Raw genomic sequence first — 57,671 nt, 5'->3', positions numbered from 1 at the left:
AATAGGAAGTTCATAAAAAGAAAGGGAGTTGAATCTATGAAAGTAAGACAAGATGCTTGGACAGATGAGGATGATTTATTACTGGCTGAAACGGTACTTCGTCATGTTAGAGAAGGAAGTACACAATTAAATGCATTTGAGGAAGTAGGGGATCAGTTAAATCGTACATCTGCTGCTTGTGGTTTCCGCTGGAATGCTGTCGTTCGCTATAGCTATGAACAAGCTCTTCAACTAGCAAAAAAACATCGTAAAGATAAAATGCGTGCTGCAAGCGGTGAACAAGCGAAAAAACGTTTACTTTATACACCACCAGTTTCAGATTCGATAACTAATTATGAAGAGTTAGTACAAGAAGATTCAATCGTACAATATAAAGAAGCTATTCCATATCAAGAATCTACTGCTGCAAGAAGCTCTATGACAATGCAAGATGTTATTTATTTTTTACAAACAGTCGGATCTTCAAATATAAAAGTGACAGCTCTTGAAAACGAGAATACGAGATTGAAACAAGAAATTAAAGCACAAATTCTTAGGAATGAGGAACTAGAAAAGAAACTAGAAAAATTAGAAAAGCAATCTCATACTGTACAAGAAGATTACGAAACACTTATGAACATTATGAACCGAGCTCGTAAATTGGCAGTCATGGATGATGAAGAACGTTCTCAAACATCTTTCCGAATGGACCGAAACGGTAATTTAGAAAAAATTGCAGAATAAAAAGGATGCATGTAATGCATCCTTTTTATTATTTCACCTCTAAGCTCCCCTTTATATGTGAGAAAACTCCATTCTTCATTTTTTGCTATAATAGAGATTGTCATTTTAAAGATAAGGGGTTAGTTATATGAGCAATTCCCGTTCCATTTTATCTCAGCCAGAGTGGCGCATTGTAGATCAATCTAGTTTGGGACCAACATTCCATGCACTTCAGTCATTCGCAATGGATGACACATTATGCACAAGCATTGGAAATGGCAAGTCAGCCGCAACAATGCGTTCTTGGGTTCATCACAATACAATTGTCCTTGGTATTCAAGATTCACGCCTTCCGCATTTAGAAGAAGGTATTTCTTTTTTAAAACAAAACAACTTCAATGTTATTGTTCGTAATTCTGGCGGGCTTGCAGTCGTGCTTGATGAAGGTGTTTTAAACGTATCACTTTTATTCCAAGAAACAGAAAAAGGTATCGATATTGATCTTGGATACGATACGATGTGGCATTTGATTAAGGAGATGTTAAAGGATTACGACGTTACTATCGAAGCAAAAGAAATTGTCGGCTCTTACTGTCCTGGTAGTTATGATTTAAGTATTCGCGATCAAAAATTCGCTGGTATTTCACAACGTCGTATTCGCGGCGGTGTCGCTGTCCAAATTTATCTTTGTGCTACAGGAAGTGGCTCTGAGCGTGCCGCACTCGTTCGTGATTTCTACAACCTAGCAATTCAAGGGGAAGAAACACGCTTTACGTACCCTGAAATTGTACCAAGTACGATGGCCTCACTCTCAGAATTACTTGACGAAACCATTACAGTACAAGATTTAATGATGCGTCTTTTAAAAACATTGCAGCAATTCGCTCCAAAGTTAACTCCATCTCAATTAACAATAGATGAGATTCCTTTATATGAGACGAATTTACAACGTATTATTGATCGTAATAATAAAGCACTTGGCTTAGAAAAATAAAGACCGTCGCTATAATAGCGACGGTCTTTATTTCAATTCATTATAGAATTAAAGTGCTTGAGCTGCTGTAATTAAAGCTAACTTGTACACTTCTTCTTCGTTACATCCACGAGATAGGTCATTTACAGGCATGTTTAAGCCTTGTAAGATTGGTCCTACTGCTTCGAAGTTACCTAAACGTTGAGCGATTTTGTAGCCGATATTACCAGCTTCTAAGCTTGGGAATACGAATACGTTAGCATCACCTTTAATTGTAGAACCTGGAGCTTTTTTCTCAGCTACAGATGGTACGAATGCAGCATCGAATTGGAATTCTCCATCTAAAGTTAACTCAGGAGCCATTTCTTTTGCAATGCGAGTTGCTTCTACAACTTTTTCTGTTTCTGGAGATTTCGCAGAACCTTTTGTAGAGAAGCTTAACATAGCAACGCGTGGATCAATGCCGAATAACTCAGCAGTTTTCGCACTTTCGATACCGATTTCAGCTAAATCTTGGCTGTTTGGTGCAATGTTAATTGCGCAATCAGCGAATACATATTTCTCTTCTTCACGTACCATAATGAATACGCCAGAAGTTTTTGTAACGCCTGGTTTTGTTTTAATAATTTGAAGTGCTGGACGAACTGTATCAGCTGTAGAGTGAGCTGCACCACTTACTAAACCGTGTGCTTTTCCCATGTATACAAGCATTGTACCGAAGTAGTTTTCGTCTTTAAGGATTTTGCGAGCGTCTTCTTCAGTTGCTTTACCTTTACGGCGTTCAACGAAAGATGCTACCATTGCATCCATTTCTTCGTATGTAGCTGGGTCGTAAATATCAACGCCTGCTAATGTTAAATTCATGCTAGCAGCTTTTGCGCTAATTTCTTCCTTATTACCAACTAAGATTGGTTTTACTAACTCTTCTTTTGCTAAACGCTCTGCAGCGCCTAAAATTCTTTCATCAGTTCCTTCAGGAAGTACGATAGAAATGCCTTTTCCTTGAACTTTTTCTTTTACTGTTGTAAATAAGTTGCTCACGAATAAACCCTCCTACATATGTTAAAAATACTCTATCTTTAAGAATACTGCTTTTCTTCTATATTTTAAACTTATAGCTCCCAAAAAATAGATAAAATAAAAATGATTATATTTTCATAAAATTCAGCCGTTAAATTCAACTTGCTTAAACACTTAAATGTGACAATTTTATGCGCCAAGGTTTTATATAGATGATTTTAAAACTATATATGCTATAGTTAACGTGTAAAACTATCATTAACTGAGGTGAATAGAATGAGTGAAGCAACAACAACGTTAGATGGCTGGTATTGTTTACATGATTTACGTTCTATTGATTGGGCTGCATGGAAAACATTATCTAGCGACGAACGCGGACAAGCAGTGTCTGAATTTTTAAATGTCGTTGAAAAATGGAACGAAGTAGCTACTGCGAAAAAAGGTAGTCACGCAATGTATACAGTTGTTGGCCAAAAAGCTGATATTATGCTTATGATTTTACGTCCAACAATGGAAGAGTTAAATGAAATTGAGACAGAATTGAATAAAACAACTTTAGCTGAATATATGGTTCCTGCATATTCTTACGTATCTGTTGTTGAATTAAGCAACTATCTTCCAGCTGATGAGGATCCATACCAAAACCCACAAATTTTAGCTCGCTTATATCCTGAATTGCCGAAAGCAAATCATATTTGCTTCTATCCAATGGATAAGCGTCGCCAAGGTGATGACAACTGGTACATGCTTCCTATGGAAGAGCGTAAAAAAATGATGTACAGTCATAGTAAAATTGGTCGTCAATATGCAGGTAAAGTACGCCAAGTGATTTCAGGATCTGTTGGATTCGACGATTTCGAATGGGGCGTAACATTATTCGCTGACGATGTTCTTCAATTTAAAAAACTTATATATGAAATGCGCTTCGATGAAGTAAGTGCTCGTTATGGTGAATTTGGAACATTCTTCGTTGGAAACATTTTACCAGACGAAAAAGTAGAGAAATTTTTACACATATAAATGGTGAAAAGGAACGAATTTCGTTCCTTTTTTTATTCTTCTCTATATTTATCCTCAAAAATCTCCTTTTTTCTGCACTTTTGAAGAAAAACCGACATTTTTTCAAATTTATTGTAAAATTGTAACCTTTTTATATGTAAAGATATGCTAAAATGATACGAGCTATATGCTAAATAACGATGCGAAGGTGATAATCTATATGAAAAAAATCTTGTCTATTTTACTATTGCTTGTATTGTCAATTTCTTCCTTAAGAGTAACAACATCCCATGCGGAAGAAAAAATACATATTGAGGCGGCGGCTGCACTTTTATTTGATGCAGATACAGGAAAAATACTTCACGAGCAAAATCCAGATGAATTGCTAGCTATTGCTAGTATGTCAAAATTAATTGTTGTTTATGCTGTTTTAGAAGCAATTAAAGAAGGAAAAATCACATGGGATACGAAAGTAAATATTTCTGATTACGCTTATGAAGTCTCTCGTAATAATGAATTCTCTAATGTACCGTTCGAAAAAGGACGTCAATATACTGTAAAAGAATTATATCATTCTATTGTTATATTCTCTGCAAATGGATCTAGTATCGCTTTAGCAGAACTTCTTGCAGGAAGTGAGAAAAACTTCTTAAATCTTGCAAATGAACATGCTAAAAAGCTAGGATTAAAGAAATATAAATTTGTAAACGCTACTGGCTTAAATAACGCTGACTTAAAAGGAAAACATCCTGAGGGAACTGATCTAAATGCAGAAAACTCTATGTCAGCTCGTGATATGGGTATGCTTTCAAAAGCAATGATTACAAAGTATCCAGAAATGCTAGAGGATACAAAACAAAGATTTAGAAACTTCCCAGACAATCATCCAAAACCAATTCGTATGGAAAACTGGAATTGGATGTTACCAGGAGCTGCTTTCGCTTATGAAGGTACTGATGGTTTAAAAACCGGAAGTTCTGATACAGCTGGATACGGATTTACTATTACTGCTAAACGTGGTGATGTACGTCTTATCTCAGTTATTATTAAAACAAAATCAATGGATGAACGTTTCACAGAATCTCGTGAATTAATCGAATATGGATTTAATAACTTTGAAAAACAAAAACTAAAAGTTAATAAGAACAATACAATCTCTGTAGTAAAAGGGAAAGAAGACCAAGTAACTGTTGCACCCGAAAAAGAAATAACAGTAATTGCGAAAAAAGGTAGCAAAGAGCCTTATAAAATTGGGACTGAATTAGATAAATCTCTTGCTGAAGATGGACATTTAGTTGCTCCTACTAAGAAAGATGCCAAAGTAGGCTCAATTACTTTAGAATCAACTGATAAATATGGTTTCTTAGACGGTAGTAAAAGTATGAAAGTTACTGCAAAAACGACAGAGGAAGTTGAAAAAGCAAATTGGTTTGTGTTAACAATGCGCTCTATTGGTGATTTCTTCTCAAACTTATGGTCTAAAGTTTTTTAATAAAAAAGCTGGCTCACGCTAGCTTTTTTATTTTCCACTCTCAATGTAAAACTTCGTTTGGTTGTCATATCTGAGTCCTTTTCCTCATACGTATGAACTAGTAATTGTTACACACTTCATCTAGAGATAAACCTCTTTCCAAAAGGTATTACAAAAAGAGAGGTGACACATAATGGGCGTTATTGCTTATAACGAAGCAGATGTAAAGTTGTTAGCTAGACTGATGCGTGCTGAAGCCGAAGGAGAAGGGCAACAAGGAATGTTAATGGTCGGAAACGTTGGGGTAAATCGTGTCCGCGGAAATTGTTTAGACTTTAAAAGCATTCGTAATTTACGTCAAATGGTTTATCAAAACCCCGGCGGTTTTGAAGCAACGCAAAAAGGATATTTTTATCAACGGGCACGTGAACAAGATATTGCCCTGGCGAGACGGACCATTCAAGGGCAACGTTTTTGGCCTGCCAATTTTGCCTTATGGTTCTTTAGACCTGAGGGTGCATGTCCGCCAACTTGGTATAACCAACAAAACTCTGGTCGCTTCAAAAAACACTGCTTCTTCCAACCATCTGGCGAAGACTGTCCTAGCGTATATTAAGAGATGAAAATGAGGAGGGATTTTTGAATGGCACAGCAACAAAATCCGTACTATGGAACAGGTTTTTATCAACCATCTGGAACTTATGTACAACCGCAACAAATGACTCAACAACAACAGCAAGCAATGCAACAACAATCAGCTCAAGCTGCACAAGCTCAATATGCAATTTCTCAAGGCATGTTACCTCTAGAGCAATCCTATATTGAAAATATCCTTCGCTTAAACAAAGGTAAGCAAGCTACGGTTGTAATGACTTATGAACGTGGCAGTTCCCTTGGTACACAATCTTATACAGGTATTATTGAAGCGGCTGGCCGTGACCATATCGTTATTAGTGAACCACAATCAGGAAAACGCTATTTACTACTAATGATTTACTTAGATTACGTAGAATTTCCAGAGGAAATTACGTATTTACCTAGTCAACAAGCAACTTATGCTCCAAGACCATAAAAAAAGCTGGCATATGCCAGCTTTTGTTTTTTTATAATCCTTTTACAACTGCAGTTCCGACTAAAATCCATGCCACAATAAATGCTACACCACCAAGAGGTGTAATTGGACCAAAGAACTTAATGCCTGTCGTACTTAATGCATACAAACTACCTGAGAACATAATAATCCCAGCTACCATTAGCCAACCAGCAGTAGTTAAAAGTGATGATTGGACCTTATCCATTAATAAAGCAACTACGAATAGTCCACCTGCATGAAACATTTGATATGTAACGCCTGTTTTCCACACTTCTAACATTTTTGCAGAAATTTTATTTTCTAAACCGTGTGCTCCAAAGGCCCCTAACGCAACAGATAGCCCCGCTGCAATACAACCTAGTAAAAAGAAAATTTTCATCTTAATTCCCCTTTTTTACCTTTATCATAAGCAATTTTTGCATATAAGCCAAACGATTTATCTTCTAAAAATCAAATAAAGAATTACCGTTTGCATCACTTTCTTTTATATATACTGGCTCCCCAGAAACAGGTGCAATTGGTTGCATAGTTGTTACTGGTTGTGATCCAATTACTTTCGATGGAATTTGTGGTTCTCTATATGTAGATGTTTCAACTTGTTCATCTAATAATAAGTCACATAAAGCGCGCACAACTAATAAATGTTCTTTTGACTTTTGTCCTTCACTACTTTTTGCCTTCGCAATTTCATTCGCCATTTTATTTAAAATCTTGTCGCTAGATATTTGCATTCCTTATCACCTCGTACTTTGTAATTCTTTCTCGAATTGTCCCAGTTTCTCTACTGAACCAAATACTATTATCATATCACGTTCTTTCAATTTTTCCTGCCCCGCTGGATTATGTATAATATTACCATTTCTTAAAATCGCTAATATTGTTACATCAAACTGATTCCTTACATTACTCTCTAGTAACGATTTACCAACTAATATTGAATCTTTTCCAACTAGAATTTCTTCAATGACAAATGACTGTTCCACTCCATACAACACTGTATCAATATAATGAACGGTTAATGGATTGGCAATACCTTTTGCGATATGAATACCTGCCATACTAGATGGATTAATAACCTTATTTGCACCAGCACGCCTTAATTTCTCTTCAGTTTCTGGCTTTTCAGATCTCGCCACAATTTTAATCGTATCGTTTAATCCTCTGGCTGTTAATGTAATAAATACATTTTCGGCATCATTTGCAACAATAGCAACTAAACCAGCTGCTTCTAAAATTCCGGCATTATGTAATACTTGATCTTCCGTTGCATCTCCATGTACAAATAAAAGCTTTTCCTGCCCCGATATACTTTCATCTTTATCAACAACGACAAATGGAATATTCTTTTCTTGCAATTCATGTACAACTTGAAGCCCCACTCTACCGCAACCACATACTATAATATGATTTTTCAACTGCGCTATTTGTTTATCCATCTTCTTCCTCCGTACTGCATGAAATAAATTCCCTTCAATAATCATAGCTGCCACTACCCCAATTGCATACGTAACAATACCTACGCCAACAGGAATAATAAGGAGCGCAAATACTTTCCCCGCTTGCGTTACAGGAACGGCATCCCCGTATCCAACAGTCAATACAGTAATCATCGTCATCCAAAATGCTTGAAACAAACTAATCTCTTCGATCGTCATAAATCCTATCGTTCCTAGAATTACAACAAAAGTCATACATATAACTGCTATCCATAATTGCTTACGTGCATTCATACCTTGTTTCAACTCTTTTCTCTATCTACAATCTTTGCCAGTGGAAATAAAATACGTATATACTAGATACGGAATCTATGAAAGAGGTTGATATAATGAAGACATTTCTTTCCGCCTTACAATGGGCACTATTTATTTTAGCTGGAAGCCTTATTGTACCAATTAGTGTCGCAACTAGTTATGGTCTTGATGGCGCTGAAGCTATCGCATTCGTACAAAGAACGTTATTTGTTCTAGGCTTTGCTGGTCTCTTGCAAGCTATATTTGGGCATAAACTTCCTATTCAAGAAGGTCCTGCTGGCCTTTGGTGGGGAATTTTCTCCCTTTACGCAAGTTTAGGTGTCGTATTATTTGGATCCAGCAATGAGACACTTAAAGTTCTTCAATATGCTTTCTTATTAAGCGGTATTATTTGTATTATTCTTAGCGTTTTTGGACTTATTGATAAACTTGTTCGCTATTTTACACCGACAGTCATTGGAACGTATTTATTTCTTCTTGTCGCGCAGCTTAGTGGCTCCTTCTTAAAGGGAATGTTTGGCCTTGATGGAAAACATACAGAAGTACAACCTAACGTATTTATTCTTTCACTCATTGTTATTTTACTATCCTTTTTCATCATGAAGCTACCTATTATTGGACAATATTCCGTTCTTTTCAGTATCATATGCGGCTGGATATTATTCGCATGCTTCGGATTATCTAATCCAATAACACCAGTGACAGACATAATCCGTTTTCCGTCCTTATTTGTTTTCGGAATGCCTCGTGTTGAATGGAATATGGTAATTACAGTCATTTTCGTTACACTCTTACTTCTAACAAATATGTTAGCAAGTATTCGCGTTGTACAAAAGGTTGTCTCTAAATATGAAGAAAATGCTGCATCAGATCGTTTTAAACAAGCTGGCATTATAACAGGAATCAACCAATTGCTAGGCGGCCTGTTTTCAGCTATTGGGCCTGTCGCTATTTCTGGATCAGCAGGTTTTATTGCAACGACTAATATTTATAAACGTCTCCCGTTTATATTAGGGTCAAGCTTTATTATTGTCGTTAGTATATTTCCAAAGATTACTTCATTCTTTGCAGCAATCCCTGTTGCAGTTGGTTATGCCGCTATTTATCCTGTATTCGCAAGCATGATTGGCCTCGCCTTTCGAGAATACGAAACTGTCCAGGATAAAGAACGATTATTTAAAGTAGCCGGTCTTTCAATCTTTACAGGAGTCGGAGTTATGTTTGTTCCAGCAGGAGCATATTCCACACTTCCACCATTTCTAGCATCGTTTTTAAGTAATGGTCTCGTTCTTGGATCTGTAATGGCAATCTTGCTAGAAATACTATTTTCTCGTTCCACAGCAAAACAAATATCGTAAATTGGAAAACTTCCATTATTGCACTCTACCTTTAGAGTTGTTACGATAAAATCAAACTTTAATCATTGGGGTTTTATTCATCCCCAATGATTATTAACCAATATTATGAGCAACACACTCATAATAATTTATCTACTTCTTTTCAAAGAGGTTTGATGTCTTACTATTATTCCTCAACATCTTCATGAACATGTATTTTGATTTCAATTAAAGAAAGGAATTTTCTATATGACTTATAAAATGATTGTTTTAGATTTAGATGATACTTTATTACGTGATGACCATACTATTTCACCTCGTACGAAAGAAGCGTTAATGACTGCACAAGAGCAAGGGGTAAAGGTTGTACTTGCTTCTGGACGTCCAACGTTTGGTATGCGCAATGTAGCCAAAGAGCTTCGTTTAGAAGAATACGGCAGTTTCATTTTATCTTTTAATGGTGCAAAAATTATTAACTGTAAAACAAACGAAGAAATCTTTAGTAGTACGCTATCTCCTGAAATCGTTCACAACCTATTTGAAATTAGTAAAACTGAAGATGTATGGATTCATACTTATATGGGCGATGATATCGTAACGGAAGAAAATAATCCTTATACTGAAATTGAGGGCGATATTACTGGTATGCCAATTGTTGTAGTAGATGACTTTAAAGCCGCAGTTAAAGAGCCTGTAGTAAAAGTATTAATGAATAAAGAGGCTGAACGCCTTGTTGAAGTTGAAAAGAAACTACAAAAACAACTAGAAGGCCAATTAAGCGTGATGCGTTCGAAACCATTCTTCTTAGAATTTACAGAAGCCGGTGTTACAAAAGGAACGAGCTTAAACAAACTGATTCAAAAGCTTGGCATTAAGCGTGAAGAAGTTATCGCAATGGGCGATAGCTATAACGACCAAGCAATGATTGAATTTGCTGGTCTTGGTGTTGCAATGGGCAATGCACCTGATGATATTAAAGAAATTGCAAACTACGTAACAGATACAAATATGAACGATGGTGTTGCAAAAGTTGTAGAGAAATTCGTTTTAAAAACGGATGTACTTGTTTAATATTTTCATTCACAAAACCTATTTGAAGTCAAATACTTCAAATAGGTTTTTATTTAAATTCTCATGCTTTTGTGACTATATTTTGAACTTTGCACTATTCTCGTAGTGTAAACTTTCTTTTTGTATATAATGAAACAAAATAGACTATTTTATTTTGAAAAAGAATACAAATTTACTATATACAAGCATACGTTAAAGGAGGCTACTTTATGTTATCTACACCAATCGGACGATTAAGAGCAATTGGACTAGTTGAGGGTATTTCTTTCCTATTACTATTATTTGTAGCAATGCCATTAAAATATTTCGCAGGATTTGCAACAGCTGTTAAAATTACAGGCATGGCTCATGGTGTTCTATTTATTCTATTCATCTTTGCAGTAATTCAAGTAACAATCGTACACCGTAAATCAATTTTATGGGCACTTGGAGCATTCGTTTCATCAGTTATCCCATTTGGTACTTTTGTACTAGATGCAAAATTAAAGAACGAGCAACAATGATAATAAAAAGGTAGTTAACGACTGTTAACTACCTTTTCTATTTATAAATTTGGAATTTCCCAATCAATTTCTCTTTCGCCCATATTAGCTAAAATCGTATTTACTTTAGAATATGGCTTACTACCAAAGAAACCACGTCTTGCCGATAATGGGCTTGGATGTACAGATTCGATAATATGATGATTCGGATTCGTAATTAACTTCTTCTTCGCCTGCGCATGGCGCCCCCACAATATGAAAATAACTGGCTTTTCACGTTCGTTCAACAGTTCAATTACACGATCTGTGAAGTGCTCCCATCCTTTTCCCTTATGAGAATTTGCTTCGCCTTCACGAACTGTTAATACGGTATTTAGTAGTAATACTCCTTGTTCCGCCCATTTTACTAAATAACCGTTATTCGGGATTTCATAACCATATTCATCTCGAAGTTCTTTATACATATTTAACAATGATGGTGGTGTTTTAACACCAGGTTGTACAGAAAAGCTTAAACCATGCGCTTGATTCGGTCCATGATATGGATCTTGTCCTAAAATAACAACCTTTGTATTTTCATAACTTGTATACTGAAGAGCGTTAAAGATATCTTCTACCTTCGGATAAACAACATGCATGCTGTATTCTTCTGTCAAAAAACTGGATAGAGTAAGATAGTACTCTTTCTCGAATTCTGGTGCCAATAGTGGCTCCCAATCATTCTTTAAAACATTTTCCATACTGTCACTTCCTGTCTAATTAATTCACCATATCCTGTCTTGTAAATACTACGAACGAAATAACAAGAGAAACAACTGCCCAAACAGTTAAATTCATCAAAGAAAACCCCATCGATAAACCTTGTAATGCAGGTAATTTTCCTGATAAATAATCCGTTAATGATAAATTCACACTAAAAATATACTTGGCGCCTTCCCAAGATGTTGCGAACGAGCTTAAAATACCACCTGCAATTAATGCAGCTAGCATAACGCCCATACCAGCTGGTGTATTACGAATTAAAACAGAGACCATAAATGATATAGTTCCAACAACGATAGCAACAAACCAGGCTAGTCCATACGCCATTAAGATGTATTGCCACTGCGGAATAAGATGTACAAAGTTCGTATTTAACGTTTCCTTATCAATGACGAATCCTGTTAAAACAGGTAAATTCCATCCCGAGTACCCAAATACAAGCCCTGATAATATGTAGGCAAACAAACCTACAAGAAACAGTATGAGCGAAATGAAAAATAACATCGTCACGTATTTACTAAGGAGTATTTTCCAGCGCCGAATCGGCCGCGTAAGTAACATCTTCATCGTCCCATCACTTCGTTCTCCTGAAACGATATCAATGGCGACAATCATTACGAGAAGCGGAATAAATAACGTAATTCCTTGTTCAATAAATGCTCTGACAAAAGTCGGTGCACCCGGTGCCATCGGGTTAATATCATGATCTAAATAATATTGTTGTTGCTCAACTCTTACCTTTAACCAATCACGCCATTCTTCTGGCAACCTAGAATTGTTCAATCGATTTTGAGAATCAACAATTTGCTGTTGTAATGAAACCTTCCAATCAGTTGTACCGAGTCTTTTTTGTGTCGTTTCTATTTCACGATACTGTGCGTACACAAAAAGCGGGATCAAGATTGCTAAAATAAGCATGACAACAAAAATACGTTTCTTGCGGTAAATCTTTTCTGATTCATTTAAAACTAGATTCGCAAATTCACGCATGCTGCTCACCCCTTGTGAGTTCAATAAATAAATCTTCTAGCGTAAATATGAGCTCCTTAACGCTATGTACATCTATTTCATTTTCAACAAAGTGTTTATTCCAACTACTTATAGATGCAATATCCATGCGGCATAGTAATCGCTCGCCTTCTACACTCACTTCTCTTATTTCCTCGGCCGCTTCTAGCATATCTTTCGCCTTAGAAATCGGTGTAACAATCCATTCTACACGATCGCTTGCTGTTTTAATTAATTCTTCAACCTTGGCAACTGTTATCATCTTTCCTTTATGAATAATAGCAACGCGATCGCATATCATTTGCACTTCACTTAGCAAGTGACTTGAAATAAACACGCTCATATTTTCTTCTTTTACAAGCTTATGTATAAATTCCCTAAGTTCTCTAATCCCTGCTGGATCTAAACCATTCGTTGGCTCATCTAATATGAGCAATTTTGGATTCCCAAGGAGCGCCTGCGCAATTCCAAGGCGTTGTTTCATACCAAGTGAGTACGTTTTTACCTTGTCATGAATTCTTTCATCTAAATGAACCATTTCAGCAATTTCAATAATACGTTCATCTGATATATCACCTAACATACGAGCAAATTGCTTTAAATTTTCCCATCCTGTTAAATATGTGTACAGTTCTGGGTTTTCAACGATACTCCCAATTTGACGCATCGCTTCTCTGAAATTTTCCTTAATCGAATAACCACCGATAGAAATCGTACCTTCTGTCGCCTTAATCAATCCGACTAACATTCGAATGGTAGTCGTCTTTCCAGCACCATTTGGTCCTAAGAACCCGAACACTTCTCCTTGCTTTACATCAAAGGAAATATTCTCTACAAGAGTCTTCTTTCCAATTATCTTCTTCAAGTCTCGTACAGAAAGTATCGTCGTCATTTTACCCCTCCTTGTTCTAGTTTTAATTTACTTACAACGTTTTGAACTAAACGTTCTGCCATATACGTATAACCTACTTCGTTCGGATGAAAATGATCAGAGTATAATAAATCTTTCCCGCGGTTTTGGAATAAATCAAATGTCGGTGTAATATACACATTTTTATCGTTTAGCGCTAACTTCTCTAAAGATGCATTCCAGTCCACAACAATGTTTGAAGACCCTTTTAAATCTTCTACATCTTCAAAAGGATTGTATAAACCAAGCCAAAAAATCGGACTATCTGTATTTAATTTACGAATTTCTTCTATAATTTTCTTTGCTTCATTTTGAAATGTTTCTGTGTCAGGACGATACGTCTCTAAATCTATTTTCCCAAGCGATTCCCAGCCCGGGAACAAATCATTCCCACCAATCGTTAACACGATTACATCTGCTTGCTTAATTGAATATTTAGCGCCATTACTTTCAATTTGTTTTAATAAATCGGGCATTTTTGCACCACTAACTGCTAAATTTGTTAATGCAATTTTTTGCTTATAATCTTTTTGTAAATCCTCTTTCATTCGCCCAACATAACCAATTCCTTCTTTATCACCAACGCCACGCGTTAATGAATCACCTAAACTAACGATTTGTAATGTTCCCGTTTTCCTTTTCTCTTTTGCTACTACATCGGTCTTTTTAATTAAATTTGAAGCTTTTGGATTTAATACATCATTTACACCTGAAACAAAGCCATATGCAAATAAACAGAAAGATGCAATTGTAATGAGTAGAATTACTTTTACTACTTTTGATCTCATATCAAAACCCCTTTTAGCCCTCATAGATTGTCCATAATTATACCAAACGAAATTTTGAAAAGCGATTCTCAGACCTTCTCAATTATGTCGTTTCTCTACCTACTAACTCTGGTAATAACTCTATATGCTTCACATCTAATTTCTCTTCACTAATCTTTTCATATAATAATTCAAACGCTCTCATTCCAACGTTTTTACTAGAATGCGAAATCGTCGTTATACCCAATATATCTGCCACCTCTTGATCATCACACCCGATAATCGTAATATCACCCGGAATACGAATTCCTTGTTTTTTTGCTTCTGTAACCATCCCCGCTGCAATATGGTTACAAGATACAAGGAACGCCGTCGGTTTTACTGACATATGAGCCCATTCTCTAATTACATTGCGTCCATCTTCCACTGTAAAACAACCCTCAAATTTCCAGGTCTCTAACGGTGTTACGGTACTCTGTTGAAGCGAATCTTCATACGCCTTCTTTCGTCTTTGGCTATTAACGCTATTACTTCTTCCAATACAATATCCAATACGTGTATGACCGGTATCTATTAAGCTTTTCATCCCATGTGAAAATACTTTGTAGTAATCGATATGGACACTTGAAATGCATTTTGAATCTATTTCTTCACACATAACAATCGGGCCGAATTTCGTATATTCTTCAAGCTTCTCCTTACTATTTGCCCGAGAACAAATAATAACCCCATCAAGCTTTTTCATTTTTAACATATTTAAAATTTCTAGTTCTCTTTCTTCGCTATAATTCGTCTGGCAAAGCATCATATTATAATTATTCTTTGCTGTTTCCTTCGATATTCCTTCAATAATAGCGCTATAATATTGATCATTTACGTGCGGTAATAAAACGCCAATTACATTCGTTTTTCCCTTCACTAAATGAATTGCATTCACATTTTGCGTATAATTTAATTCTTCTATAATTGCTAAAATTTCTTTTCGTTTCTGTTCATTCACATAAGGATGATTATTTAGTACACGTGAAACAGTTGAAATAGATACCCCAGCAAGTTCAGCAATCTTTCTTATATTTGTCATCTCATTTTCCCCTTCTCACAAAAATTCTCCCTTGACCTGGTAAGCTTTCCACAATATATCCTTTCCTAGCAAATACATTTTGAAAGGATATACAACTATGTTTCGATTCAAATTAGAATATATATTTTTCATTGGCGGTCTACTCATTCTCGCCATCGGTATTAATATGATGACGACCATTACTTCCTTTGGACTTAGCCCTTATGATTCCTTCTTTATTGCACTATATCAAAATTTCGGGATAAGTATAGGTTTTTGGATTTTCATGATTAACTTCGCTTTTACACTTATCGTACTCTTTTGGAATAAAAAACAAATAACAATTGGTACTATCGTAACGATGGTTCTTATTTCTCTTTTTGTTGATTGGATTGGTTCCACTACAACTATTATGGATGCTATCCGCTCTCTTCCAAAATATATAACACTTATTTGCGGAAATCTATTTGTTGGAGCTGGAATTGGCCTTTACGTCTCTACGAACCTTTGCCCAGCACCTCAAGAAGCTTTCGTTTTAACGGTTGCTGAGAAGAAAAAATGGACGTTTAGAAGAACAGAGATTTCATTAGCCTTTTTATTTTTAACGCTAAGCTTTTTATTAGATGGACCTATCTATTTTGGAACAATCATCTTATCCTTTACAACAGGCTGGATTATCCAAGCATTTATTCAAGTTGGTACGCAGATTTTAAATAGAAAAGAGCCTATTAAGCAAGCTGCTTAATAGGCTCTTTCTGTTTTATGGTAAGAGATACTACTTAGCATCCCCTTCAATTCGATAGTTCGCTTTCAAACAATCTATTTCTTCATACCCTTGCAACGTATGTAGAATATAATCATAATCAGCAAGAGACGCACGATGCGTTACAATTACAATTTCAGCCTTTCCTTTCTCTTCAAGCGGCATTTGAATAATTTTTTCAAAGCTAACTCCGCGCTCAGAGAATAATGAAGTGATCTTTGCAAATACACCAATTTCATCTTTTACATGAAGTCTTAAAAACTTCTTCACAACAATTTCGTCTGGCTCTTTTAGTACCTTTTGATATTGCGGGACTACAGCACTATTTCCTGTTACCCCTAATCTAATATTTTGCATTACAGCTACTAGGTCGGAAACAACAGCCGTTGCTGTCGGTAAACTTCCTGCACCTGGTCCATAAAACATTGTTTCTCCAACTGCTTCACCATACACATATACAGCGTTATATTCGTTTTGCACGGCCGCAAGAGGATGTGTATTTGGAAGTAAAGTCGGTTCAACTGTAACCTCTAATTTTTCACCATCTCGCTTCGCAAGACCGATTAATTTAATCGTGTATCCTAAACTCTTACTGTATTCAATATCTTCTTCTGTAATAGAAGTAATCCCTTTTACCTTCACATCTCCAAGCTCTACATTTGTAGAGAAACCAAGGGTAGCCAAAATTGTCATTTTTCTTGCTGCATCTAAACCTTCTACATCTGATGTTGGATCCGCTTCTGCAAATCCAAGTTGTTGGGCTTCTTTTAACACGTCGTTATATGCTCTCCCTTCGTCTGACATTTTCGTCAAAATAAAATTAGTCGTTCCATTTACAATTCCCATTACTTTCGTAATAAGATCTGAAGAAAGTCCTTCTACGATACTGCGTAAAATTGGAATTCCCCCTGCCACACTCGCCTCATAGAATAAATCAGCCTTATTATCTTTTGCTGTCGCTAATAATTCAGCTCCATGTAATGCCATTAAGTCTTTATTTGCAGTTACAACATGCTTTCCGCTTTTTAAAGCTTGTAAAATATATGATTTTGCATCATCAATGCCACCCATCACTTCGATGACAACATCAATATTTGGATTATCTAAAATTTCATGTGCATCTTGTGTTAATAGAGTAGAAGGTACCTCTACCTCTCTCTCTTTCTCAATGTTTTGCACTAATACTTTCGTTACCTTCACTGGACAACCTACTTGGTGTATGAGTCGTTCTTGATGATCCGTAATAATACGAACCACACCACTGCCAACCGTCCCAAGACCTAATAACCCAACTTGAATTTCTTTCATAGTACTTTCCACCCCTCAAAAATTGTGTTTAGATGAAATTATATGAGTAAAAAACCTGAAAAACAATGTATTTTGAACATTCGGAAAAATAAAGGTTAATCTTTACAAGGAAAACGTTACCACGTGTTACACAATCTTTCTTTACAATATATAAGGGGTTTCTTGATACACGTAATAATTCAGCCAATTAGAGAATAATAGATTCCCATGGCTCCTCCACCGTACAAGCGGCTTCTCATTTGGATTATTATGCTTAAAATAGTTTTTCGGCACATCAATATTTAACCCTTTTTGGCGGTCCCGGTCGTATTCTTGCTTTAACGTGTCACAACTATATTCACTATGCCCAAGCGCAAACACTTGTCTTCCTCCTTGCCCAATAACAAGGTGAACACCTGCTTCCTCAGAGTTTGCTAACAGTGTTAATTCTGTCACCTCTCTAATATCACTCTCTCGTACTTCTGTATGACGAGAATGCGGGGCAAAAAACAATTCATCAAACCCTTGTAACAGTTTCACATGTTGCTCGCAAACTTCATGTTCAAACACACCGAACATTTTTTCCTTAAGAGGATACTTTGGAACGCCATAATGATAGTACAAACCAGCCTGTGCTCCCCAGCAAATATGAAGCGTAGATGTTACATTCGTTTTTGAATACTCCATAATATGTTTAAGCTCTTCCCAATAATCTACCTCTTCAAAAGCAAGGGTCTCCACTGGCGCTCCTGTAATAATAAGCCCATCAAACTTTTCATTTTCAATATCACGAAACGTTTTATAAAAGCTTGTTAAATGTTCTTGCGTTACATTACGAGATAGATGTGATTCCATATGAAGCAAATGAACATCTAATTGTAACGGTGTGTTTCCAATTAAGCGAAGTAATTGCGCCTCTGTATCTTGCTTCGTTGGCATTAAATTTAATATAGCAATTTTCAAAGCACGTATATCTTGTGTTTCTGCCCGCTCCTTCGTCATTACAAAAATATTTTCTTTTTGCAACACTTTGCGAGCCGGTAAATCTTTATCAATTATGATCGGCATGTGTTTTGCCTCCAACTAGAGCTGCTTCTAAATCTGCAATAATATCAGAAACATCTTCTATACCAACCGATAAACGAATTAAATCAGATGTAACACCAGCTAAACGCTGATCTTCAGCATTTAATTGTCTATGCGTCGTACTAGCAGGATGTATAACGCAAGTTCGTGCATCAGCTACGTGCGTTACGAGAGTTGCTAGTTTTACATTTGCGATAAATTCTTTTGCTGCTTCTAATCCGCCTTTAATACCGAAAGTTAAAACACCACTAGCACCTTTTTTCAAATACTGTTGTGCTAATGAGTAATTTTCATTACTATCTAAGCCCGGATAATTCACCCATTCAATACGTTCATGATTAGCAAGCCAATTAGCAACTGCAAGAGCATTTTCACTATGACGTTCCATTCGTAAATGCAATGTTTCTAAGCCAATATTGCTAATATATGCATTGAATGGGCTCATACAATTTCCATAATCTCTTAATAGCTGAACACGTGCTTTCACAATATACGCTGCTGCACCAAAGTTTTGAACGTAACTTACACCATGATAACTTGGATCTGGTTCAACAAGTTCAGGATACTTCCCATTTGTCCAATCAAAGTTTCCACCGTCAATTACAATACCGCCTAAGGAGCTCGCATGCCCATCGATATATTTAGTCGTAGAATGAACAATAATATTGGCCCCATGTTCAAACGCCTGGCATAAATAAGGAGTTGCTAATGTATTATCAACGATAAAAGGTACCTCTAATTCTTTAGCGGCAGCTGAAAATTCTTTAAAATTTAAAACATTCATCGCTGGATTTCCTAACGATTCTGCATAGATAAGTTTCGTCTTGTCATTAGCAAGCGCCGTAATTTCATCTGCCGTTAAATTTGGATTAAAGAACGTAACATCAATGCCCAGTTTACGCAAACTCACTCCAAATAAATTAAACGTTCCCCCGTAAACCGTTGAAGAACAAAGTAAATGATCCCCACTACTACAAATATTTAAAACGGCGAGCATAATAGCTGCTTGCCCAGAAGCCGTTGCAACAGCTCCTACACCGCCTTCTAAATCTGATAACTTCTGCTCAAATGCGGCTAGAGTAGGGTTTCCAATACGCGTATAAATATATCCTTCTGCCTCTAAGTTAAATAGAGCTGCTAAATCATCCGAAGTATCGTATTTATACGTTGTGCTTTGATAAAGTGGTAAAACACGTGGTTCACCATTCTTTGGCGTATAGCCACCTTGCACACAAATCGTTCCTTTTCCCCATGATTCTCCCATCTCTCATTCTCCTTTCTTTTATACAAAATAAAAAACTGCCCCTTTCCTGAAAACAAGAAAGGAGCAGTTTGAAAACACGCTCTAAAGGCTCTTTCTTATCTCTCAGGATTACTACCTGCAGGATTTGGCACAATTCCGTTATACGGCTGTTGCCAAGGTTTCATCGGGCCTGTCCCTCCACCTTTTCTTGATAAGACTATGCAATTACCGTTGATTTTATAGCAATAATTTCCTAATGTCAAACAGTTTTTCTGAATGTTCTAAAATAAATGTTAACAGTTTCATATAAAGCAACAAAAGAATTATATTCCATACTAACTCGAAAAATACCTTAGAAAAAAATGATTCATGTAAAATAAACCCGAATCATCTATTTTCATTAAACAAACTGTTTTAATAGAGCGTATAATTCTTCAAAATTATGCACTTCATATGTCGGTATAATCCCACTATCATTTAATTTTCTTTCTGGATTAAACCAACAAGTATCAATTCCCGCTACATATCCACCTTTAATATCAGCGCTTAATGAATCCCCAATAATCAGCCCTGCTTCAGGTGCAAAGTTAGGAATCCGTTCAAAAACATAATCAAAATACTCTTTCATCGGTTTTTGAAAACCTGTATCTTCCGAAACAAAAACATCTTTAAATAATGAATGTAAACCTGCATTACGCAAACGTTTATCTTGCGTCTTAGAAACACCATTTGTCACTATATACAATTCATACTCTCCTTGAATTTGATTTATAAATTCAAACGCACCTTGCATGAGTTGATTTCCTTCTTCTAAGTAGTTACGATAATTATTTTCGAATAATATTCCATCTACTTCTTCTCCATACTCTTTAAACAACAGAGAAAATCGTGTATTTACAACTTCATTGCGTGATAGTTCTCCTTTTTCAAAAGCATCCCAAAGACCTTTATTTATTTTTTTATAACGAGCCTCTATCTCGTCTGTTAAAGGGATTCCCTTCTCTTCAAAAAGCACCCGTAAAGCCACTTTTTCAGCCCTTTGGAAATCTAGTAATGTATCATCTACATCAAATAACAATGTTTTATATTTTTTCATAAATTCATCACACTCTCTTTTCTACAAAAACAAATTTACATAAATCGTATCATTCCTTCTTGTAAAGATAATAGGAGATATCTCATACTATACATGGGGGGTGAAAATATGAAAATCAGCAAAAATGAGGAAGAAATTTATCAATACATGCGAATCCATCAATTCCATACCCTATTTTCATTTCATGTCTTGCCATATGTAGAGCTGCATTCTTTTCAAACGAAAGAGATGATATGTAGCGAAGGAAATGCTCTCCCTTATCTCTATTACTTAATTTCTGGGAAAGCAAAAATATATATGAGTCATCAAAACGGGAAGGTTTCATTAATTAACTTTATTCAAGCACCATCTTTTATCGGGGAATTAGGATTAATAGGAGTAGAAAATATTACTAAATCCGTTGAAGTACTAGAAGATTGTGTATGTTTGGCACTTCCTCTTAAAGATTGTCAGCAACTTTTATTACAAGATGCAACGTTTTTACAGCACTTATGTAAATTTATTGGAGAAAAGACAATTACTCGCACTGAAAATTACGCAAAAAACTATAGTTATCCTTTTGAAAATCGATTAGCTGCTTTTATTTTATTAACAGAGCAAAATAATTGTTATATAGAAAAGCATACCGAGGCCTCGGAATATTTAAATGTCAGCTACCGTCATCTTTTATATGTATTAAATCAGTTTTGCCAACAAAATTATTTAAGAAAAGAAGGCCGAACATATTATATACAAGATCGAAATACATTAGAAAAACTTGCTGATGAACTAAAAATATAAAAAACAGCATTAACATGTAAACGTTAATACTGTTTTTTCGAGTGACGATTATAATTTTAATTAAAATTCACTTGCTACTTTAGCTGCTTCTTCAAGACCTGCAGCGATGATTTCTTCTGCTTTATCTGGGAATTGGTTATGCCCTTCAATAACTACTGTTTCCATGTTTGTTGCGCCGAAGAAGCCCATCATACTTGCTACATATTTAACAGCCATTTCTACCTCAGCTGCTGGACCTTCTGAATATACGCCGCCTCTTGCATTTAATAATGCAATCTTCTTATCTCCGATTAGGCCAACTGGACCCTCTGGCGTATATTTGAACGTTTTACCAGCACGGTTTAAATAATCAATATATGTGTGCAATACTGCTGGAATCGTTAAGTTCCATAATGGGAAGCCGAAAACAACTTTATCAGCTTCTAGGAATTGATTTAAATACTTATCAGCAACTGCTACTGCTTTTGCTTCTTCTTCTGTTAAATCAAAGCCTTTACCTGCCTTGAATGTACCATTGATCATGTCTACGCCTACATATGGTAATTCTTCTTTATATAAATCAAGTTCTACTACTGTATCATTTGGGTGTGCTTCTTTATAGTTTGCTAAAAATGCCTCATATAATTTTACACTAACTGCTTGTTCCGCTGGACGGTTATTTGCTTTAACGAATAAAACTGTTGCCATTATTTATTCCTCCTAGTACTCACTCTTATGTTGTTATATGCTTTCAAAAAAGGTATCCCTTGTAATTGTTGTTTTGTTGCTTACAAACATATTCTATCTTTATATAAAGACAATTTCGTCCTCACATAGACGTATTTTTCCATAAAAAAAGTCCACCTTCTAAAGGCGAACTTGGTCTTACGACTTTCGTCTTATACAATTCCATTTTTCACTGCATATAATGCCGCTTGCGTACGATCAGATAAATTCAACTTACTCAAAATGCTACTTACATGCGCCTTAACTGTCTTTTCTGTAATAACTAAAACAGATGCAATTTCCTTATTGCTCATCCCTTTTGCTAATAGCTGCAATACTTCATTTTCTCTCGCTGTTAGCACATCCACTTGAATAGAAGGTTCTTCTTCCTTTTCTTCTACAGGTAATGTTTGAGAGAGAAGAGCATTTGCTATATCCGGATGTAATTGAATATTACCTTTATATGCGCTTCGAATAGCCTCAACAAGCTGATCCGGTTCTACATCTTTTAAAATATACCCACTTGCTCCAGCCCTTAATGCAGGTAACACATGCGCCTGATCAGAAAAACTAGTCAATACAATTACTTTCACATTTGGATACTCTTTTTTAATATATGCCGTCGCCTCAACACCATCCATTTCAGGCATATATAAATCCATTAATATAACATCAGGATTTGTTTCTCCTACTTTCACTAACGCTTCTTTCCCATTATTCGCTTCTCCAACTAACTCTAAATCTTCCTGTGTACTTAAGAAAAATGCTAATCCTTTTAAAACGACTGTATGATCATCAACTAACAATACTTTTATTTTCACAAACTTCCCTCATTTTCACATCATAATGGTACATTTACTTTTACGCGCGTTCGTTTATTACTACTTACAATTTTAATTGTTCCACCAACTAATTCTACTCTTTCACGCATCGTAGTCATACCTAGTGATTTCTTTTCTTTTATATTCTTTTCCACAAAGCCCTTTCCTTGATCAACTATTTCTAATGATACATTTTTCTCATTCACTGTAAAATAAATCGTCGCTTCTTTTACACCTGCATGCTTACTTACATTGTTCAGTGCTTCTTGGCCTATGCGCCATAAAGCTTCTTCTACTACACGAGGTAAATCACGAACACCCGTAACTTGCTCCCTAATTTTCAGTCCCAAATTTTCACCGTACTGCTTTAGAGCTGGCAATAATCCTTTTTCTAATCCTGCCGGACGAAGCTGCCAAATTAATGTCCTCATTTCTTTCAAAGCTCCTTGCGCAAGTTCACGCATCTCATGCAAAGATTGATCTACCTTTTCATTTTTACCTTTTAAAACTGCCTCGGCGCCTTTTGTCATGAAGGTTAATGAAAATAATTTTTGCGAAACAGAATCATGTAAATCTCTTGCTAACCGATTTCTTTCTTCCATTCGTACAAGTTCACGGCGCTGCTCATTTAACCTCAAATTCTCTATTATTAACGAAACATGGTTCGATAATGCTTGAATTACATCTATTGTATTAGCATCAAACTCTCCATTATTCAAACTAACACATAAAACACCAAATATATGGTTTTGAATATGTATTGGTGTAGCAATAACAGCTCGATTTAGATGTACATTATGTCCTATTTGATGTTTTATTAGAACTGGTTCATCTTGTTCTAACGCCTTCTTGGCCGCCTCTTTTACATCCTCTTGTAACTCTTCCTGAACGTAAGACGCTCGCAGAGATAATTCTTTTTCCTCCCTAATAAAAAGCGCTACTTGATTCCATTGAAATACTTCACCTACGTGATTTACCACCTTTTCAGGTAGTACATTAAACTTATGAATCATTTTTAAATCTTGAATGAAACGCTCTAATTTCACATAATAATGTGCTCTTCTCTTTTCATTTTCATATAATTTTGTTCGCTTTAAAGCCGTACCAATTTGGAAGGCAACCGATTGGAGTAATACTAATTCTTCTTCTGAAAAATGTGTTTTACCCGGACTTGCAACATTTAACACCCCAAATTTTTCTCCCCCAGCTTTTAAAGGAACCGTAGCATGATGAAGAATGCCCTCCGTATCCCCCCAATTATATTCAATTGCATTATTAATTCTTTTACATTCAATAATATTAACGGCTCTCTCTAATTTTCCATCTACAAAACCTCGTAAACACCAACATTCACCTTCGCACATCGGGCGTTTATTTTCATATGTAAGTGCCTCTGGTAATTGATAATCAATTAACTTCGTATACTTCCCATTTTCATCCGCAAGAAAAATCCATCCTGTCGTTAAACCTGTTACACTTAGCAATTTCTCGAGGACAGCTTGCAATACATGATATGTATCATTTGATGTATTTAATGTTTCTGCAATTTCCTTTAATATAACTAATTCATTCGTACGATTATCTCGAAACATACTCATTCTCCTGCATACAAGATTTTAAATAGCTCTTAAAATAAATCATCTACTTTTCACTTTGTACTTATTCGTAACATTGATATAATGGTGAAAACATAGTTTTCATTATATCACTCGAGGGGGCTTTCATAATGACATTAAATAAAGCACTTACTATCGCTGGTTCTGACACAAGTGGCGGTGCTGGTATACAAGCAGATTTAAAAACATTCCAAGAACTGGGCGTATACGGAATGACATCTCTTACAACAATCGTAACGATGGATCCACATAACGGTTGGGCACATAACGTATTTCCAATCCCAGCTTCTACATTAAAACCACAATTAGAAACAACAATTGAAGGTGTTGGCGTAGACGCTTTAAAAACAGGTATGCTTGGATCAGTAGAAATTATTGAAATGGTTGCAGAAACAATCGAAAAGCACAATTTCAAAAATGTAGTAGTTGACCCTGTTATGGTATGTAAAGGTGCAGATGAAGCATTACACCCTGAAACGAACGATTGCTTACGTGACGTTCTTGTGCCCAAGGCATTAGTTGTAACGCCAAACTTATTTGAAGCTTACCAATTAAGCGGTGTGAAAATTAATTCTCTTGAGGACATGAAAGAAGCAGCGAAGAAAATCCACGCTTTAGGTGCCAAATACGTACTAATTAAAGGCGGAAGCAAACTTGGTACGGAAACTGCAATCGACGTCCTATATGATGGAGAAACATTCGATCTTTTAGAATCAGAAAAAATTGATACTACAAATACACACGGCGCAGGTTGCACATATTCTGCTGCAATTACAGCAGAACTTGCAAAAGGAAAACCTGTGAAAGAAGCAGTAAAAACTGCTAAAGAATTCATCACAGCTGCTATTCGTTACTCATTCAAAATTAACGAATACGTAGGTCCAACTCACCATGGTGCATATCGTAAATTCGTTGTATCAAAAGAACTTGTCTAATATATAAATAAAAACACTCACAAGCTTCATACATTGCCTCTGTGAGTGTTTTTTATAAGCTTTATGTCTTCCGGTCATCTTATCTTTAAGATACAGAGCTGACCTTATTTCTACCATTTCGTTTCGAGTAGTATAACGCATCATCCGCCGCTTGAATAAATTGCTCTGATGCCCCTTCATACTCTGAAACCCCTACCGAAACTGTAATTTTTATTTTTGTTCCATCTAACAATTCAAATGAATGTTTTTCAACAGCTATACGAGTTTGTTCCCCAACATGAATTCCATAAGCTATTCCTTTCCTTGGTATCAAAAGCGCAAACTCCTCTCCACCCTTTCGAAAAACCAAATCCGGAAATGCTGACATTTCTCGCAAAATATGCCCTACTTGTTTTAACACTTCGTCTCCCGCTGGGTGCCCATACGTATCATTTACATGCTTAAAATGGTCAATATCTATAAGTAGTAAACAAAGTGAATCATTTTTCAAGTGTTTATTACTAATATGACGATTCATCTCTAAATCAAACTGTCTTACGTTTCCTAGACCTGTCAATGCATCTATCGTTGCGTATTGCTTCATCGTTTGAAATAGCTCATTGGATTGTAAAACATAATTTGCACTTATGAATGTTATGTAACCTGTAATAATACTAGAAATTAAATATAATCCCACTATGTGGATCTCTTTAATTAACCATATATATAACGCTGGGATTAGAATAGATAAAATATATGCGTGTAACCATACCCACTTTTCCCCTAAAGAAAGCTTCATACGCGAAATAAAGATACTCCCTATTCCTATCGCAATGATTGTATAAAAGGCCACTTGAGAAGCTAATGAATAATCCATAAACAACAGTCTAGTTACTAAAATCATAATAATTGTTATGGTACTCGCTATCGGCCCTCCAATAATAACAGCTAGAATAACAGCTAAGTAGCGTAAATCCAATAGGATGGTACCAACACGAACACCGAAATACATTAGTAATATACCTAGTATCCCAGTAAAAATGCCTACTACACATTTCTGCCCAAAAGAGAATCCTTCTTTTAACGGCTTATCTCTTAAAAGCTGACCTCCAACAAAAATAAAGGAAAGAATAATTGTTGTATTTACAAATAAGTCCTTTAACATAAAATGATCTCCTTACTTTTCTATCTATCCCTTTCCTTACTTTATTGTATACGAAATCCCTATAATTCCCAAAGTTTTTATTTATTTTTTGCTGTTCCACGTGAAACAGCAAAAAATAAAAAGGGCGAAAACTCGCCCTTTTTCATTAACAACAGCGTGATATTTTTCCACCCTTTGCGTTAAATCTTGCTTCTTGTGCCTCAGCAAAAAATTGCTTTTGACATAAAACCTCTTCTTCAGGATGATGCTTTTTCATATGCTCCACATATACTTCATAACTTGGTACCCCAACGAGCAAACTAATAAAGCGTTTTCTTCCCCTCCATACTTGCCACAGCTTTTTAAGCATAGTTCCTCGACTCACTTTCATCTCTCGGAATATATGGTGCCTCCTTTAACGGCATTGGCTTATTTCTTAATACTTGTATCCAAATTCGAAGTGCTGAAATTAACACAGCGATTACAACTATCATAAAAATCCCACAAAGCGCTGCATCAATATAATCATTGAAAATAATTTGCTTCATTTGAGCGACATTTTTAGCTGGCGCTAACACTTTCTCCTCATCTAATGCTCTCTGAAATACCTTTGCATGCGATAGAAATCCAATTTTAGGATTTTCATGAAATAGCTTTTGATACCCCGCCGTCATTGTTACAATCAGCAACCCGACAGTTGGAATAAGTGTTACCCAAACGTACGCCTTTTTTCCCATTTTGAACAAAATTGTCGTTCCAAGTAATAATGCAATACCTGCTAGCATTTGATTTGCAATACCGAAAAGTGGCCATAATGTATTAATTCCACCGAGCGGATCTATTACCCCTTGGTATAAGAAATATCCCCACCCTAATACACATAATGTTGTAGCGATTACATTCGCTAATGTAGAATCCGTTTTCCCAAATGGCTTATATACATGCCCTAAAATATCTTGAATCATAAATCGGCCGACACGCGTTCCGGCATCAATCGTTGTTAAAATAAATAGGGCTTCAAAGAGAATCGCAAAATGATACCAAAATGCCATCATGGCCGTTCCACCTATTACTTGTGAGAAAATATATGCCATACCTATCGCTAATGTTGGCGCACCACCTGTACGTGATAAAATCGTTTGCTCTCCAACATTTACAGCGAGATCTTTTAGTTCATTTGGTGTAATAGCAAATCCCCATGAGGAAATAACTTGAGCTGCCTGCGAGACATCTGTACCGATAAGTGCTGCGGGACTATTAATTGCAAAATACGTTCCCGGTGTTAATACACAAGCTGCAATCATCGCCATCGCTGCTACAAACGACTCCATTAACATTGCTCCATAACCGATTGGCTGTGCGTGTCCCTCTTGCTCAATCATCTTCGGCGTCGTACCTGATGAAACAAGAGCATGGAATCCAGACACTGCACCGCAAGCAATAGTAATAAATAAGAATGGGAATAAGTTTCCAGAGAACACAGGACCAGTTCCATCAATAAATTTCGAAACTGCTGGCATTTGTAAATCTGGTGCTACAATTAAGATACCGATTGCTAACCCTACAATTGTTCCAACTTTTAAAAATGTACTTAAATAATCACGTGGTGCTAAAAGCATCCAAACTGGTAATGCAGATGCAATAAATCCATATACAATAAGCATAATAGCAATTGTTTCACCACTAAATGTGAACATACTTGCAAGTGTTGGATTTTCTGCTACATACTGTCCTCCAACAAGAGATAAAATAAGTAGGATAATACCGATTACTGATCCTTCTCCAACACGACCAGGCCTAATATAGCGCATATAAACTCCCATTAAAATAGCGATAGGAATCGTTGCTGCTATCGTAAACATTCCCCAAGGACTTCCGATTAGTGCCTTTACTACGACCAACGCTAATACTGCTAATAAAATAATCATAATTCCTAAAATACCTATCATTGCAATTAGTCCTGTAACAGGTCCAATCTCATCTTTAATCATTTCTCCTAACGATTTACCATTACGTCTCATTGAAGCAAATAAAATAACAAAATCTTGGACAGCCCCCGCAACAACTACCCCAACAATAATCCAAATGGTCCCTGGTAAATACCCCATTTGTGCCGCTAAAATCGGTCCTACTAAAGGTCCCGCTCCAGCAATCGCTGCAAAGTGATGTCCAAACAATACCCACTTATTTGTTGGAACATAGTCTTTCCCATCATTTAATGTATGGGCTGGTGTTTGCCGATTATCATCTAAATTAAAAACCTTTCTCGCTATAAATCTACTATAAAAGCGATAAGCAACTGCATATACACATACGGCAGCTACTAAGAGCCATACAGCATTAATGGTTTCACCTTGTGATAAAGCTATTACCCCAAAAGCACCTGCTCCTACTGCTGTAATAACGCCCCAAAGTAAGATCGATTTCAATGTCTTCACATACAATTCCCCCAATACTATTTCTTAGTGGAGATTGTACTAAATTTTCCGAATATTTAACTTGAATCCTCCCTATCATGAAGGATTTTCAGTTTATCATGTTAAAATACTCTCATTATCTACTATAATTCAATATTATTTCGAAGGCGTTTTACATAATTACGACTGACTGGAATCGGTTGCTCATCATACCTATCTAAATACAAATTATACGTGCCATTATAATAAGGTTTCAGTTCTTTTACATATGACATATTAATTAAATAGCTTTTATGTACACGTAAAAAATCATATGCATTTAGCTTATTTTCTAATTCCTGAAGTGTATATGTTGAAATATACTGATTATTCGTTGTGTAAATTGAAACAGTTTTATTTTCTTTATTTTTACTTACATATACGATATCTTCTGGAAGAATATATCGTATGCCCTCTTGACTTTCTATCGGTAGTTTTCGCAAATAACTCTTTGCTTTCTCACCTTGTTCTTTACCTATTTTATATAAAAGAAATTGTAAATCTTCTTCACGAAATGGTCGCAATAAATAATAAAATGCTTGGAAACGAAAAGCTGTAATAGATTCTTCTATGTTTTCACCTACAAAAATAAATTTTGTATAGCAATTTATTTCTCGTAATAAACTTGCATATTCAAAACCAGTACCATCTAGTAATTTGGAACTTAAAAAAACAAAGTCTGGTATATGTTTTTTCATCATAAATAAAGATTCTGTTCCTGTCTTTGCTTCAAAACATTCTACATTTCTCATATTTTCAGTGAAATTTTCAGCTAACTCTTTTCTCTCTTCTGCCTCTTCCATAATCAGTAAAATTTTCATTTCTTCAACCACCTAATTCTTTGTCCATATGTCCTGTTGTATACATTCGCTTTTATAAGAAATAATCCCTTTTTCTTACTATACCATTATTTATCTAAAAAAACAGAAAAAAGGAAACCACTTCGGTTTCCTCTCTCCCTTTATCCTACACTAACTACCTATAAAGAGCTGAGTATTGTAGGGTAATAAATGATCAGGGATACGTTTAAAATTTCACTTTATACTAATTCTCGTTGCTTCGTTTCCTGACCAAGTATTATTACAGCAAATACCCCAATTAAAATTGATCCACAGAAAATCGTAAATATTAATGATAGTGAAGCTTCTGAGGCAACTAAATACCCCACTAATAATGGTCCAAGAATACCACCAATACGACCAAATGCTGCTGCCATTCCTGCACCTGTACCACGAATAACCGTTGGATACTGCTCAGGTGTATAGGCATATAATGCTCCCCAAGCACCTAAATTAAAGAAGGATAGTAACATACCTGCAACGATTAATACTGTTAATGAATCCGCAACCCCAAACAAATAGGCACTGCAAGCTGTCCCGATTAAATACGTAACCAAAACAAATTTACGACCGAGACGTTCAATAAACCAAGCAGCGGTGAAATATCCTGGAAGTTGAGCTAATGTCATAATAAGTACATATTGGAAACTTTTTATTAAACTAAATCCTTTTAGCACCATTACACTCGGTAACCAAAGGAACATTCCATAATAGGAAAAGACAACACAAAACCATAGAATCCATAGCATAATTGTTGCTTTACGATATTCCCCAGACCAAACTGATTTTATATTTTCAATAACAGATGGCCTTTTTTCAACTTTTTGGAACCTTGGGGAATCCGGTAAATTCCATCTTAAATATAAAGCATATAGTGCTGGAACTGCACTCAATACCATCGCAACTTCCCAACCATATTTAGGAATAACAAAATACGAGATAAGAGCTGCAATTAGCCATCCACCTGCCCAAAAACTTTCTAATAACACAACAATTTTCCCACGTTCATGCGCTTCAACACTCTCTGATACTAGTGTAGAGGCAACCGGAAGCTCTCCGCCAAGCCCCATGCCAATTAAAAAGCGTAAAACGAGAAACATCGCGAGTGTCGTCGTTAATGCAGTTAAACCACTACCGATAGAAAATAATAATAATGTAATAATAAAGACTGATTTTCGTCCTATTTTATCTGATAGTATTCCAAAAATAAGCGCTCCTACTGCCATACCGATTGAGTTAATACTGCCTATCCAGCCCATTTCCTGGCTCGTTAATCCCCAATCCTTTTGCAAGGCTACCATTACAAATGAAAGCATTCCAACATCCATTGCATCAAATAGCCATCCAAGCCCAGCTATCCCAAGTAGTTTGCGCTTCGAAATTTCTTTTACCTTGCCCACTAGAAGTCCTCCTTACACAGGTGTCTTTACACATCATTTTACATGTGTGAATTGTATAAGTAAAATACTTTTGTGTAAAAAATTCTCCTTCATCATTCCCAAAAAGTAAAACGTCTATCCTGATTGGTGCGGGCTAATAATCAGTGGGGATGCCTCACTGACTAAAGTTTCAATTTATTAAAAATGAACAAATAAAAAAAGCAGCGATATTTCGCTACTTTTTCGAACGCATTACTTCTTTTAAAAATTCCGCTAATACTAACTGACGACGCCAGCGTGTTGGATTACTGCATAATCTATAAAACCACTCTAAATGAATCGCTTGAATCCATTTTGGTGCACGTTTTACCTCTCCAGCCCATACGTCTAAACTTCCACCCACTCCAACAGCCATTTTCGTTTCTAAACGATGCTTATTGTTTTGGATAAAGTTTTCTTGTCTCGGGAAACCAAGTGCAACAAGTAATAAATCTGGTTTTGCTTCTTGAATGCGAGAAATAATATTCTCTTCGTCTTCTTGTTTAAAATAACCATCTTGTATACCAGCAATGGATACAGCTGAATATGTCTTTGTTAAATGCTCTGCTGCAGCTTGCACAACATGCGGCTTTGCACCTAATAAGAAAACAGATACCGGTTTGCTATCTTCTGATAACTTCGCTAGTAAATTACACATTAAATCAAAACCTGCTACACGTTCTTTTAAAGGTGTACCAAGCATACCGCTTGCTTTTACAACACCAATACCATCAGGTGTAATTAAATCTGTATTCAATAATGTTTGATAGAACTTTTCATCCTTTTTTGCACACATAACAATTTCAGGGTTTGCTGTTACTACCTGAAACGTATGAGTTCGCTCCGATTCTAGTTGTTCTTTTAAATATTGGACCGTTTCATCCATTGTCATTGTAGAAAAAGGAACGCCTAGAATATCAACTGTTTGTACTGCCATAGTTAACTATCCTCTCTATCATTACAAGTTTTTTGCTATTAATTGCTTATATGTTTCCTTTGTATCTTCATATAGTTTTTGAAGTGAGAAGTTCATAGTAGCATGCTCATAAATATGTTTACCCATTGCTGCTAACTCTCCAGTTTTCCACTTATCATACGCTTCTTCTAAAGCTAATGCCAATGCCTTTCCATCACCTGTCGGTACAATCCATCCGTAAGTTTCATCTACGATTAAGGGTTCAATTTCTCCAGCCCTAGTCACAATTGATGGTACGCGTTGATTTGCCGCTTCTAATAAAACTAGTGGGAACCCTTCACTATGGGAAGTTAATAAATTTACATGTGACGACGCAAATAATTGTTTTACATCTTGACGATGTCCTAAAAACTCTACTTTATCGTTAATCCCTTTTTCAGTAGCTAATGACTTTAGATTTTCTTCTAATGGGCCATCACCAACTAATAATACTATAATTTTCTCTAATTTTGTTTGTTGTAACGCATCAAATAAAACTTCATGTCCTTTGACAGGATGTAATCGTGCTACTTGGATTGCCGTAAATACATCTTCATCAATATTGAACATTTCTTTTTTATTATAGCCTTCTGCTTTTTCCTTATCGTATTCAATTCCATTATAAATAACATGCATCTTTTCATTTGAAATACCTAATGCTGCCAGGCTTTTTTTCAATCTATTTGTTACAACGAAAAATAAGTCTATATTTTTTAAGGCTTTCAAATTTAATTTCGTAAAAATCCAACCTTTTAAGCCCTGTTTAGTAAAGTCTTGAAATGGATCACTATGAATAGTCGTTACCCATTTTGCCTTTATTCTCTTTTTCATTAAAGAAACATAGAAATTAGCCCTAGGGCCATGCGTATGAACTACATCAAATTTTTCTTTATTAATAAATTTACTTATATTCTTTAAAATGGATAAATCATAGCGCGATTTTTGTGAAAACACATGGACTTTTATCCCTAACTCCCTTGCTTCCTTCGCAACAATTCCATCTTCAAATACTGCTAATTCTACTTCACCAGTTGGAAACTGATCGAGAAGTGAAATAATATGTGTTTTCCCTCCTCCATCTTCTGCTCCTGCATTCATATGCAATATTCTCATATTTTTTCCTCCTTTAAATCCTCGCTACGTTTCCATCTATTTTTATTTTACTGTACTAAAAAATAAAAGCTAACAAAAGTTAGCTTTTATTTTTATCATTCAATTTCTAGGTCTACTATTAGATAAGCTAACACCACTACAAAGTAAATCCCAACTCCTGGTGCTGTTAAAATATGTCCTGCAATATAAGCAATACCTAACGCTAACAATAAGCTTGCTGAAATCATTCCATATTTTATATTAAATATGTCCTTAAATCTCGTAGCAAATGCTAGTAGAATTCTTAGCCCGTAATAAATAAATGGAATCATTAGTAATACAAAGCCAATAATCCCGAAATCATAAAACCAATCATGGAAGTCCATTTCAATTAGTTTTGGATCTGGCTGCTTTTGTTCATTGTATTTAAAGTTACCTGCATAACCCATGCCTAATAACTTTTGTGACACTGGTGCTTCTTTAAAGAACTGCTTATGTCTTTCTTCATATACTTGACGTCCACTGAAAATAAGATTTTCTTGATTTTCTTTCTTTTGCTCTTTCTCAAGCTCTTTCTTAACTTCCTCTTCTATCTTCGCCTTTTCTTCTGGCTTTTCAACTTTATGATGATTTTCTTCTTTTGCTTTAAGTTCTTGCTCTTTTTTCAGCTTCTCTTTAATTTCTTTTTCTTTTTGACCTTGCTGTGCCACATTTTGCTCTGATAAATAATTATTGTGAATACCCATATTTTGTGCTAATGGCGTTTGTTTAAACGTTCCAACTACACCAGCTAATAGGACGATAGCAATTACTGCATTAAGCGCAAGGGATTTTTTGTTCGGATTTTTTCTATCAAATAATAATTGTAGTAAAATAATCCCGATTGCTGCCGCTAACGTAGCACCAATTGAGCCCATCCCTACTTTTGTACCAACTTGAATTAGCGAATAAATCATTAAAAGTGATGGAATCCAATATAAAATGTGTTTCCAGCTCTTTGTTTTTTGAATAGAATATAGTACTACAATAGGGAAAATAATAGCTAAGATTGAACCTAGTTCATTCCCTGCATAGAACCAACCTCGAGAACCCACTTTCATCCATTCATAACTACCAAAGTCAGTAGATGTTGAAATAGAAATAACCATAATTGCGTTAATGATTAATGTAGAATATACAATACTATTTCGAACCTTATCACTAATATTAACTGTCTTTTTCAATGATTTTAAAGCTAAAATGTATGATCCCAGCATGATATATATATATAATGCTTTCGCAACGAATTTAACTTCTTCACTAAGTACAATAGGATCCTTAACTAATTTGTTATTAATAAATCCTACTCCTAAAACTCCGGCTAATAATATAAGATAAATTAAAAACTTTCTATTTTCCTTCTCTTTTGCCTGAATTAAAATGTAAATGCCACCAACAGCCATAATAAGGAATCTTACTAAAATTCCAACGGTAGCATTTGACTTTAATAAAGTGATGCTAAGAGACGTTAATAAATCTAAAACAGGCTGTAAAATAATAAAAAAGAGCAAAAAATGCTCAAATCTAACCCTAGCTTGATTTGCTAACATTCCAAGACCTCCATACAAAATCTTAACATTATCTTTTAATCATAATTTATTATCGTTAAAACACACCTAGCAATTATAACATAACTCATATTCAAATCGAGAACTATTTTTCCAGCTAAAACTAGCCAGGACAAGTATTAATCAATAATAGAAATTACTGTCCCTTAGCTATAATCCCCTATTTTTACAAAAGCTATCTAACAACCATCCCCTTATTTTTGTCAGTATATACATATTTATTTATCAATTTATACAAGCATAAATAAAGTGCCTATCATTGTAATATTTCACCAAATAGGTAACATCAAAAAATGTAAAGTTAATCTTTTCATACCTTTTTCAAAATACTTTATGTCTATTTTCCAAACATTTTCAAACGCTTTCTTTATGTATTTTATCCGTTTTTCTACATGTAGCGAAAAGTAATTGTTATTTCCAATACTTTAGTGTATATTTTTTCTCTGGAACATCTTTAAGAGGAAGGGATTAAGGCCATGTTATTAATCGATATATTTACGTTTCTTGGCATTATCGCCGCTGCCATTTCTGGTACATTAGTTGGTTTAAAAAAAGATTTAGATTTATTTGGTGTCCTTTGTTTAGCTGTAGCTACTGCGCTCGGCGGCGGTATTATTCGTGATATCATGATTGGTAACCTGCCCCCTGTCGCATTTGTAAAACCCATTTACTTTTTCGTAAGTGTATTATCAGCATTATTTACTTGTATGTTTTTTGAGCGTATCAATAAACTTCAAGTCGTTATTATGCTTTCTGATGCTGTTGGCTTAGGCGTTTTTACAGCTATTGGTGCAAATGCGGCAATGTCACATCATGTTGACGCCTCATTTCTAGTTGTTTCAATGGGAGTCATTACAGGTATTGGAGGCGGTATTTTGCGTGACATTTGCGCTCAAGATATCCCTTACGTATTCCGAAAAGAGATTTACGCAATCGCTTCTATCTTAGGAGCAATTAGCTTCCTAATCACACACGCTATGGGGGCGCACGTATTAGCTTTTTATGTTTGTTTATTAGTAACATTTGTTATTCGTGTCGTCACTGTAATATATAATGTGCATTTCCCTGTTTTCTTTAAAACACATGCTAAAATTAATAAAGGCCATTAAGAGAATTCTATCTAGAATTCTCTTAATTTATATACTATTCAACGAACTAATATAGAGTAATTGTATATAAGCATATATAATTACTCTATATTAGTTTTAAAATTGAAAACGTTTTATATACAGGGGGGAAGAATGATGCTTGGGGTTTTCAAAAAAAGTATTAATAAAACAAATGCCAGTATAATCGAATTAAGTAAGGACCAACAAATAACTTTTAATGTCCCTACTAATTCTGAATTGAAAATTCAAATGGATATGCTACATATTTCAAAAGAAGATTTACAAGTTGTAAAAGTACTACAGCCTTTTATTTATGCAGAAATTGATTGGATTACTGAAAAATTCTATGCCAACATTACAAAACAACCTAATTTAATTACTATTATTGAACGTTACAGCTCTATTCCAAAACTAAAACAAACTTTAAAAACACATATTAAAGAATTATTCAGCGGCAATATGCATGAAGATTTTATTGAACAACGTGTTAGGATCGCCAAAAGACATGTACAAATTGGTTTACATCGAAAATGGTATACTGCTGCTTATCAAGAATTATTCCGCTCTATCATGAAGATTTTGCAAACAAAAATAACGACAATCGATGATTTTTCCTATTCTATAAATGTCATAAATAAATTATTCACTCTTGAACAAGAACTTGTTCTTGCAGCTTATGAATCTGAATATGAAAGAATGCAAAAAGAGCATGAAAAAGAAAAAGAACTAACTGCTATGACAATTACGCATATCGCAACAGAACTAGCTGCTGTATCTGAAAAAACAAGCTCTTCTATTCAAAAACTAACCGCCAAATCTGAAACTATTGTAGAGATCGCTAAAACAGGTACATCATTAGCTACAACATCTGAAGAAAAAGCGAATAAAGGGAAAGAACAATTAAACCAGCAGAATAAACGAATGGGATCTATTCAAATGAATATGGAAACGATTATTACAGATACTCATGAACTTCTTAATATTTCTAACAAAATTAATGAAATCATAGATATTGTTAAATCAATTGCGGAGCAAACAAATTTACTCGCACTAAACGCTGCTATCGAGTCTGCACGTGCTGGAGAATTTGGGAAGGGGTTTTCTGTTGTTGCTGGTGAAATCCGAAAATTATCAGAGCAAACGAAAGAATCTATATTTAACGTTACAAAGCTCGTCGAAAAAACAAATGAACAAATTACCCGTGTCTCGTCTTCCGTGAAACAAATTAGCTCTCTCGTATCGGAAGGAACGGATAGTATGTCGGCAACAGATCGATACTTCCAAGAAATCGTACAAGATATGTCTAACTCAAAAGAACAGAATAAGAAAATTGAACACGAACTACAAGCTATTTCACAAGTAATGAAAGGAATTCAAGATGACTCCTCACAAATGGCTCTAACAGCCGATAATTTGCAACTAGAACTAAATCGATAAGATAAAGTAAAACTTTAATCAGTGGGAGTTTTGTTCATTCCCCACTGATTATGAGCCCTCACCAATCAGGCTTTTACGAGCAGCAGGGTTCCCACCTAATTTCTTTGCTGTCGCTGAATTTTGAGATGGGGGTCTTACTGCCTAGAAAATAGCGGGATAAAATTCAGGTCAGGCATACTTTTCATCTACACTGACTACTAAATTTCATCTCCCATCAAAAAAGAATCCAGAATGGATTCTTTTTATTTTCTGAAAAATATTTTTTGACAATACACATAACTCATATAAACACCAAAGCTCTGCAAAATAAACAATGCTGGCATAATTACATTGTAATATGCCATATCTACTTGGAAGAGCTTTAACAATACGTAGCCACTAATGAAAAATAAGAACAACATATATCCCTCATTTTGTTGTTTCTTAATAAGGAAGTGTAATAGAGCTATAGTCATAAACAATATTACTGCTATATATATCAGTTTTTCACATTTGAAAAGAATAGAATTTATCCCCTCATCTGAAAACTGATTTATTATCGGTTCTAAAAGTTTAAACCTTTCTCCCTCAATCTCTTTTAACTTTTGATCAATATGCTCTGTTACACTTTGATTTTTTGATATTTTTTCCTCATGTTGGGTTTTTCCAATTAAAACAGATTGAACATACGTCTCATTTGCAATCGTATATTGTGACATCCCCATTGTTTTAATTCCATAATTCACACCAAAATGGGCACTATAAAATAGAATAAGTATCCCTATCATCTTTAGTAACACCTTTTGTTTCGTTGCTGATTGAAATACTTCGATTAATAATACATATACCGTGATAAAAATAGGAAGAAATAATCCCATTGGGAAAATCATATTACTAAATGCAAATAAAATTGCCGAAAACACCCACATATAAGGATGATCTAATCCTTTATATAAAAGTATGTAACAAGCAAAATAAAATAAAAATATTGCAAGTGACTCAGGAGTTAATACGGAACTCATGAATATATTTGGAATATACAGAGCATAAAATACGGAAGCAATACGACCGCATTCTTCTCCAAAAACCATTGCCGCAATACGATAAATAAAAAATGAGGTTCCTGCGCAAAATAACACATTAAATAGTTGTAAAGTGAATAATGTATCACCAAATATACGAATAATTATTGACTCATATATAATAAAAGGCAAATGAGTTACAGCCCCTATATTATTACCAATTGCAATCTGCTTTGCAGACTCATACATCACTTTCATATCACCAATTATTGGAGCATCTACAAATAACAGCATACTAAGCCTTACAACTATAGTTATACTTATAAGAAAAGTAAGAAATTGTTTATCTGTAAAACGATATTGTAGAATTGATGTCACTAGCAAAATGAGTATGACGAAAATTGCCAATATGATTGTTACACTTGTTGTACTTCCTCCAAAAAATTGCTTACTTGTCTCAAATGCTGCCCAACAACTATAAACAAAAAATGCGAGCATCGCACCGATCATAATTTTATTGAAGAAAGATGAAAAATTTGTTTGTATATGATTCATATGTCCATTGCACCTCTATTTCCATTCATAACAAAACGATTCTACCATGAATGGGTACACGGCTGATAGAGAATTTCTATGACAAATACATAGTCATTACTTTTTACTTGCAATGTAAGCGAATCCTCTTTTACACTACATTTTAGATAAAATAAATTTTCTTTCAGTTACATGAATACAAATACAGAAGTTTAAATAATCCTCTTTTGGAATACACTTTACTTCATTAAATATCTAATATGAGTAATCCACTTACACATATTATTCTGATTGAAAACAGACTATAGGGGCTGAATATATGGAAAAGAAATTCATGCGAGAATCTAAAGCAATTAAGACAACACGTGTTTTTCCTAACGATTTAAATAATCACCAAACACTTTTTGGAGGGAAATTATTAGCAGAAATTGATAGTATTGCTTCGATTGCGGCTGCAAGACATAGTCGTAAACATTGCGTAACAGCATCTATTGATTCAGTTGATTTTTTAACTCCAATTCACCAAGCTGATTCTGTTTGTTATGAAGCATTTGTATGTTATACAGGGAAATCTTCAATGGAAGTTTTCGTAAAAGTAATCGCAGAAAATTTATTAGCAGGCGAGCGTAGAATTGCCGCTACTTGCTTCATTACATTTGTGGCAATAAAAGATGGAAAACCTTCGTCTGTACCACAAGTACTTCCTGAAACTCAGGAAGAACATTGGTTACACACAACCGGTTCAGAACGTGCGGAAAATAGAAAAAAAGGACGTTTAAAAAGCAAAGAAATGGCTGAGGTTTTAACTTTAAATAAACCTTGGAATATTTAATACGATACTCTTCCATATACATGCACAGATTTTTTCTTCCTTGCATGTATTTTTTTATACAAAATATCACCTCTTACCATTTTATTCTCAATCTGCTCTCCTAAATCATGCACCAGCTTTTCCTTTATTTTGTTATACTGTTAATGGTATATTAAATAAAGTTCGTTTAAAAATAACCATAATATGATTAAGTATATAAGGGATGGTGCGGTAATGACTATTGAAGTACCAATTTCAATACCAAAAACGTTAATTATTATTCCAGCGTATAACGAGGAAGAAGCAATTGCAGATACATTAACAAGATTATTAAAACTAAAACAGCATTTTACAGGATTAAGCATTTGCGTTATTAATGATGGATCACAAGATAAAACAGCTCGAATCGTAAAAGATTTCCCTGTTCACCTTGTGAACTTACCATATAACCTAGGTATTGGCTCAGCTGTACAAACTGGATATAAATACGCATATGAGAACGGATATGATATTGCGATTCAGTTCGATGCTGATGGACAACATAATCCAGATGATTTATATAAAATTATAAAGCCTATTGCTGAAGATGAATGCGATATGGTGCTAGGGTCACGTTTTACAGAAAAAACAGCATATAAAGGTAGTATTTCCAGAAGGATCGGTATTTTTTATTTTACTGCTCTATTGAAAGTACTAACAAAACAAACATTTATGGATCCAACTTCTGGATATCGTGCTATCAATCGAGAAGTAATTACAATTTTTGCACACAACTATCCAAAAGATTATCCAGAACCAGAAGTTCTTATTCATTTAAAAAAGAAAAAACTTCGCATTAATGAAATATCTGTAAATATGCAAGAGCGACAAGGTGGACAATCTTCCATCACACCTTTTAAATCTGTATATTACATGATTAAAGTAAGCCTTGCTATATTGATGCAAAAAATCGTGAAAGGTTGATAATAAATGCCTATAATTACCTTTTCATTCATATTTATTTTATTATTATTATTATTAATTATTAATTCCATTCGCCGTGGAACTTTAGAAACGAAATATGCTATTTTATGGATTTTAGTTTGTATTGCAATGGCTATTTTAAGTTCTACTGATAAAATTATAAACTGGATTGGAAAACTATTAAAAGTAGAATATCCCCCTTCCATTTTATTCTTATTTGGACTATTATTCTGTTTCATCTTAATTTTTGACCTAACACGAAAAATTTCTAAACAACATCATCAACTTGTAACATTAACGCAAGATTATGCGTTACTAAAGCAAAAATTAAATGCAACTGAGACAGACAAAGACTAACCTAATATTTCAAAGCTAACATAAAAAACCTCTTAATTTATTTCAAAAATTAAGAGGTTTTTTTATTCTCAATAATAATTTATTCGCCTTCACAATCGTTATGATAAATACATCCTACTTACTAATAAGTTAAAATGATATGAATAAGAACTTATATGCAATAGACATGTTAAAGCTGTTTGAAATACAAGAATTAACCAGAAGAATCTCACTTCCCGCCACCTTTTTAATAGAAAGTTGATTTACAAAGTTTATATGCGTTAAACTTATACAGATGTTCTTGTAATCTTCTTCCTTTCCAAAGGCTTGTATATATGATGCAAGACATAAAAAACTTGAGGAGATAAAAATTCTATGATGGAACAAAAGCAACTTGTTTCTGTTGTCATACCCCTGTATAACACGGAAAAATATATTGAAGAAACGATACAGTCAATACTAGATCAAACATATAAAAACATCGAAATTGTAATTGTAGATGATGGAAGTAAAGATCAGTCACCTTCTATCGTAAAAAACCTTGCTGAAAAATACCCAGGGCAAGTAAAATACGTTCATCAAAAAAACCAAGGTGTTTCGGTAGCCCGTAATACAGGTATCGAAAATGCTAGCGGAAAATATATCGCTTTCCTTGATAGTGATGACTTATGGCATCCAACTAAAATTGAGAAGCAAGTCAAAAGTATGCATAAAAACGAAATGGACGCGTGCTATTGTGGTTATATGAATTTCTACGAAGAAACAGGCGAGAAGGTTGAACATACAACAAACTTTATTAAAGGTGATATGGCAAAAGCATTCCTAACACATCAAGTTGTTGCTCAAACAAGTACTTGGATTTTCAAACGATCCATCGTAATGGATCATAACATTCGTTTTACACCAGGATGTAGTTGGGGCGAAGATTTAGAGTTTTTATTTAAACTTATGAGTGTGACAAATGTATGTTATGTCGATGAATACTTAACTTATTATAGAATTTTATCAGAAGGAAATCTTTCTTCTAAGTATAAAGATTATGAATTAAAAACGACAAAAGAGTTGGAAGTATTCAATCGTATGAAAGATTGGGTACATAATAAATCTCAAGATTTCATTACAAAAGACCCTCAGTCACTGATTGAGATTCTTGAGACTTATTTATTCCCTTATACAGTCATCAATAACGCTTGTATATATATTAAAGAAAACTCTCCATTAGATAAATCACAAGTTCAATTAATCAAAAAAGATATAAGGAAATATTGCCGTAAAATCTATTCAAAGAATGGAAAGCGTAGTAAAAAACTATATGCAATGCTTTGGTTTGTACGAATTAAATTTCTGTTTTCTTAAACTGAAAATATAACGATACTCTCTCTTTCTGTGAACAAATCAAATTTACAAATAGGACAAGCTAACCGGGTCCTAAAGAATAGAAAGGTCTTTTCTCATGAAAACAAATAAAATTCTAAAAAACGCATCCTACCTGTTTGTGGGAAACATTACTGTACGTTTTGTACTGGCTATTGCAACAATTTTCTTTGCAAGATATGTTTCTCCAAGTGATTACGGTATGTTTACAACTGCGTTAGCAGTTTCAGCTGTTATTTGTTACTTTACAGATGCAGGTTTGACACATACCTTTATGCGTGAAGGAACGAGAAGCGATGCCAATATTAGTGTGCTAATAAGTAGTTATTTACGTATTCGTTTAATATTAGCTATCGTAATTTCTGTACTTTTCGCTATTTTTGCCCAGTTCTTCTATCCCGATGCTTACTTACGTGCGATGGTATATTGGGTTGTTCTACCAACAATGTTCGGAGCAACCTTACAAGGTGTTGGAATGGCTTACTTCCAAGTAACAGAACGCATGCAATTTACAGCTATTATTTCTGTGCTACAAGGTGTAACAGCTGCTGCTGCCCTATTACTAGGGATGTCTTTCCAATGGTCACTTATGATGGTTGCTGCTATGTACGGGGTATCTAGTCTTGTAACAGGTGTTATCGCCTTTATAATGACAATACGTTATACACAAGTTCATAAGGGTTGGGATAAAGGCATTTTAGATCAATTACTTATTTTCACAATCAACGGAATCATCATTATGCTCTTACCACAATTGGGCCCTATTATATTAGAAAAGGTTTCAACATATAATCAAGTTGGATTCTTTGGTGCTGCATCTAAAATACCTGCTGTACTATATCAAATACCTGGAGTAATTGCAGCTGCCTTTTATCCAAGGCTTTTTGCTTTTGGTAATGAGAAAAATATTGAAGAACATAGAAAATTATCAAGTTTTGAATTAAAACTTATGTCTTTTTTAGGAATGGGAATTTCTATCCCCTTTATTGCTGATCCAAGTTTCTGGATTGTTAGTTTATTAGGAGAAGAATACGCTCCCGCTGGTAACGCTCTTGCTATTCTAGCGTTTATGGTTATTTTACAATCAATTAACTATCCACTAGCCGATAATTTAACAACGATTGGCCAGCAATGGAAACGTGCAACAACAATGACTATTGGATTAGTTGTTGCCATCATAGGTTATATTGTATTAGGTAGTAAATATGGAATGATGGGGGCAGCTGCCGCAGCTATCCTTACCGAAATTACACTATTAATCGGATTTACCCTCTTTATTCGTAAAGGCATGCAATTATTAGTTAAAGGAATTATATTTAATTCCTTAGCCTTTATTATTAGTTACGGTATATACCGAATTGCATTAATCGACTTACCACCATTAGTTGCTTTAACTCTTACTGGTATACTATACGGTATGATCGGAATTGTAATTGATCCTCAAATACGTGGATTTGTTTTAGGGTTTATAAAACAAAAGTTCATTCGCAAACACGCTTAAAAGCAAAAAGCTTTTCCATTTTTAAATAGGAAAAGCTTTTTGCTTTTTTTTATATACTATCATTTTTCTTCAGTAAAAAAATGCTATATATTCCAGCTCAAATTGACTTACTTTCTGAGAATGCCTTATACTAAATTACATGTAAACTATGAACTCCAACGCTTGTAAAAATATATATGCTTCAACAAAAATATATATTTTCTCATGTTAAAACTAAAGAACACACCTTTAAAAATTGGTGTGTTTTTATATGCTACCTAAAAACTAGTTGTTACATGTAACGACTTTCAAAGGAGGATTATCAATTTTTATGAGCATAAAGCCGAATAATAAATTCTTTTCCAAGAAAACAATGATAATTATGCCAATATTATTATTGTGCGCTTTTGCTTTTCATTATTTCTTTTTAACATCTAATCAAGCCTTTTCTGGTACAGGGGATGCGTTACGTCAATTTGGCTTCTTTACGTTTCTTCTACAACATGCCTTTAAAGATGGCAACCTTTTTTGGTCCTTTGATTATGGGTTAGGTGGAGATTTATTTGGAGAGTTTAGTTATTATTACAGCACATCACCATTTTTCTGGATTACACTGTTACTACCTAAACTAAGTCTTGAGCAAGTATATGACGTGAAATTATACATGAGTATTTTAAAAAACTTTTTAGCTATGGTATTCATGTATGGTTCTTTACGTTACCATAATAAAACAGCATTCTCATCTTTTGTTGCTGCTATTATATATGGTGGCTGTATTACTTTCATCCGCCACTCTTTACTATGGGATTTCATGGCTGATGCTATTGTATTTTTACCATTAGTAATATGGGGGCTTGATAAATATATTATCGAAAAGAAGCGCGGACTTTTCCTAATTGCTGCTACTTTAATGTTAGCATCAAACTTTTATTTTGCTTTTATCACAAGTATTTTCATATTCATTTATGCATTATTCCAATACTTTGCGACACAACAAAATAAAACGATTGTCTCTTTTCTAACTTATTATATTAGAATCGGTTTATTGTATGGATTATCACTCGGTTTAGCCGCCGTTTGCTTCCTCCCATCAGTTAATGCCGTATTTAGCGCTGATCGATTATCAAAAAAGTTTGAGATACCATTATTATTTGAAGATAAATTTTATAAAGATTTAATGGAAAATATTTTCTTCATGTATAATGCTGAAAATCATCAATTAGCTTTACCAGCTTTAATTTTATTCTTAATCGTATTTGGAATGTTTATACGTGATAAACTCATTAAAAATAAAGTATTCTTTACGTTATTCATGTTTATTCTGTTTATGCTTCCATATACATATTCTGTGTTTAATGGTTTTTCAGCAATGCAATCTAGATGGTTTTATTTATTTGTATTTGTAATTTCCCAAACAATTGCATACATTCTAGATTGGATGATTATTCATAAGAAAGACTACAAATTACCTTATTTAATAAGTTTATTAGTGTCTATTGGATTATTCATTTATGCATTTTATAGAAAAATAAATATAAATGTAACTGATAAACCTTTACAAGACGTTGATAACATTTTACTCGGAACTGTCGTTCTTTCTGTTATTACAGTATGTCTATGGCGTTATATTTCTAAACCCTTCATACAATTTTTAGTTGTATTGAACGTACTCGTTAGCACAATTTCTATGAATTATATGTATGCGAATAATATACTTAGCACCGTTTACGGACAGAGTCAAATTTCAACTGAAAAGTTACACGAACCAGGCTATGATAATAGCGAAGAAATTGCTGCAATTCGCTACATACAAGAAAATGATAAAGACTTTTATCGTATTCTTAATCCATATAGCGAATATAACACACCAATGCTACAAGGATATCATGGCGTAAGTACGTATCAAAGCTTGGTTAATTATTATGTCCATGACTTTATGAAAAATAAATATGGCGTATTCCAAATGTACGATACACCTTCAATGTTTTATCAAACTGACAGTCGACTACTACTTGAAAATATGCTTGGTATAAAATATCGCGTATTAAGTGCTGATACAGATCCAAAGAATGTACCTTATGGATATAAACTATTACAGCAAGTAGGACCATATAATATTTACAAAAATGACTATTCCTTACCGTTAGGATATGTATATGATTCGGCTATAAGTGAAGAAGAGTTTTCTAAATTAAACTTCGCTCAGCGTGATCAATTATTATTACATGCTGTTGTCGTTAATAATACAAAAGAATTTTCATTAAATCATTTTAATAAACAAGACCTTAAATCAAAGGCAGTATCTATTAAAACGGAAAAAGCAAAATTCGAAAACATGGAAAAAGAAGGAAAAAAACTAATTGTTCATGGCTTTGGAAATATGATTGTACCTATCAATTATCCTAATACGCCTGGTGATCTACTGATAGAATTAAAATTGAAAAATACAGGTACATTCAATGCAACTGTTAATGGAAAAACAATAGGAAAAGGTGACGATGCTGGTGCATACTCGTATCCGTTAGAAAGATTTGTTTACAATTTAGGCAATGATCGTCCAGAAAACCTAACTATCTCTATTGATATGGCAGGTGAGTATGAATTAGGTGACTTACAAGCAAATATCGTAAACTATGAAAGTGTACAAAAAGAAACAAAAAAATTAACTGAAAATAGGCTTAAAAATATTTATTATAAGAACAATTATTTAAAAGGGGATATCAACTCAAATAAAGACGGGCTCCTATATTTATCTGTTCCATATAGTAAAGGTTGGACTATAAAAGTTGATGGAAAAGAAAAAGAATTTACGAAAGCAAATTCTGCCTTTATCGGTGTTCCCATTACAAAAGGCTCACATGTAATCGAAATGACTTACGTTACACCTTACTTCAAATTAGGTATGATTATATCAATCATCTCACTAATTATTTGTGTAGCTTTACTAATTTTCACAAATCCAAAAACACGACGGAAATTTTCTTTTAAAAAGCAATAATGAGCAATCAATGAATCATGAAGCTATCAAATTGGATAGCTTCATATAAAAACGCATAACATTGTTTTAACCTACTACAAACAAGGAGTGTCAAAAATGACTCTTTCAATCGTTGTACCATGCTACAATGAAGAAAAGGTGCTTCGAGCCTTTTATTCAGAGACTTCTCTTGAAATTCATAAATTAACTACCGATTATGAATTTGTTTTTGTTAATGATGGTAGTAAAGATGATACATTAAATATTTTACGTGATTTAGCTAGTTCAGATTCATCGGTACATTATATATCATTTAGTCGAAACTTCGGAAAAGAAGCAGCAATGTTAGCAGGTTTAAAATATGCTACAGGCGATGCAATTGTTATTATGGATGCTGACTTACAACACCCTCCTACGTTAATAAAAGAACTGTTAGAAGGATATAACGAAGGCTACGACCAAGTCATTGCAAAAAGGACAAGAACTGGTGATTCACCCGTTCGCTCTTTCATCTCTCGTCTTTACTATAAGGTAATGAATAAGTTTGTAGATATTGAATTAGTAGATGGTATTGGTGACTTTAGACTTTTAAGTCGAAGAGCAGTGGATTCTTTAGTGTCTTTAAGTGAATACAACAGATTTTCAAAGGGTTTATTCTCTTGGATCGGTTATAACGAATTAATCATTGAATATGAAAATGTATTACGTTCTGAAGGAGAAAGTAAATGGACCTTCTCAAAATTATTAAATTACGGAATTGATGGTGTAATTTCATTCAATAATAAACCGTTACGTCTATCTATATATCTTGGATTACTAACAACCATTTTAGGACTTTTATACGTAATCACTACGTTCGTTCAAATCATCCTTGGTGGTGTGGAAGTTCCTGGTTATTTTACTCTCATTTCCGCTATACTATTTATTGGTGGTATTCAACTCATATTCCTCGGTGTTATTGGTGAATATATTGGTCGTATTTATTATGAAACAAAACGTAGACCGCATTTTATTGTAGCTGAAAAGAAAGTTAGTGAAGTTAAACAAAAGGCATAACCAAAAAGTTACTTCTGTAGGTAGAAGTAACTTTTTTATATACTAACATTTACAAACACTTCTTTTGAAAAAATATACATTTTGAAATGATGGCATTATATGAAAGAATTTAGTATCATGATTCAAGGTACTATTTCAAGTTGGACGGAGGATACTATGAGCTTATTAACAGTTGAAAAATTAGGACATACATTTGGCGATCGTACATTATTTAAAGATGTATCTATGCGATTATTAGCAGGTGAGCACGTTGGATTAGTTGGTGCAAACGGTGTTGGTAAATCAACATTCATGAATATCATTACTGGTCAGCTTATTCATGACCAAGGTCGTGTAGAATGGACACCGGGCACACATTACGGCTACTTAGATCAGCATACTGTTTTAACACCTGGGCGTACAATCCGTGACGTACTAGCGGATGCATTTTTACCGTTATTCGAAAAGGAAAAAGCTTTAAATGAAGTTACAGAAAAAATGGGAACTGCTACACCAGAAGAACTAGAAGAACTTCTTGAGCAAATGGCAGAAATACAAGATGCACTTGAAGCAGGTGGTTTCTACTTACTAGATATGAAAATTGAAGAGGCTGCACGTGGTCTTGGAATTGATGCAATTGGTTTAGATCGTGATGTTTCAGCACTAAGTGGTGGACAACGTACAAAGGTATTGCTTGCAAAGCTATTACTTGAACAGCCAGAAGTGTTATTGCTTGATGAACCTACTAACTATTTAGACGTTGAACATATTCATTGGTTAACAAATTATTTAAAAGAATACCCACATGCATTCTTATTGATTTCTCATGATACGGAATTTATGAACAAATGTGTTGATGTTATTTTCCATCTAGAATTCACAAAAATGACACGCTATACAGCGACATATGAAAAATTCCTAGAACTAGCAGAAATCAATAAAAATCAACATATAAACGCTTATGAAAAGCAGCGTGAGTTTATCAAAAAACAAGAAGACTTCATTGCAAAGAACAAGGCTCGTTATTCAACGACAGGTCGTGCAAAGAGTCGTCAAAAACAACTTGATCGCATGGAACTTATTGATCGCCCAGAAACAGCGATTAAACCTGAATTCTCATTTAAAGAAAGTCGCGCAAGTAGCCGCTTCGTCTTTGAAGGTGAAAATGTAGAAATCGGATATACGCATCCTCTACTACCAAAGCTATCAATGACGATTGAACGTGGTGAAAAAATTGCTATTGTTGGATGTAACGGTGTTGGTAAATCAACGTTACTAAAAACAATCTTAGGTAAAATTAAACCTTTAAGCGGTAAAACAAGCCTTGGTGACTTCTTAGAGCCTGCATACTTTGAACAGGAAGTTAAAGCTGATAATATAACACCAATTGATGATGTATGGAATACATTCCCTGGTTTAGACCAGCATCAAATTCGTGCAATGTTAGCAAAATGCGGATTAAAAAATGAACATATTTCTCGCCCATTAAGTCAATTAAGTGGTGGAGAACAAGCAAAAGTTCGTTTATGTAAGCTAATGGGTGAGGAAAGTAACTGGCTATTATTTGATGAGCCGACAAACCATCTTGATGTTACAGCAAAAGCGGAACTTAAGAAGGCTATGAAAGCATATAAAGGAACAATTCTCCTTGTATGTCACGAACCGGACTTCTATGAAGATTGGATCACAAAAGTTTGGGATGTTGAAGAATGGTCTCAAAACAGTAAGTAGTCTTTAAGAAAAAACTCCTTGTGTAGACAAGGAGTTTTTTACTTATTTTTATTAAGAATTTTTTATATTGTAGTATCCTATAAGGCGTAATTGAAATTCTTTTAATTCCGGATACGCCTCTAAGTTTGCTAACATACCTCTAATTACCGGAATTCTTGGATTAAGCAATCGTATTTCAGCCTCTAAAACATCTAACGTTACTAACAACTCATCATCCTCTAATTGATCAGCTAAATTACGCTTAAATACAATAATTTCTTTTAAAAAATGCTCTTTAACTTGTTCCTTAATGAGCTCGGATTTACAAAGAAATTCTCCAAGCTTTTCTTCATGTAAAATAGGTTCTTCCGAAGATTCTACTAAGCCATCTACTAAATGATCTACTCTTTTTAAAATAAAAGCAGCGACATACGATAAATCGATTTCTGGTGCTTGTAAAATAATTAATTCTAAATACCCACGGCATATGCCTTCTACCATAATTACTAAATCCAATAAATATGGCATAACCTTTTCACCATAAATGGACAATAAACTATTCCGATAAAATGCATGAGACTCTAACTTCATCCGCATCATAAATTCTTCTACTTCTTTATTAAACGGAATCGCATTTTCTCTCGCATGCATAATAATAAATTCTTTATGCTTTTGTATATCATTAAACTGACAATGTAATTGTTTTGCAAATTTTTCACGTGGTAATAAAGACTCTTGTTCAATATCCAGCATTTTCTTTTGGATTTTGTCATAATAATATCGAAGTGTCGCTAATAAAAGCTCATCTTTCGATTTAAAATATAAGTAAAAAGCTCCCTTAGATATACCACTAGCTGTCACAATTTCCTGCACTGATGTCGCATTTACACCCTTAGTAGCAAATAACTTCATAGCCGATTCTATAATTAAACGCTCTTTTTCTTTCATATCTTCTCTCCTAAATTTAATCTCGCATCTTATTATAAATGTATTATACCATCTCTTTTTATTGACGATTGACCGAGCGGTCAGTTATATTATGTGTTAGACTGACCAGTTGGTCAATATAATAAAAAGGGAGCGCAAACATGAACAAAATCATCAATTTCTCGTTAAAAAGTAAGTTCGCAGTTTGGCTACTAACCATTATTGTTACTATTGCCGGGATCTACTCTGGACTCAATATGAAGCTGGAAACAATTCCTGATATTACAACACCGATTGTAACAGTAACTACGGTCTATCCTGGTGCTACACCAGAAGAAGTAGCTGATAAAGTTTCAAAGCCGATGGAAGAACAACTACAAAATTTAAGCGGTGTTAACGTTGTAAGCTCATCATCTTTTCAAAACGCATCTTCTATTCAAATAGAATACGATTTTGATAAAAATATGGAAAAAGCAGAAACAGAAATTAAAGAAGCTCTTACGAATGTGAAGCTCCCAGACGGTGTTAAAGACCCTAAAGTTTCACGAGTAAACTTCAATGCTTTTCCTGTTATTTCGTTAAGCGTAGCAAGCAAGAATGAATCTTTAGCTACCTTAACTGAAAATGTAGAAAAAAATGTTGTACCAGGATTAAAAGGACTTGATGGTGTTGCATCTGTTCAAATTGCTGGTCAACAAGTAGACGAAGTACAGCTCGTCTTCAAGAAAGATAAAATGAAAGAACTAGGACTAAGTGAAGATACTGTAAAAAATGTAATTAAGGGATCGGATGTATCTTTACCACTTGGCTTATACACATTTAAAGACACGGAAAAATCAGTTGTTGTAGATGGCAATATTACAACGATTAAAACATTAAAAGAACTCAAAATCCCAGCTATACCTTCCTCACCTAACGGTCAAGGTAGTCAAAATGCTGGCGCTGGTGCACAAACGCCGCAAATGAATCCAGCTGCTATGAACGGGATTCCAACAGTTACATTAGACGAAATTGCTGACATTAAAGAAGTTGGGAAAGCAGAATCCATTTCTCGAACAAATGGAAAAGAAGCAATTGGAATTCAAATTGTGAAGGCCTCTGATGCAAATACAGTTGATGTTGTAAATGCAGTAAAAGATAAAGTAAAAGAACTTGAGAAAAAGTATAAAGACTTAGAGATTATTTCAACATTCGACCAAGGTGCACCTATTGAAAAATCAGTAGAAACAATGCTGAGCAAAGCAATTTTCGGTGCTATCTTTGCGATTGTTATTATTATGCTGTTCCTACGAAATATTCGAACAACGTTAATCTCTGTCGTTTCAATACCACTTTCTTTATTAATTGCTGTTTTAGTCATAAAGCAAATGGATATTACGCTTAACATTATGACACTTGGAGCAATGACAGTTGCTATAGGCCGCGTTGTCGATGACTCAATTGTTGTTATTGAAAATATTTATCGACGTATGTCGTTATCAGAAGAGAAATTGCGCGGAAAAGATTTAATTCGTGAAGCTACGAAAGAAATGTTTATCCCGATTATGTCTTCTACCATTGTAACAATCGCTGTATTCTTACCGCTAGGGCTTGTAAAAGGTATGATTGGTGAAATGTTCTTACCATTCGCCTTAACTATCGTCTTCGCTTTATTAGCGTCGTTACTAGTAGCAGTTACAATCGTACCGATGCTAGCCCATTCCTTATTTAAGAAAGAGAGCATGAGGGAAAAAGAAGTACATCATGAAGAAAAACCAAGTAAATTAGCAAATGGTTATAAACGCATACTTGCATGGGCTTTAAATCACAAAATTATTACATCAAGTATCGCTGTCCTTCTATTAGTTGGTAGTCTTGCACTTGTACCAGTTATCGGTGTAAGTTTCTTACCTTCTGAAGAAGAAAAAATGATCATTGCAACATACAACCCTGAACCAGGTCAAACGTTAGAAGACGTTGAAAAAATTGCAACAAAAGCTGAGAAGCACTTCCAAGATAATAAAGACGTCAAAACAATTCAGTTCTCATTAGGTGGAGAGAATCCAATGAGTCCTGGTCAATCAAACCAAGCAATGTTCTTCGTGCAATATGATAACGACACGAAAAACTTTGAAAAAGAGAAAGAACAAGTCGTTAAAGATTTACAGAAGATGTCTGGCAAAGGCGAATGGAAAAACCAAGACTTCGGAGCAAGTGGCGGTAGTAATGAAATTAAACTATACGTTTACGGAGATAGCTCAGAAGACATTAAGCCTGTCGTAAAAGATATTCAAAATATCATGAAGAAAAATAAAGACTTAAAAGATATAGATTCTAGTATTGCAAAAACATATGCAGAGTACACTTTAGTCGCAGATCAAGAAAAGCTAAGTAAAATGGGCTTAACGGCTGCTCAAATTGGAATGGGACTTTCTAATCAACATGATCGCCCTGTTCTGACAACAATTAAAAAAGACGGTAAAGATATCAATGTATATGTAGAAGCTGAAAAACAAAATTATGAAACAATCGATGACTTAACAAATCGCAAAATTACAACACCACTTGGTAATGAAGTAGCTGTGAAAGATGTTATGACTGTAAAAGAAGGTGAAACATCGAATACAGTAACACACCGAGATGGACGTGTTTATGCAGAGGTTAGTGCCAAATTAACATCTGATGACGTTTCAAAAGCATCTACTGCAGTACAAAAAGAAGTAGATAAAATGGATCTTCCTTCTGGTGTAGATGTTTCCATGGGCGGTGTTACTAAAGATATTGAAGAATCATTCAAGCAACTTGGCCTAGCGATGTTAGCTGCGATTGCCATTGTATACTTCGTTCTTGTCGTTACATTTGGCGGTGCCCTTGCACCATTCGCAATTTTATTCTCACTACCATTCACAATCATCGGGGCTCTTGTTGCCTTATTAATCTCTGGTGAAACATTAAGTGTCTCTGCAATGATTGGTGCGCTTATGTTAATCGGTATCGTTGTAACAAATGCAATCGTGCTTATCGACCGCGTTATTCATAAAGAAAATGAAGGTCTATCAACACGTGAAGCTTTATTAGAAGCTGGTGCAACACGCCTTCGACCAATCTTAATGACTGCAATTGCAACAATCGGTGCTCTTATCCCGCTTGCATTAGGATTTGAAGGTAGTGGCTTAATTTCTAAAGGACTTGGTGTAACGGTAATTGGTGGATTAACAAGTTCAACTTTATTAACACTTCTTATTGTTCCAATCGTCTATGAAGTATTAAGCAAATTTAAAAAGAAAAAAACAAAATAACAAAAAAATAACCTCGCTAACTGCGAGGTTATTTTTTATTTCCAAACAAGATTAGGAAATCGCCATAGCCTTCTTTCTCTAATTCCTCTTTTGGAATAAATCGAAGAGCTGCGGAATTAATACAGTAACGAAGGCCATTTGGTCCTGGACCGTCTGGAAATACGTGCCCAAGATGTGAATCTCCCTCTTTACTTCTCACTTCTGTACGTGTCATATTATGACTCACATCCATCTTTTCTTTCACACTTGCTGACATAACTGGTTTTGTAAAACTAGGCCATCCACATCCACTATCAAATTTATCTAGAGAAGTAAACAACGGCTCACCGGAAACGACGTCTACATAAAGACCTTCCTCTTTATGGTTCCAATACTCATTTCGAAATGGTGGTTCTGTACCATTTTCCTGTGTTACATAAAACTGCATCTCATTGAGTTTTTCTTTTAAATGAGCATTATCCTTTGGCCAATGTTGCTTAATAAAAGCATCTCGTCCTGAGCCTTTACGATATAACTCATAGCGGAATGTGTTTTTCTTATGATATCCTTGGTGATATTCTTCAGCTGGATAAAATGTAGCTGCTGGTAGTATTTTTGTCGCAATTGGTTTTGAAAAGCGCCCACTCTGCTCAAGCTCTTCTTTTGAGGCCTCTGCTTTTTTATGTTGTTCTTCATTATGATAAAAAATCACTGTTTCGTAAGACTGTCCGCGGTCGTGGAATTGCCCACCTACATCAGTCGGATCAATTTGTCTCCAATATATATTTAATAACTCCTCATACGGCATTTTATTTGCATCAAATGTAATTTGTACCGCTTCATAATGTCCTGTTGTTTCCGAGCACACTTCTTTATACGTTGGGTCCTCTTTATGACCGCCTGTATACCCTGAAACAACCTGTATAATTCCCTCCATCTCTTCAAACGGAGAAACCATACACCAGAAACACCCTCCAGCAAATGTAGCTAATTCTACCTTTTCATTTAAAGCCATTACTTCACCCCTATTCTATATTCTCCTTACAGTATGGCATAAGAAACATAATGTTATAAAAGAAAAAGCATCGAACATCGATGCTTTTTCTTCACTTCACTTTATTTTGTTCCAACATCCTTCTCAATTTCATCACTTGTTACGTCTAAAACATCTAGTAAGAAAATGAAGATTGGAATACCGATAATTAATCCCCATACACCTAAAAAGTGCTCTGAGAAAATTAATACCATAAAAGTATAGAAAATCGGTAAATTTGTTTTTTGCGACATAAACTTCGGATTTAATACGTAACTTTCAAGCGCATGAATCACTGTTACGATAACTAAAATATAAACAACGTACATAATACCGCCAATATTGTAAGCAATCATACAAAGTGGGAATAACGAAATGATAACCCCCGCTACTGGAATTAAGCCAAGCAAGAAAATCATTAACGCTAAACCCAATAATTGCGGGAATCCTAATATCCATAATGCGATAACTGAAAGAACACAGTTAACAACAGCAATTAAAAATTGTGCTTCGATTACCTTTCCAAATGAACGTGCAAATTTCTTTCCGAAGTACTCAATTTCAGTATAGAAAATTGCAAGCCTGCTTTCTTTAAACTTTGCAGTAAAACCAAAAATACGAGATTTTTCTAGTAAGAAAAACAAACTCAAAATTAAAGAAAGTAAAACTTGAAGGCCGAATTTACCAACATTTGTAATCGATTTATACAAAATGTCTACGCCTTGTCCTACATATTTAGAAAGCTCCATATGATTGACAGCATTAACTGCATACTTAATTAGTTCACTATCTGGTGGGTTTCTTAAAAATACATTGAATTGGTAAATCAGTTGTGAAATTTGTATCGTCAATACTGGTAAATATTTAAATAACGTAATAGCAATTCCACCAATTAACATTACATATAGAAATGCTATAATAATTTTTCGATTAATAGGCATGAAATGATCTAATTTGCGGGAAATAAACTTTTGGAATCGATCCATTAAATACGTGAGAATAAACGTAATTAATATTAAATTCAACATACTTTGCAGCCCGTATAACACGAGAGCAAGTATTACTAATACGAGTAACCTCTGAAATCCTTTGCTTTGAAACAGGTTTTTTATTTGCATAATCGACGAATACTCTCTCCTGTCCTATAAACTAAAACGTTAATAAGTAGATTTCTCTCTCTTTTCTACTTTTAATTATTCATTCATATTAAGATTTTTATAAACTCATTATATGCCTACCTTAACAGGTATATAAGTAGCTTACTTCTTATTTTACAATACAATGCCCTAATTCAAAACGTATTCTACATAGTATTAATGAAGATTTAAGGAAACTTCCATTTTTTTAAATAGGTCTTACCACTACTGTAACATAAAAAGCAAGCTATCAGTAGAAATCTGTCCTACAAATAGCTTGCTTTTCTTATTTTTTAAGTCAGTTTTACTATCCAATGAATGGCATAAACATTGGGATGACAACTACTGTTACAACCCCAACTACCGTTACAGCAATACTTGCCATCGCTGCCTCTACCTCACCCATTTCAATTCCTACTGCAACTCCTAATGCATGGCCCGCTGTTCCAAGTGCTAAACCTTTTGCAATCGGATGTTTCACTCTAAATGTTTTTAAGAATAATGCCCCTAATGCGTATACGATAACTGCGTTAAAAATAACTGCAAAAGATGTAATTGCTGGAATACCACCAATACTTTCTGAAATTGGTAACGCAATTGCTGTTGTTGCTGCTTGTGGTAACATTGAATTCATTACTGCTGTATCTAAACCGATTGCTTTTGCAACAATAAACACGACAATTACTGAGCAAATAGATCCAACCACGATAGCCGATAAGATTTGCCACCAATATTTTTTTAACTTATCTACTTGTTTATATAGTGGGATAGCGAATGCAATTGTTGCTGGTTCTAAGAAGAAACTAATCATTTTTCCGCCAGTATTATATTCTTCAAAAGTAAAGTTACCTACCTTTAGAAAGACAATCCCTAATACCATCGCTACGAATAATGGTGTAAATAAAAAGAATCCTTTTGAATGCTTGAATAATAATGTTCCGATCCCGTATGCGATTAATGAAACGACGATTCCGAAATATGGAGTCATTGTGCTTGCCATGTTTATTACCTCCTAACAATATATAAATGTAGTGGTTACGCAACCTTTCCGTGCTTGCGTCCTTTATTTACTACTTTCAATTCTTTTGTATCTTCTGTTTCTTTCTCATCTTTTCCTAAAATGAATTGTGCAAATAATCCTGTTACAGCGAGTAAAATAACTGTTGCGACAACAATTACAGTTAAAATTTGTACAAAGTACTGCCCCATTACACCAAGAGAATTAATAACTGAAATACCTGATGGGACGAATAAGAATCCAATAATACCTGTTAAAGCTGTTCCAAGTGATTCAACTTGCTCCAATTTAATAACTTTTAAACA

At 34.6% G+C, this 57,671-nt stretch carries 53 protein-coding genes, 1 pseudogene and 1 riboswitch (1 of these 55 only partly in view); of the genes and pseudogenes, 24 read left to right on the top strand and 30 right to left on the bottom strand.

All coding sequences use genetic code 11. The features are described 5' to 3' along the window. Positions 1-36 precede the first annotated feature (36 nt). On the top strand, positions 37-723 hold the full coding sequence (locus tag MR143_RS23355; protein WP_000868368.1) for an RsfA family transcriptional regulator: 687 nt from the start codon (positions 37-39) through the stop codon (positions 721-723). A 127-nt stretch (positions 724-850) separates the two neighbouring features. Then, complete coding sequence (lipL, locus tag MR143_RS23350) at positions 851-1,696, top strand: octanoyl-[GcvH]:protein N-octanoyltransferase (protein ID WP_000071947.1); 846 nt, start codon at positions 851-853, stop codon at positions 1,694-1,696. A gap of 48 nt (positions 1,697-1,744) precedes the next feature. Here the strand turns inward: lipL and pta are convergent, their stop codons facing one another. Continuing rightward, the gene (gene pta / locus MR143_RS23345) at positions 1,745-2,716 is read right to left on the bottom strand and encodes a phosphate acetyltransferase (RefSeq protein ID WP_000067215.1); all 972 of its coding nucleotides are present in this window, start codon (positions 2,714-2,716) and stop codon (positions 1,745-1,747) included. A gap of 255 nt (positions 2,717-2,971) precedes the next feature. Here pta and hemQ point away from each other — a divergent pair, with 255 nt between their 5' ends. From hemQ to gerQ, 4 genes are all read left to right on the top strand, one after another. After that, a complete protein-coding gene (gene hemQ / locus MR143_RS23340) occupies positions 2,972-3,715 on the top strand; it encodes a hydrogen peroxide-dependent heme synthase (protein WP_001287595.1) in 744 nt (247 codons plus the stop codon). A gap of 199 nt (positions 3,716-3,914) precedes the next feature. Further along, on the top strand, positions 3,915-5,186 hold the full coding sequence (locus MR143_RS23335; RefSeq protein WP_000722878.1) for a serine hydrolase: 1,272 nt from the start codon (positions 3,915-3,917) through the stop codon (positions 5,184-5,186). A gap of 172 nt (positions 5,187-5,358) precedes the next feature. Next, a complete protein-coding gene (gene cwlJ / locus MR143_RS23330; RefSeq protein ID WP_000538154.1) occupies positions 5,359-5,781 on the top strand; it encodes a cell wall hydrolase CwlJ in 423 nt (140 codons plus the stop codon). Positions 5,782-5,808: 27 nt separating this feature from the next. After that, positions 5,809-6,237 (top strand): spore coat protein GerQ, encoded by a 429-nt coding sequence (gerQ, locus tag MR143_RS23325; protein ID WP_000068651.1) that lies wholly within the window; start codon positions 5,809-5,811, stop codon positions 6,235-6,237. A 31-nt stretch (positions 6,238-6,268) separates the two neighbouring features. Here the strand turns inward: gerQ and MR143_RS23320 are convergent, their stop codons facing one another. The 3 genes from MR143_RS23320 to MR143_RS23310 form a co-directional block, all read right to left on the bottom strand. Next, complete coding sequence (locus MR143_RS23320; RefSeq protein ID WP_000688315.1) at positions 6,269-6,637, bottom strand: DUF423 domain-containing protein; 369 nt, start codon at positions 6,635-6,637, stop codon at positions 6,269-6,271. Positions 6,638-6,701: 64 nt separating this feature from the next. Further along, positions 6,702-6,989, bottom strand: a complete 288-nt coding sequence (locus MR143_RS23315; RefSeq protein ID WP_001167350.1) for a YwdI family protein — start codon at positions 6,987-6,989, stop codon at positions 6,702-6,704. A gap of 6 nt (positions 6,990-6,995) precedes the next feature. Beyond that, positions 6,996-7,988 (bottom strand): potassium channel family protein, encoded by a 993-nt coding sequence (locus tag MR143_RS23310; RefSeq protein ID WP_002164263.1) that lies wholly within the window; start codon positions 7,986-7,988, stop codon positions 6,996-6,998. Between the two features lie 95 nt (positions 7,989-8,083). On the opposite strand from MR143_RS23310, the gene MR143_RS23305 reads away from it, so the two are divergent. The 3 genes from MR143_RS23305 to MR143_RS23295 all read left to right on the top strand — a co-directional run bounded on the left by MR143_RS23305 (position 8,084) and on the right by MR143_RS23295 (position 10,920). Continuing rightward, on the top strand, positions 8,084-9,367 hold the full coding sequence (locus MR143_RS23305; RefSeq protein WP_000847032.1) for a purine/pyrimidine permease: 1,284 nt from the start codon (positions 8,084-8,086) through the stop codon (positions 9,365-9,367). Positions 9,368-9,595: 228 nt separating this feature from the next. After that, positions 9,596-10,417 carry a Cof-type HAD-IIB family hydrolase gene (locus tag MR143_RS23300; protein WP_000221382.1) on the top strand — a complete coding sequence of 274 codons (822 nt, stop codon included), beginning with the start codon at positions 9,596-9,598 and terminating at the stop codon, positions 10,415-10,417. 209 nt (positions 10,418-10,626) lie between these two features. After that, a complete protein-coding gene (locus MR143_RS23295) occupies positions 10,627-10,920 on the top strand; it encodes a DUF3817 domain-containing protein (protein WP_000953396.1) in 294 nt (97 codons plus the stop codon). 41 nt (positions 10,921-10,961) lie between these two features. Here MR143_RS23295 and MR143_RS23290 read toward each other — a convergent pair whose 3' ends face one another. Genes MR143_RS23290 through MR143_RS23270 form a run of 5 tightly spaced genes read right to left on the bottom strand, consistent with a single transcriptional unit; the run spans position 10,962 to position 15,427 of the window. Next, positions 10,962-11,639, bottom strand: coding sequence for a uracil-DNA glycosylase (locus MR143_RS23290; RefSeq protein ID WP_000432516.1), 678 nt, complete (start codon positions 11,637-11,639; stop codon positions 10,962-10,964). Positions 11,640-11,658: 19 nt separating this feature from the next. Further along, positions 11,659-12,651 carry an ABC transporter permease subunit gene (locus MR143_RS23285; protein ID WP_001206477.1) on the bottom strand — a complete coding sequence of 331 codons (993 nt, stop codon included), beginning with the start codon at positions 12,649-12,651 and terminating at the stop codon, positions 11,659-11,661. Then, a complete protein-coding gene (locus MR143_RS23280) occupies positions 12,644-13,561 on the bottom strand; it encodes an ABC transporter ATP-binding protein (protein WP_000207704.1) in 918 nt (305 codons plus the stop codon). Before MR143_RS23280 ends, MR143_RS23285 begins: the two co-directional genes overlap by 8 nt. Beyond that, complete coding sequence (locus MR143_RS23275; protein ID WP_002164264.1) at positions 13,558-14,439, bottom strand: SGNH/GDSL hydrolase family protein; 882 nt, start codon at positions 14,437-14,439, stop codon at positions 13,558-13,560. The genes MR143_RS23280 and MR143_RS23275 overlap by 4 nt, the downstream gene beginning before the upstream one ends. Before the next feature lie 10 nt (positions 14,440-14,449). Continuing rightward, positions 14,450-15,427: a LacI family DNA-binding transcriptional regulator gene (locus MR143_RS23270; protein ID WP_000181947.1), complete on the bottom strand. Its 978-nt coding sequence runs from the start codon at positions 15,425-15,427 to the stop codon at positions 14,450-14,452. Between the two features lie 97 nt (positions 15,428-15,524). On the opposite strand from MR143_RS23270, the gene MR143_RS23265 reads away from it, so the two are divergent. Next, positions 15,525-16,151, top strand: a complete 627-nt coding sequence (locus MR143_RS23265; RefSeq protein ID WP_000488229.1) for a YczE/YyaS/YitT family protein — start codon at positions 15,525-15,527, stop codon at positions 16,149-16,151. Positions 16,152-16,181: 30 nt separating this feature from the next. Here MR143_RS23265 and MR143_RS23260 read toward each other — a convergent pair whose 3' ends face one another. The 4 genes from MR143_RS23260 to MR143_RS23245 all read right to left on the bottom strand — a co-directional run bounded on the left by MR143_RS23260 (position 16,182) and on the right by MR143_RS23245 (position 20,881). Further along, entirely contained in the window at positions 16,182-17,477 is a 1,296-nt protein-coding gene (locus tag MR143_RS23260; protein WP_000659099.1) for a homoserine dehydrogenase, read from the bottom strand. A gap of 141 nt (positions 17,478-17,618) precedes the next feature. After that, complete coding sequence (gene metA / locus MR143_RS23255) at positions 17,619-18,524, bottom strand: homoserine O-acetyltransferase MetA (RefSeq protein WP_001121539.1); 906 nt, start codon at positions 18,522-18,524, stop codon at positions 17,619-17,621. Further along, complete coding sequence (locus tag MR143_RS23250; protein WP_000504782.1) at positions 18,508-19,806, bottom strand: bifunctional O-acetylhomoserine aminocarboxypropyltransferase/cysteine synthase; 1,299 nt, start codon at positions 19,804-19,806, stop codon at positions 18,508-18,510. The genes metA and MR143_RS23250 overlap by 17 nt, the downstream gene beginning before the upstream one ends. A gap of 92 nt (positions 19,807-19,898) precedes the next feature. Then, positions 19,899-20,003, bottom strand: a riboswitch (SAM riboswitch). Between the two features lie 182 nt (positions 20,004-20,185). Continuing rightward, on the bottom strand, positions 20,186-20,881 hold the full coding sequence (locus MR143_RS23245; RefSeq protein ID WP_000760215.1) for a YjjG family noncanonical pyrimidine nucleotidase: 696 nt from the start codon (positions 20,879-20,881) through the stop codon (positions 20,186-20,188). 108 nt (positions 20,882-20,989) lie between these two features. On the opposite strand from MR143_RS23245, the gene MR143_RS23240 reads away from it, so the two are divergent. Beyond that, positions 20,990-21,661 (top strand): transcriptional regulator YeiL, encoded by a 672-nt coding sequence (locus tag MR143_RS23240; RefSeq protein ID WP_000703323.1) that lies wholly within the window; start codon positions 20,990-20,992, stop codon positions 21,659-21,661. Between the two features lie 60 nt (positions 21,662-21,721). Here the strand turns inward: MR143_RS23240 and MR143_RS23235 are convergent, their stop codons facing one another. The 3 genes from MR143_RS23235 to MR143_RS23225 all read right to left on the bottom strand — a co-directional run bounded on the left by MR143_RS23235 (position 21,722) and on the right by MR143_RS23225 (position 24,779). Further along, entirely contained in the window at positions 21,722-22,348 is a 627-nt protein-coding gene (locus tag MR143_RS23235; RefSeq protein ID WP_000246723.1) for an FMN-dependent NADH-azoreductase, read from the bottom strand. A 191-nt stretch (positions 22,349-22,539) separates the two neighbouring features. Continuing rightward, positions 22,540-23,187: a response regulator gene (locus tag MR143_RS23230; protein ID WP_000695799.1), complete on the bottom strand. Its 648-nt coding sequence runs from the start codon at positions 23,185-23,187 to the stop codon at positions 22,540-22,542. A 20-nt stretch (positions 23,188-23,207) separates the two neighbouring features. After that, positions 23,208-24,779 carry a GAF domain-containing sensor histidine kinase gene (locus MR143_RS23225; RefSeq protein WP_000488137.1) on the bottom strand — a complete coding sequence of 524 codons (1,572 nt, stop codon included), beginning with the start codon at positions 24,777-24,779 and terminating at the stop codon, positions 23,208-23,210. Positions 24,780-24,913: 134 nt separating this feature from the next. Here MR143_RS23225 and pdxK point away from each other — a divergent pair, with 134 nt between their 5' ends. Continuing rightward, a complete protein-coding gene (gene pdxK, locus MR143_RS23220; protein ID WP_000174252.1) occupies positions 24,914-25,738 on the top strand; it encodes a pyridoxine/pyridoxal/pyridoxamine kinase in 825 nt (274 codons plus the stop codon). Positions 25,739-25,823: 85 nt separating this feature from the next. Here the strand turns inward: pdxK and MR143_RS23215 are convergent, their stop codons facing one another. From MR143_RS23215 to MR143_RS23180, 8 genes are all read right to left on the bottom strand, one after another. Then, positions 25,824-26,882: a GGDEF domain-containing protein gene (locus tag MR143_RS23215; protein ID WP_000910191.1), complete on the bottom strand. Its 1,059-nt coding sequence runs from the start codon at positions 26,880-26,882 to the stop codon at positions 25,824-25,826. A 145-nt stretch (positions 26,883-27,027) separates the two neighbouring features. Continuing rightward, positions 27,028-27,231, bottom strand: a complete 204-nt coding sequence (locus MR143_RS23210) for a YbdD/YjiX family protein (protein WP_002180952.1) — start codon at positions 27,229-27,231, stop codon at positions 27,028-27,030. Then, positions 27,224-29,299 carry a carbon starvation protein CstA gene (gene cstA / locus MR143_RS23205; protein ID WP_000854313.1) on the bottom strand — a complete coding sequence of 692 codons (2,076 nt, stop codon included), beginning with the start codon at positions 29,297-29,299 and terminating at the stop codon, positions 27,224-27,226. The genes MR143_RS23210 and cstA overlap by 8 nt, the downstream gene beginning before the upstream one ends. 122 nt (positions 29,300-29,421) lie before the next feature. Then, complete coding sequence (locus tag MR143_RS23200) at positions 29,422-30,138, bottom strand: LytR/AlgR family response regulator transcription factor (protein WP_000698253.1); 717 nt, start codon at positions 30,136-30,138, stop codon at positions 29,422-29,424. Positions 30,139-30,356: 218 nt separating this feature from the next. Further along, positions 30,357-31,556 carry an MFS transporter gene (locus tag MR143_RS23195; RefSeq protein WP_000521103.1) on the bottom strand — a complete coding sequence of 400 codons (1,200 nt, stop codon included), beginning with the start codon at positions 31,554-31,556 and terminating at the stop codon, positions 30,357-30,359. A gap of 214 nt (positions 31,557-31,770) precedes the next feature. Further along, positions 31,771-32,511, bottom strand: coding sequence for a WecB/TagA/CpsF family glycosyltransferase (locus tag MR143_RS23190; RefSeq protein ID WP_000290757.1), 741 nt, complete (start codon positions 32,509-32,511; stop codon positions 31,771-31,773). A 21-nt stretch (positions 32,512-32,532) separates the two neighbouring features. After that, positions 32,533-33,642, bottom strand: coding sequence for a glycosyltransferase family 4 protein (locus MR143_RS23185; RefSeq protein WP_199718084.1), 1,110 nt, complete (start codon positions 33,640-33,642; stop codon positions 32,533-32,535). Between the two features lie 95 nt (positions 33,643-33,737). Beyond that, positions 33,738-35,210: an O-antigen ligase family protein gene (locus MR143_RS23180; protein ID WP_000880762.1), complete on the bottom strand. Its 1,473-nt coding sequence runs from the start codon at positions 35,208-35,210 to the stop codon at positions 33,738-33,740. A gap of 494 nt (positions 35,211-35,704) precedes the next feature. Here MR143_RS23180 and MR143_RS23175 point away from each other — a divergent pair, with 494 nt between their 5' ends. The 3 genes and pseudogenes from MR143_RS23175 to MR143_RS33500 all read left to right on the top strand — a co-directional run bounded on the left by MR143_RS23175 (position 35,705) and on the right by MR143_RS33500 (position 37,774). Then, complete coding sequence (locus MR143_RS23175; RefSeq protein WP_000924371.1) at positions 35,705-36,337, top strand: trimeric intracellular cation channel family protein; 633 nt, start codon at positions 35,705-35,707, stop codon at positions 36,335-36,337. A 132-nt stretch (positions 36,338-36,469) separates the two neighbouring features. Continuing rightward, positions 36,470-37,018 (top strand): annotated as a pseudogene (locus MR143_RS33505) (protoglobin family protein); the annotation flags it as partial. Between the two features lie 15 nt (positions 37,019-37,033). Continuing rightward, positions 37,034-37,774, top strand: coding sequence for a methyl-accepting chemotaxis protein (locus MR143_RS33500; RefSeq protein WP_374266969.1), 741 nt, complete (start codon positions 37,034-37,036; stop codon positions 37,772-37,774). Positions 37,775-38,016: 242 nt separating this feature from the next. On the opposite strand, the gene MR143_RS23165 is transcribed toward MR143_RS33500, so the two are convergent. Beyond that, on the bottom strand, positions 38,017-39,330 hold the full coding sequence (locus MR143_RS23165; RefSeq protein WP_242280996.1) for a glycosyltransferase family 39 protein: 1,314 nt from the start codon (positions 39,328-39,330) through the stop codon (positions 38,017-38,019). Between the two features lie 298 nt (positions 39,331-39,628). On the opposite strand from MR143_RS23165, the gene MR143_RS23160 reads away from it, so the two are divergent. From MR143_RS23160 to MR143_RS23125, 8 genes are all read left to right on the top strand, one after another. Further along, entirely contained in the window at positions 39,629-40,141 is a 513-nt protein-coding gene (locus tag MR143_RS23160; protein ID WP_000412127.1) for an acyl-CoA thioesterase, read from the top strand. A 213-nt stretch (positions 40,142-40,354) separates the two neighbouring features. Next, complete coding sequence (locus MR143_RS23155; RefSeq protein WP_199718087.1) at positions 40,355-41,083, top strand: glycosyltransferase family 2 protein; 729 nt, start codon at positions 40,355-40,357, stop codon at positions 41,081-41,083. Positions 41,084-41,089: 6 nt separating this feature from the next. Continuing rightward, positions 41,090-41,440, top strand: a complete 351-nt coding sequence (locus tag MR143_RS23150) for a DUF2304 domain-containing protein (RefSeq protein ID WP_001121771.1) — start codon at positions 41,090-41,092, stop codon at positions 41,438-41,440. A gap of 354 nt (positions 41,441-41,794) precedes the next feature. After that, a complete protein-coding gene (locus MR143_RS23145) occupies positions 41,795-42,775 on the top strand; it encodes a glycosyltransferase family 2 protein (protein WP_199718088.1) in 981 nt (326 codons plus the stop codon). A gap of 97 nt (positions 42,776-42,872) precedes the next feature. Continuing rightward, positions 42,873-44,294, top strand: a complete 1,422-nt coding sequence (locus tag MR143_RS23140) for an oligosaccharide flippase family protein (protein ID WP_000856136.1) — start codon at positions 42,873-42,875, stop codon at positions 44,292-44,294. 310 nt (positions 44,295-44,604) lie between these two features. Then, positions 44,605-47,271: a YfhO family protein gene (locus MR143_RS23135; RefSeq protein WP_199718091.1), complete on the top strand. Its 2,667-nt coding sequence runs from the start codon at positions 44,605-44,607 to the stop codon at positions 47,269-47,271. 96 nt (positions 47,272-47,367) lie between these two features. Continuing rightward, entirely contained in the window at positions 47,368-48,306 is a 939-nt protein-coding gene (locus MR143_RS23130; protein WP_000175830.1) for a glycosyltransferase family 2 protein, read from the top strand. 156 nt (positions 48,307-48,462) lie between these two features. Beyond that, complete coding sequence (locus MR143_RS23125; protein WP_000055410.1) at positions 48,463-50,016, top strand: ABC-F family ATP-binding cassette domain-containing protein; 1,554 nt, start codon at positions 48,463-48,465, stop codon at positions 50,014-50,016. 51 nt (positions 50,017-50,067) lie between these two features. On the opposite strand, the gene MR143_RS23120 is transcribed toward MR143_RS23125, so the two are convergent. Next, positions 50,068-50,943 (bottom strand): TetR/AcrR family transcriptional regulator, encoded by an 876-nt coding sequence (locus tag MR143_RS23120; protein ID WP_000659647.1) that lies wholly within the window; start codon positions 50,941-50,943, stop codon positions 50,068-50,070. Between the two features lie 140 nt (positions 50,944-51,083). On the opposite strand from MR143_RS23120, the gene MR143_RS23115 reads away from it, so the two are divergent. Further along, positions 51,084-54,200, top strand: a complete 3,117-nt coding sequence (locus MR143_RS23115) for an efflux RND transporter permease subunit (protein ID WP_199718093.1) — start codon at positions 51,084-51,086, stop codon at positions 54,198-54,200. Between the two features lie 28 nt (positions 54,201-54,228). Here the strand turns inward: MR143_RS23115 and msrB are convergent, their stop codons facing one another. The 4 genes from msrB to lrgA form a co-directional block, all read right to left on the bottom strand. Further along, on the bottom strand, positions 54,229-55,194 hold the full coding sequence (msrB, locus tag MR143_RS23110) for a peptide-methionine (R)-S-oxide reductase MsrB (protein WP_199718100.1): 966 nt from the start codon (positions 55,192-55,194) through the stop codon (positions 54,229-54,231). Positions 55,195-55,295: 101 nt separating this feature from the next. Next, complete coding sequence (locus MR143_RS23105; RefSeq protein ID WP_001166007.1) at positions 55,296-56,330, bottom strand: AI-2E family transporter; 1,035 nt, start codon at positions 56,328-56,330, stop codon at positions 55,296-55,298. Between the two features lie 325 nt (positions 56,331-56,655). After that, positions 56,656-57,348 (bottom strand): antiholin-like protein LrgB, encoded by a 693-nt coding sequence (lrgB, locus tag MR143_RS23100; protein ID WP_000168869.1) that lies wholly within the window; start codon positions 57,346-57,348, stop codon positions 56,656-56,658. Positions 57,349-57,383: 35 nt separating this feature from the next. Next, positions 57,384-57,671 carry the 3' portion of an antiholin-like murein hydrolase modulator LrgA gene (gene lrgA / locus MR143_RS23095; protein WP_000104901.1) on the bottom strand. The gene runs 144 nt beyond the window's last position, so only the last 288 of its 432 coding nucleotides appear in the window; its start codon lies off the right edge, out of view; it ends in the stop codon at positions 57,384-57,386.

The organism is Bacillus cereus group sp. BfR-BA-01347, from assembly GCF_022663835.1.
Lineage (GTDB): Bacteria > Bacillota > Bacilli > Bacillales > Bacillaceae_G > Bacillus_A > Bacillus_A thuringiensis_K.
Note: the sequence above shows the minus strand (reverse complement) of the source record. Positions and strands in the feature narration are given on the sequence as shown.

Bases quoted from the DNA above. Each gene is read 5' to 3' on its own strand.
- MR143_RS23310 (WP_002164263.1), bottom strand. From the start codon at position 7,988: ATGAATGCACGTAAGCAATTATGGATAGCAGTTATATGTATGACTTTT.
- MR143_RS23260 (WP_000659099.1), bottom strand. From the start codon at position 17,477: ATGAAAGAAATTCAAGTTGGGTTATTAGGTCTTGGGACGGTTGGCAGT.
- MR143_RS23315 (WP_001167350.1), bottom strand. From the start codon at position 6,989: ATGCAAATATCTAGCGACAAGATTTTAAATAAAATGGCGAATGAAATT.
- MR143_RS23265 (WP_000488229.1), top strand. From the start codon at position 15,525: ATGTTTCGATTCAAATTAGAATATATATTTTTCATTGGCGGTCTACTC.
- MR143_RS23155 (WP_199718087.1), top strand. From the start codon at position 40,355: ATGACTATTGAAGTACCAATTTCAATACCAAAAACGTTAATTATTATT.
- MR143_RS23225 (WP_000488137.1), bottom strand. From the start codon at position 24,779: ATGTTTCGAGATAATCGTACGAATGAATTAGTTATATTAAAGGAAATT.
- MR143_RS23305 (WP_000847032.1), top strand. From the start codon at position 8,084: ATGAAGACATTTCTTTCCGCCTTACAATGGGCACTATTTATTTTAGCT.
- MR143_RS23175 (WP_000924371.1), top strand. From the start codon at position 35,705: ATGTTATTAATCGATATATTTACGTTTCTTGGCATTATCGCCGCTGCC.
- MR143_RS23190 (WP_000290757.1), bottom strand. From the start codon at position 32,511: ATGGCAGTACAAACAGTTGATATTCTAGGCGTTCCTTTTTCTACAATG.
- MR143_RS23335 (WP_000722878.1), top strand. From the start codon at position 3,915: ATGAAAAAAATCTTGTCTATTTTACTATTGCTTGTATTGTCAATTTCT.
- MR143_RS23320 (WP_000688315.1), bottom strand. From the start codon at position 6,637: ATGAAAATTTTCTTTTTACTAGGTTGTATTGCAGCGGGGCTATCTGTT.
- MR143_RS23115 (WP_199718093.1), top strand. From the start codon at position 51,084: ATGAACAAAATCATCAATTTCTCGTTAAAAAGTAAGTTCGCAGTTTGG.
- metA (WP_001121539.1), bottom strand. From the start codon at position 18,524: ATGCCGATCATAATTGATAAAGATTTACCGGCTCGCAAAGTGTTGCAA.
- MR143_RS23295 (WP_000953396.1), top strand. From the start codon at position 10,627: ATGTTATCTACACCAATCGGACGATTAAGAGCAATTGGACTAGTTGAG.
- cwlJ (WP_000538154.1), top strand. From the start codon at position 5,359: ATGGGCGTTATTGCTTATAACGAAGCAGATGTAAAGTTGTTAGCTAGA.
- MR143_RS23145 (WP_199718088.1), top strand. From the start codon at position 41,795: ATGATGGAACAAAAGCAACTTGTTTCTGTTGTCATACCCCTGTATAAC.
- MR143_RS23285 (WP_001206477.1), bottom strand. From the start codon at position 12,651: ATGCGTGAATTTGCGAATCTAGTTTTAAATGAATCAGAAAAGATTTAC.
- MR143_RS23250 (WP_000504782.1), bottom strand. From the start codon at position 19,806: ATGGGAGAATCATGGGGAAAAGGAACGATTTGTGTGCAAGGTGGCTAT.
- MR143_RS23165 (WP_242280996.1), bottom strand. From the start codon at position 39,330: ATGAATCATATACAAACAAATTTTTCATCTTTCTTCAATAAAATTATG.
- MR143_RS23215 (WP_000910191.1), bottom strand. From the start codon at position 26,882: ATGTTAAAGGACTTATTTGTAAATACAACAATTATTCTTTCCTTTATT.
- MR143_RS23300 (WP_000221382.1), top strand. From the start codon at position 9,596: ATGACTTATAAAATGATTGTTTTAGATTTAGATGATACTTTATTACGT.
- MR143_RS23130 (WP_000175830.1), top strand. From the start codon at position 47,368: ATGACTCTTTCAATCGTTGTACCATGCTACAATGAAGAAAAGGTGCTT.
- MR143_RS23355 (WP_000868368.1), top strand. From the start codon at position 37: ATGAAAGTAAGACAAGATGCTTGGACAGATGAGGATGATTTATTACTG.
- lrgB (WP_000168869.1), bottom strand. From the start codon at position 57,348: ATGGCAAGCACAATGACTCCATATTTCGGAATCGTCGTTTCATTAATC.
- MR143_RS23210 (WP_002180952.1), bottom strand. From the start codon at position 27,231: ATGCTTAAAAAGCTGTGGCAAGTATGGAGGGGAAGAAAACGCTTTATT.
- MR143_RS23160 (WP_000412127.1), top strand. From the start codon at position 39,629: ATGGAAAAGAAATTCATGCGAGAATCTAAAGCAATTAAGACAACACGT.
- MR143_RS23235 (WP_000246723.1), bottom strand. From the start codon at position 22,348: ATGGCAACAGTTTTATTCGTTAAAGCAAATAACCGTCCAGCGGAACAA.
- MR143_RS23125 (WP_000055410.1), top strand. From the start codon at position 48,463: ATGAGCTTATTAACAGTTGAAAAATTAGGACATACATTTGGCGATCGT.
- MR143_RS23245 (WP_000760215.1), bottom strand. From the start codon at position 20,881: ATGAAAAAATATAAAACATTGTTATTTGATGTAGATGATACATTACTA.
- MR143_RS23105 (WP_001166007.1), bottom strand. From the start codon at position 56,330: ATGCAAATAAAAAACCTGTTTCAAAGCAAAGGATTTCAGAGGTTACTC.
- MR143_RS23140 (WP_000856136.1), top strand. From the start codon at position 42,873: ATGAAAACAAATAAAATTCTAAAAAACGCATCCTACCTGTTTGTGGGA.
- MR143_RS23180 (WP_000880762.1), bottom strand. From the start codon at position 35,210: ATGTTAGCAAATCAAGCTAGGGTTAGATTTGAGCATTTTTTGCTCTTT.
- lipL (WP_000071947.1), top strand. From the start codon at position 851: ATGAGCAATTCCCGTTCCATTTTATCTCAGCCAGAGTGGCGCATTGTA.
- MR143_RS23290 (WP_000432516.1), bottom strand. From the start codon at position 11,639: ATGGAAAATGTTTTAAAGAATGATTGGGAGCCACTATTGGCACCAGAA.
- hemQ (WP_001287595.1), top strand. From the start codon at position 2,972: ATGAGTGAAGCAACAACAACGTTAGATGGCTGGTATTGTTTACATGAT.
- MR143_RS23150 (WP_001121771.1), top strand. From the start codon at position 41,090: ATGCCTATAATTACCTTTTCATTCATATTTATTTTATTATTATTATTA.
- MR143_RS23280 (WP_000207704.1), bottom strand. From the start codon at position 13,561: ATGACGACGATACTTTCTGTACGAGACTTGAAGAAGATAATTGGAAAG.
- MR143_RS23120 (WP_000659647.1), bottom strand. From the start codon at position 50,943: ATGAAAGAAAAAGAGCGTTTAATTATAGAATCGGCTATGAAGTTATTT.
- MR143_RS23200 (WP_000698253.1), bottom strand. From the start codon at position 30,138: ATGAAAATTTTACTGATTATGGAAGAGGCAGAAGAGAGAAAAGAGTTA.
- MR143_RS23240 (WP_000703323.1), top strand. From the start codon at position 20,990: ATGAAAATCAGCAAAAATGAGGAAGAAATTTATCAATACATGCGAATC.
- MR143_RS23270 (WP_000181947.1), bottom strand. From the start codon at position 15,427: ATGACAAATATAAGAAAGATTGCTGAACTTGCTGGGGTATCTATTTCA.
- gerQ (WP_000068651.1), top strand. From the start codon at position 5,809: ATGGCACAGCAACAAAATCCGTACTATGGAACAGGTTTTTATCAACCA.
- pdxK (WP_000174252.1), top strand. From the start codon at position 24,914: ATGACATTAAATAAAGCACTTACTATCGCTGGTTCTGACACAAGTGGC.
- MR143_RS33500 (WP_374266969.1), top strand. From the start codon at position 37,034: ATGCAAAAAGAGCATGAAAAAGAAAAAGAACTAACTGCTATGACAATT.
- MR143_RS23185 (WP_199718084.1), bottom strand. From the start codon at position 33,642: ATGAGAATATTGCATATGAATGCAGGAGCAGAAGATGGAGGAGGGAAA.
- msrB (WP_199718100.1), bottom strand. From the start codon at position 55,194: ATGGCTTTAAATGAAAAGGTAGAATTAGCTACATTTGCTGGAGGGTGT.
- MR143_RS23135 (WP_199718091.1), top strand. From the start codon at position 44,605: ATGAGCATAAAGCCGAATAATAAATTCTTTTCCAAGAAAACAATGATA.